General features: G+C 61.8%; 53 protein-coding genes and 2 pseudogenes (2 of these 55 cut by a window edge). 29 read left to right on the forward strand and 26 right to left on the reverse strand.

Going from position 1 to position 55,913, the window contains the following annotated elements:
* Positions 1-604 carry the 5' portion of a cytochrome d ubiquinol oxidase subunit II gene (gene cydB, locus QZH45_RS26095; protein WP_024780327.1) on the reverse strand. The gene continues 404 nt to the left of window position 1, outside the view, so 604 of the gene's 1,008 nt are visible here — the first part of the coding sequence; its start codon is at positions 602-604; its stop codon lies beyond the left edge, outside the window.
* A gap of 3 nt (positions 605-607) precedes the next feature.
* Positions 608-2,047, reverse strand: a complete 1,440-nt coding sequence (locus QZH45_RS26100) for a cytochrome ubiquinol oxidase subunit I (RefSeq protein ID WP_024780326.1) — start codon at positions 2,045-2,047, stop codon at positions 608-610.
* Positions 2,048-2,529: 482 nt separating this feature from the next.
* On the opposite strand from QZH45_RS26100, the gene QZH45_RS26105 reads away from it, so the two are divergent.
* Positions 2,530-3,780 (forward strand): MFS transporter, encoded by a 1,251-nt coding sequence (locus QZH45_RS26105; protein WP_024780325.1) that lies wholly within the window; start codon positions 2,530-2,532, stop codon positions 3,778-3,780.
* On the opposite strand, the gene QZH45_RS26110 is transcribed toward QZH45_RS26105, so the two are convergent.
* From QZH45_RS26110 to QZH45_RS26120, 3 genes are read right to left on the reverse strand one after another with little or no spacing between them, the layout of a single operon-like run.
* Positions 3,758-5,959, reverse strand: coding sequence for a xanthine dehydrogenase family protein molybdopterin-binding subunit (locus QZH45_RS26110; protein ID WP_024780324.1), 2,202 nt, complete (start codon positions 5,957-5,959; stop codon positions 3,758-3,760). The genes QZH45_RS26105 and QZH45_RS26110 overlap by 23 nt on opposite strands.
* Positions 5,956-6,945 carry an FAD binding domain-containing protein gene (locus QZH45_RS26115; protein ID WP_055135903.1) on the reverse strand — a complete coding sequence of 330 codons (990 nt, stop codon included), beginning with the start codon at positions 6,943-6,945 and terminating at the stop codon, positions 5,956-5,958. Before QZH45_RS26115 ends, QZH45_RS26110 begins: the two co-directional genes overlap by 4 nt.
* On the reverse strand, positions 6,942-7,466 hold the full coding sequence (locus QZH45_RS26120; RefSeq protein WP_055135902.1) for a (2Fe-2S)-binding protein: 525 nt from the start codon (positions 7,464-7,466) through the stop codon (positions 6,942-6,944). Before QZH45_RS26120 ends, QZH45_RS26115 begins: the two co-directional genes overlap by 4 nt.
* A 202-nt stretch (positions 7,467-7,668) precedes the next feature.
* Between QZH45_RS26120 and QZH45_RS26125 the strand changes: the two are divergent.
* The 3 genes and pseudogenes from QZH45_RS26125 to QZH45_RS26135 form a co-directional block, all read left to right on the forward strand.
* Positions 7,669-7,803: pseudogene (locus QZH45_RS26125) on the forward strand (type II toxin-antitoxin system RelE/ParE family toxin); the annotation flags it as partial.
* Positions 7,804-7,962: 159 nt separating this feature from the next.
* Positions 7,963-8,105, forward strand: a pseudogene (locus QZH45_RS26130) (type II toxin-antitoxin system RelE/ParE family toxin); the annotation flags it as partial.
* A gap of 14 nt (positions 8,106-8,119) precedes the next feature.
* A complete protein-coding gene (locus tag QZH45_RS26135) occupies positions 8,120-8,407 on the forward strand; it encodes a HigA family addiction module antitoxin (protein WP_024780321.1) in 288 nt (95 codons plus the stop codon).
* Positions 8,408-8,413: 6 nt separating this feature from the next.
* Here QZH45_RS26135 and QZH45_RS26140 read toward each other — a convergent pair whose 3' ends face one another.
* Both QZH45_RS26140 and QZH45_RS26145 read right to left on the reverse strand, forming a co-directional pair.
* Positions 8,414-8,980, reverse strand: coding sequence for a DJ-1 family glyoxalase III (locus tag QZH45_RS26140; RefSeq protein ID WP_024780320.1), 567 nt, complete (start codon positions 8,978-8,980; stop codon positions 8,414-8,416).
* 148 nt (positions 8,981-9,128) lie between these two features.
* The gene (locus QZH45_RS26145; RefSeq protein ID WP_053191321.1) at positions 9,129-9,572 is read right to left on the reverse strand and encodes a DUF4879 domain-containing protein; all 444 of its coding nucleotides are present in this window, start codon (positions 9,570-9,572) and stop codon (positions 9,129-9,131) included.
* 214 nt (positions 9,573-9,786) lie between these two features.
* Here QZH45_RS26145 and QZH45_RS26150 point away from each other — a divergent pair, with 214 nt between their 5' ends.
* The 4 genes from QZH45_RS26150 (at position 9,787) to QZH45_RS26165 (ending at position 13,762) form a co-directional block, all read left to right on the forward strand.
* Positions 9,787-11,082, forward strand: a complete 1,296-nt coding sequence (locus QZH45_RS26150; RefSeq protein WP_055135900.1) for an NCS2 family permease — start codon at positions 9,787-9,789, stop codon at positions 11,080-11,082.
* Complete coding sequence (gene trmA, locus QZH45_RS26155; protein ID WP_024780317.1) at positions 11,079-12,158, forward strand: tRNA (uridine(54)-C5)-methyltransferase TrmA; 1,080 nt, start codon at positions 11,079-11,081, stop codon at positions 12,156-12,158. Before QZH45_RS26150 ends, trmA begins: the two co-directional genes overlap by 4 nt.
* Positions 12,159-12,464: 306 nt before the next feature.
* Positions 12,465-12,905 (forward strand): type II 3-dehydroquinate dehydratase, encoded by a 441-nt coding sequence (gene aroQ, locus QZH45_RS26160; RefSeq protein ID WP_024780316.1) that lies wholly within the window; start codon positions 12,465-12,467, stop codon positions 12,903-12,905.
* A gap of 5 nt (positions 12,906-12,910) precedes the next feature.
* A complete protein-coding gene (locus QZH45_RS26165) occupies positions 12,911-13,762 on the forward strand; it encodes a shikimate dehydrogenase (RefSeq protein ID WP_024780315.1) in 852 nt (283 codons plus the stop codon).
* Between the two features lie 104 nt (positions 13,763-13,866).
* On the opposite strand, the gene QZH45_RS26170 is transcribed toward QZH45_RS26165, so the two are convergent.
* Entirely contained in the window at positions 13,867-14,544 is a 678-nt protein-coding gene (locus tag QZH45_RS26170; protein ID WP_024780314.1) for a TetR family transcriptional regulator, read from the reverse strand.
* Positions 14,545-14,646: 102 nt separating this feature from the next.
* Positions 14,647-16,548, reverse strand: coding sequence for a 3-dehydroshikimate dehydratase QuiC (gene quiC, locus QZH45_RS26175; RefSeq protein WP_055135899.1), 1,902 nt, complete (start codon positions 16,546-16,548; stop codon positions 14,647-14,649).
* A gap of 274 nt (positions 16,549-16,822) precedes the next feature.
* On the opposite strand from quiC, the gene QZH45_RS26180 reads away from it, so the two are divergent.
* Positions 16,823-18,160 carry an MFS transporter gene (locus QZH45_RS26180; RefSeq protein ID WP_055135898.1) on the forward strand — a complete coding sequence of 446 codons (1,338 nt, stop codon included), beginning with the start codon at positions 16,823-16,825 and terminating at the stop codon, positions 18,158-18,160.
* A gap of 156 nt (positions 18,161-18,316) precedes the next feature.
* Here QZH45_RS26180 and QZH45_RS26185 read toward each other — a convergent pair whose 3' ends face one another.
* Both QZH45_RS26185 and QZH45_RS26190 read right to left on the reverse strand, forming a co-directional pair.
* Positions 18,317-19,195, reverse strand: coding sequence for a DMT family transporter (locus QZH45_RS26185; protein ID WP_024780311.1), 879 nt, complete (start codon positions 19,193-19,195; stop codon positions 18,317-18,319).
* Between the two features lie 37 nt (positions 19,196-19,232).
* The gene (locus tag QZH45_RS26190; protein WP_055135897.1) at positions 19,233-20,009 is read right to left on the reverse strand and encodes an IclR family transcriptional regulator; all 777 of its coding nucleotides are present in this window, start codon (positions 20,007-20,009) and stop codon (positions 19,233-19,235) included.
* A 219-nt stretch (positions 20,010-20,228) separates the two neighbouring features.
* Between QZH45_RS26190 and ypfJ the strand changes: the two genes are divergently transcribed.
* Together ypfJ and QZH45_RS26200 are read left to right on the forward strand one after the other, a co-directional pair.
* A complete protein-coding gene (gene ypfJ, locus QZH45_RS26195) occupies positions 20,229-21,110 on the forward strand; it encodes a KPN_02809 family neutral zinc metallopeptidase (RefSeq protein ID WP_024780309.1) in 882 nt (293 codons plus the stop codon).
* Entirely contained in the window at positions 21,111-22,058 is a 948-nt protein-coding gene (locus tag QZH45_RS26200; protein WP_055135896.1) for a hypothetical protein, read from the forward strand.
* A 122-nt stretch (positions 22,059-22,180) separates the two neighbouring features.
* Here QZH45_RS26200 and QZH45_RS26205 read toward each other — a convergent pair whose 3' ends face one another.
* From QZH45_RS26205 to QZH45_RS26215, 3 genes are all read right to left on the reverse strand, one after another.
* Entirely contained in the window at positions 22,181-22,774 is a 594-nt protein-coding gene (locus QZH45_RS26205) for an HAD family hydrolase (protein ID WP_053191336.1), read from the reverse strand.
* On the reverse strand, positions 22,771-23,640 hold the full coding sequence (tesB, locus tag QZH45_RS26210) for an acyl-CoA thioesterase II (protein ID WP_024780306.1): 870 nt from the start codon (positions 23,638-23,640) through the stop codon (positions 22,771-22,773). The genes QZH45_RS26205 and tesB overlap by 4 nt, the downstream gene beginning before the upstream one ends.
* A 94-nt stretch (positions 23,641-23,734) precedes the next feature.
* Positions 23,735-24,304, reverse strand: a complete 570-nt coding sequence (locus tag QZH45_RS26215; protein WP_055135895.1) for a GNAT family N-acetyltransferase — start codon at positions 24,302-24,304, stop codon at positions 23,735-23,737.
* 122 nt (positions 24,305-24,426) lie between these two features.
* Here QZH45_RS26215 and QZH45_RS26220 point away from each other — a divergent pair, with 122 nt between their 5' ends.
* Entirely contained in the window at positions 24,427-25,347 is a 921-nt protein-coding gene (locus QZH45_RS26220; protein ID WP_024780304.1) for a histone deacetylase family protein, read from the forward strand.
* A gap of 280 nt (positions 25,348-25,627) precedes the next feature.
* On the forward strand, positions 25,628-26,863 hold the full coding sequence (locus QZH45_RS26225; protein WP_055135894.1) for a TIGR03862 family flavoprotein: 1,236 nt from the start codon (positions 25,628-25,630) through the stop codon (positions 26,861-26,863).
* 111 nt (positions 26,864-26,974) lie between these two features.
* Here QZH45_RS26225 and QZH45_RS26230 read toward each other — a convergent pair whose 3' ends face one another.
* Together QZH45_RS26230 and yedA are read right to left on the reverse strand one after the other, a co-directional pair.
* A complete protein-coding gene (locus tag QZH45_RS26230; RefSeq protein ID WP_053191338.1) occupies positions 26,975-28,312 on the reverse strand; it encodes a DEAD/DEAH box helicase in 1,338 nt (445 codons plus the stop codon).
* Between the two features lie 58 nt (positions 28,313-28,370).
* The gene (gene yedA / locus QZH45_RS26235; RefSeq protein ID WP_024780301.1) at positions 28,371-29,273 is read right to left on the reverse strand and encodes a drug/metabolite exporter YedA; all 903 of its coding nucleotides are present in this window, start codon (positions 29,271-29,273) and stop codon (positions 28,371-28,373) included.
* Positions 29,274-29,434: 161 nt separating this feature from the next.
* Between yedA and QZH45_RS26240 the strand changes: the two genes are divergently transcribed.
* The gene (locus QZH45_RS26240) at positions 29,435-29,887 is read left to right on the forward strand and encodes an Lrp/AsnC family transcriptional regulator (protein WP_024780300.1); all 453 of its coding nucleotides are present in this window, start codon (positions 29,435-29,437) and stop codon (positions 29,885-29,887) included.
* Between the two features lie 230 nt (positions 29,888-30,117).
* Here the strand turns inward: QZH45_RS26240 and QZH45_RS26245 are convergent, their stop codons facing one another.
* The 3 genes from QZH45_RS26245 to QZH45_RS26255 form a co-directional block, all read right to left on the reverse strand.
* A complete protein-coding gene (locus tag QZH45_RS26245; RefSeq protein WP_024780299.1) occupies positions 30,118-30,729 on the reverse strand; it encodes a 3'-5' exonuclease in 612 nt (203 codons plus the stop codon).
* 22 nt (positions 30,730-30,751) lie between these two features.
* Positions 30,752-31,231: an NYN domain-containing protein gene (locus QZH45_RS26250; protein WP_024780298.1), complete on the reverse strand. Its 480-nt coding sequence runs from the start codon at positions 31,229-31,231 to the stop codon at positions 30,752-30,754.
* A 139-nt stretch (positions 31,232-31,370) separates the two neighbouring features.
* Positions 31,371-32,144: a DUF2076 domain-containing protein gene (locus QZH45_RS26255; protein WP_024780297.1), complete on the reverse strand. Its 774-nt coding sequence runs from the start codon at positions 32,142-32,144 to the stop codon at positions 31,371-31,373.
* 177 nt (positions 32,145-32,321) lie between these two features.
* On the opposite strand from QZH45_RS26255, the gene QZH45_RS26260 reads away from it, so the two are divergent.
* A complete protein-coding gene (locus QZH45_RS26260; protein WP_024780296.1) occupies positions 32,322-32,981 on the forward strand; it encodes a membrane protein in 660 nt (219 codons plus the stop codon).
* The gene (locus tag QZH45_RS26265; RefSeq protein ID WP_024780295.1) at positions 32,978-34,057 is read left to right on the forward strand and encodes an endonuclease/exonuclease/phosphatase family protein; all 1,080 of its coding nucleotides are present in this window, start codon (positions 32,978-32,980) and stop codon (positions 34,055-34,057) included. The genes QZH45_RS26260 and QZH45_RS26265 overlap by 4 nt, the downstream gene beginning before the upstream one ends.
* A 258-nt stretch (positions 34,058-34,315) precedes the next feature.
* Here QZH45_RS26265 and hrpB read toward each other — a convergent pair whose 3' ends face one another.
* Positions 34,316-36,832: an ATP-dependent helicase HrpB gene (gene hrpB, locus QZH45_RS26270; RefSeq protein WP_024780294.1), complete on the reverse strand. Its 2,517-nt coding sequence runs from the start codon at positions 36,830-36,832 to the stop codon at positions 34,316-34,318.
* Positions 36,833-36,925: 93 nt separating this feature from the next.
* On the opposite strand from hrpB, the gene QZH45_RS26275 reads away from it, so the two are divergent.
* Together QZH45_RS26275 and QZH45_RS26280 are read left to right on the forward strand one after the other, a co-directional pair.
* Positions 36,926-37,345, forward strand: a complete 420-nt coding sequence (locus QZH45_RS26275) for a hypothetical protein (RefSeq protein WP_024780293.1) — start codon at positions 36,926-36,928, stop codon at positions 37,343-37,345.
* A gap of 28 nt (positions 37,346-37,373) precedes the next feature.
* Complete coding sequence (locus QZH45_RS26280) at positions 37,374-38,267, forward strand: cation diffusion facilitator family transporter (protein WP_024780292.1); 894 nt, start codon at positions 37,374-37,376, stop codon at positions 38,265-38,267.
* A 151-nt stretch (positions 38,268-38,418) separates the two neighbouring features.
* On the opposite strand, the gene QZH45_RS26285 is transcribed toward QZH45_RS26280, so the two are convergent.
* The gene (locus QZH45_RS26285) at positions 38,419-39,432 is read right to left on the reverse strand and encodes a DUF6515 family protein (protein ID WP_055135893.1); all 1,014 of its coding nucleotides are present in this window, start codon (positions 39,430-39,432) and stop codon (positions 38,419-38,421) included.
* A 434-nt stretch (positions 39,433-39,866) separates the two neighbouring features.
* On the opposite strand from QZH45_RS26285, the gene QZH45_RS26290 reads away from it, so the two are divergent.
* Positions 39,867-40,346, forward strand: a complete 480-nt coding sequence (locus QZH45_RS26290; RefSeq protein ID WP_024780290.1) for an Lrp/AsnC family transcriptional regulator — start codon at positions 39,867-39,869, stop codon at positions 40,344-40,346.
* Positions 40,347-40,585: 239 nt separating this feature from the next.
* Positions 40,586-40,795, forward strand: a complete 210-nt coding sequence (locus QZH45_RS26295) for a DUF2788 domain-containing protein (protein WP_003185724.1) — start codon at positions 40,586-40,588, stop codon at positions 40,793-40,795.
* Here QZH45_RS26295 and QZH45_RS26300 read toward each other — a convergent pair.
* From QZH45_RS26300 to QZH45_RS26315, 4 genes are all read right to left on the reverse strand, one after another.
* Positions 40,790-41,425, reverse strand: coding sequence for a pseudouridine synthase (locus QZH45_RS26300; RefSeq protein WP_055135892.1), 636 nt, complete (start codon positions 41,423-41,425; stop codon positions 40,790-40,792). The two genes, QZH45_RS26295 and QZH45_RS26300, sit on opposite strands and share 6 nt — an antisense overlap.
* Positions 41,426-41,498: 73 nt before the next feature.
* Entirely contained in the window at positions 41,499-42,998 is a 1,500-nt protein-coding gene (gene amn, locus QZH45_RS26305; protein WP_162164417.1) for an AMP nucleosidase, read from the reverse strand.
* 320 nt (positions 42,999-43,318) lie between these two features.
* Positions 43,319-44,968 carry an acyl-CoA dehydrogenase family protein gene (locus tag QZH45_RS26310; protein WP_024780855.1) on the reverse strand — a complete coding sequence of 550 codons (1,650 nt, stop codon included), beginning with the start codon at positions 44,966-44,968 and terminating at the stop codon, positions 43,319-43,321.
* Between the two features lie 73 nt (positions 44,969-45,041).
* Positions 45,042-47,426 (reverse strand): hybrid sensor histidine kinase/response regulator, encoded by a 2,385-nt coding sequence (locus QZH45_RS26315; protein WP_055135875.1) that lies wholly within the window; start codon positions 47,424-47,426, stop codon positions 45,042-45,044.
* A gap of 302 nt (positions 47,427-47,728) precedes the next feature.
* Between QZH45_RS26315 and QZH45_RS26320 the strand changes: the two genes are divergently transcribed.
* The 4 genes from QZH45_RS26320 (at position 47,729) to QZH45_RS26335 (ending at position 51,261) form a co-directional block, all read left to right on the forward strand.
* Positions 47,729-48,526 (forward strand): hydroxymethylpyrimidine/phosphomethylpyrimidine kinase, encoded by a 798-nt coding sequence (locus QZH45_RS26320; RefSeq protein ID WP_024780853.1) that lies wholly within the window; start codon positions 47,729-47,731, stop codon positions 48,524-48,526.
* A 29-nt stretch (positions 48,527-48,555) separates the two neighbouring features.
* Entirely contained in the window at positions 48,556-49,182 is a 627-nt protein-coding gene (thiE, locus tag QZH45_RS26325; RefSeq protein WP_055135876.1) for a thiamine phosphate synthase, read from the forward strand.
* 23 nt (positions 49,183-49,205) lie between these two features.
* Positions 49,206-50,489 (forward strand): glutamate-1-semialdehyde 2,1-aminomutase, encoded by a 1,284-nt coding sequence (gene hemL / locus QZH45_RS26330; RefSeq protein ID WP_055135877.1) that lies wholly within the window; start codon positions 49,206-49,208, stop codon positions 50,487-50,489.
* A gap of 217 nt (positions 50,490-50,706) precedes the next feature.
* Positions 50,707-51,261 (forward strand): tetratricopeptide repeat protein, encoded by a 555-nt coding sequence (locus QZH45_RS26335; RefSeq protein ID WP_024780850.1) that lies wholly within the window; start codon positions 50,707-50,709, stop codon positions 51,259-51,261.
* A 139-nt stretch (positions 51,262-51,400) separates the two neighbouring features.
* Here QZH45_RS26335 and QZH45_RS26340 read toward each other — a convergent pair whose 3' ends face one another.
* Positions 51,401-51,730 (reverse strand): DUF1820 family protein, encoded by a 330-nt coding sequence (locus QZH45_RS26340; RefSeq protein WP_024780849.1) that lies wholly within the window; start codon positions 51,728-51,730, stop codon positions 51,401-51,403.
* 133 nt (positions 51,731-51,863) lie between these two features.
* On the opposite strand from QZH45_RS26340, the gene miaB reads away from it, so the two are divergent.
* From miaB to lnt, 5 genes are all read left to right on the forward strand, one after another.
* Complete coding sequence (miaB, locus tag QZH45_RS26345) at positions 51,864-53,192, forward strand: tRNA (N6-isopentenyl adenosine(37)-C2)-methylthiotransferase MiaB (protein ID WP_053191347.1); 1,329 nt, start codon at positions 51,864-51,866, stop codon at positions 53,190-53,192.
* Between the two features lie 238 nt (positions 53,193-53,430).
* Positions 53,431-54,438: a PhoH family protein gene (locus QZH45_RS26350; RefSeq protein ID WP_024780847.1), complete on the forward strand. Its 1,008-nt coding sequence runs from the start codon at positions 53,431-53,433 to the stop codon at positions 54,436-54,438.
* Positions 54,431-54,889: an rRNA maturation RNase YbeY gene (gene ybeY, locus QZH45_RS26355; protein ID WP_055135881.1), complete on the forward strand. Its 459-nt coding sequence runs from the start codon at positions 54,431-54,433 to the stop codon at positions 54,887-54,889. The genes QZH45_RS26350 and ybeY overlap by 8 nt, the downstream gene beginning before the upstream one ends.
* Positions 54,890-54,929: 40 nt before the next feature.
* Entirely contained in the window at positions 54,930-55,769 is an 840-nt protein-coding gene (locus QZH45_RS26360; RefSeq protein ID WP_024780845.1) for an HlyC/CorC family transporter, read from the forward strand.
* Positions 55,770-55,796: 27 nt separating this feature from the next.
* Positions 55,797-55,913: the 5' portion of an apolipoprotein N-acyltransferase gene (lnt, locus tag QZH45_RS26365; RefSeq protein WP_055135878.1), read on the forward strand. 1,407 nt of this gene lie beyond the right edge of the window; only the first 117 of its 1,524 coding nucleotides appear in the window; the start codon lies at positions 55,797-55,799; its stop codon lies beyond the right edge, outside the window.

Consider the following 55,913-nt stretch of genomic DNA (forward strand, 5'->3'; position numbering starts at 1 on the left):
CCACGAAAGCCAGCGGTCGGGCGAGGTCGTGCATCTGCTCCTGCAATTTGCCTTCGGTCTTCATGATCAGCCAGGTACACCCGAGCAAGGCATAGGCCGCGATCAGGGCCAGGCCGCAGAACATCGTGAACGGCGTGAACCAGTCCAGAGAACCGCCGGCGAACTGGCGATTGACCACCTGGAACCCGTCGATGAATGCGCCCAGCGCCACGCCCTGGAAGAAGGTGGCCGTCAGCGATCCACCAATGAACGCCTTGTCCCAGAGATGCCGTTTCTCGGCCTTGGCCTTGAAGCGGAACTCGAAGGCGACACCGCGAAAGATCAGCCCGATCAGCATCAGGATCAACGGCAGGTAAAGCGCCGACAGCACCACCGAGTAGGCCAGCGGAAACGCCCCGAACAGACCGGCACCGCCCAGCACCAGCCAGGTTTCATTACCGTCCCAGACCGGCGCCACGGTGTTCATCATCACGTCGCGGTCGCGCTCGCCCTTGATGAAGGGGAAAAGAATGCCGATCCCCAGGTCGAAACCGTCCATGATCACGTACATCATGATGCCGAAGATGATCACCACGGCCCAGATCAGCGGAAGATCAATACCCATGACTCAATTCCCCTTGTTCGAGCGGTCGTTGTGGTCCATCTCTTCGTCGCCCTCGTTGGCGGCCGACAATGGCCGCGCCGGGGTACGTTTCTGGCCCGGGCCGCCATCGGTCGGCTCGACCTCGTGGGCCACCGGCCCCTTGCGCACCAGGCGCATCATGTAACTCAGGCCGGCACCGAAGAGCGCGAAATAGACCACGACGAACAACACCAGGGTGATGCTCATCTGAGCGAAGCTATGCCCGGACGAGGCATCGGCCGTGCGCATCAGGCCGTAGACCACCCACGGCTGGCGACCGATCTCGGTGGTGAACCAGCCAGCCAGGATCGCGACCAGGCCGGACGGGCCCATCCACAGCACCAGATGGAGGAACGGTCGTGATTGATAGAGCCGGCCGTTGCGACGCAACCAGAAGCTGCACAGACCGGTGAAAATCATCAGCAGCCCCAGGCCCACCATGACCCGGAACGACCAGAACACGATGGTCGAATTCGGTCGATCCTCAGGCGGGAACTCCTTGAGGGCCGGTACCTGCTTGTCCAGGCTGTGGGTCAGGATCAGGCTGCCCAGATAAGGAATCTCCACGGCGAAGCGGGTCTTCTCCGCCTTCATGTCCGGCAGGCCGAACAGGATCAGCGGCGTGGGCTCGTTGCCGACGTTTTCCCAGTGACCTTCAATGGCCGCGATCTTCGCCGGCTGATGCTTGAGGGTGTTGAGGCCGTGAAAGTCGCCAATGACCGCCTGTATCGGCGCCACCACCAAGGCCATCCACATCGCCATCGACAGCATGCGGCGGATGGCCGGGTTGTCGCGCCCACGCAGCAGATGCCAGGCCGCCGATGAGCCGACAAAGAACGCCGTGGCGACAAACGCCGCGGTGGCCATGTGCAGCAGACGATAGGGAAACGAAGGGTTGAAAACCACCGCCAGCCAGTCCACCGGGATGACCCGGCCATCAACGATTTCATAGCCCTGGGGCGTCTGCATCCAGCTGTTGGAAGACAGGATCCAAAACGTCGAGATCAGCGTGCCGATCGCCACCATGACCGTGGAAAAGAAGTGCAGGCCCCGGCCGACGCGACTCCAGCCGAACAACATCACGCCGAGGAAACCCGCTTCGAGGAAGAACGCAGTGAGCACCTCATAGGTCAGGAGCGGTCCGGTCACGGCTCCCGCGAAGTCCGAGAAGCGGCTCCAGTTGGTGCCGAACTGATAGGCCATGACCAACCCGGACACCACCCCCATGCCGAAGTTGACGGCAAATATCTTCGACCAGAAGTGGTAAAGATCGCGGTAGGTGTCGTCGCGGGTCTTGAGCCACAAGCCTTCGAGCACCGCCAGGTAACTCGCCAGACCGATGGTGATCGCCGGAAACAGGATGTGGAACGAGATTGTGAATGCAAACTGGATCCGGGCGAGATCGAGCGCCTCCAAACCGAACATAAGTCTTCCTCTATCAGGTAAAACCGGCTGCGGGTGGCCTGCATCACGCCCCCTCGGATATGGAGTGCGATGCCTTCCAAATCGTTCTTTTTAAAACCGTCACGACGCAGCTATCTGGCCGAATGGGCCACCAGGTCAATGCCTCGAACGGTATTGATCTGGATCAAGCAATGTTCAAAGCGTAGTCGCATTCTTGCCGATGAACGGCGTGGTCTTTTGTCGCGTGACAGGTTGACTCAGTGGCTGGCAACGCTGGTGCAGCTTGGCTGTGCTACAAATTTGTGGGAGCAAGGCTTGCCCGCGATGCAGGCACCGCGGTCCCGGGGGGACTTCGAACAGCATCGCGAGCAAGCTTTGCCCCCACAAGAAATTCGGTGCTCCACCCATAGATCGATGTTTGGCTAACTATTTTTCCGCTGGTCGCAACTTCCAATTACAGCTCGGTGATAATCTCGTTGCCTTCATCAGTGGATCCGTCATCGATGCCCAGCCAAGCGCCAACGCTGCTCCGTCACCACCGCCCCTTCATCGCCTTCTGGCTGGCCCGGATCTTCACCGCCAGCGGCTTTCAGATGCTCACTGTGGCCATCGGCTGGAACCTCTACCAACTGACCGGCAACGTACTGGACCTGGGCCTTGTCGGGCTGGTGGAATTCGCGCCGCGAGTGTTGTTCATGTTGCACACCGGGCATGTAGCGGACCGCTATGACCGGCGCAAGGTCGCTGCGATCTGCCAATCGTTGCAGGCGATGATTGCCCTGGCGCTGGTCCTCGGCAGCGCCACCGACCAAGTCACCCGCGAGATGATCTTCATCCTCGCCTTCCTGCTCGGTGCCGCCCGCTCCTTTGAAATGCCGACCACCCAGGCACTGTTGCCAAGCATAGTGCCCTCCGCGCTGTTCCCTCGTGCCGTGGCCGCCGCGCAATCGGCCCAGCAATCGGCGACCATCGTCGCCCCGGCCCTCGGCGGCTTGCTGTATGCCTTCGGCAGCGTCTGGGTCTACGGACCGACCGTAGTGCTCTACCTCATCGCCTGCTGCCTGATGCTCAACCTGCCCGCTCGCCAGACGCCGCTGAACAAAGGCAAGGCGACCCTGGACTCACTGCTGGCCGGGATCCGCTTCATCCGCAGCCGCCCGGACATTCTCGGCGCCATTTCCCTGGATCTGTTTGCGGTACTGCTGGGCGGCGCGACGGCACTGCTGCCGGTATTCGCCAAGGACATCCTGCTCACCGGTCCCTGGGGCCTTGGCCTGTTACGCTCGGCTCCGGCGGTGGGAGCCCTGCTGATGTCGCTGTGGCTGGCGCGGTTCGCCGTGGAGCGCAACGTGGGCCGGGTGATGTTCACCGCCGTGGGTGTGTTCGGCGTCGCCACTATTGCGTTCGGCCTCTCCACGTCGTTCTGGTTTTCCCTGGCGGTGCTAGTGGTGCTGGGGGCGGCGGACATGATCAGCATGGTGATCCGCGCGTCCTTCGTGCAGTTGGAAACTCCGGATGAAATGCGCGGCCGGGTCAGCGCGGTGAACGGGCTGTTCATTGGTGCCTCGAACCAGTTGGGCGAGTTCGAATCCGGCCTGACCGCCCACTGGTTCGGCACGGTGCCGGCGGTGGTCATGGGCGGTGTCGGCACGCTGCTGGTGACCGGGGCCTGGATCAAACTATTCCCGACCCTGGCCAATCGCGACCGGATGCATGAGCCGATGGACGACGCTAAAGCAACTTATCCAGGGTGATGGGGAAATCCCGGATCCGCTTGCCGGTGGCGTGATAAATCGCATTGGCCACGGCCGCCGCCACGCCGACGATACCGATTTCACCGACACCCTTGGAGCCCAGCGCATTCACAATTTCGTCCTGTTCCTCGACGAAAACCACATCGATGTCACCGATATCGGCGTTCACCGGCACGTGGTACTCGGCCAGGTTGTGGTTCATGTGGCGACCCAGGGCATGGTCGGTCAGGGTCTCTTCATGCAACGCCATGCCGACGCCCCAGACCACGCCACCGAGGATCTGGCTGCGGGCCGTTTTCGGGTTGATCACCCTGCCTGCCGCAATGGCACTGACCACCCGATTGACCTTCACCGTCCCCAAGTCCTCGTCCACCCAGACTTCGACGAACACCGCCGAATGCGTGGCGGTGGCATAGGCCTGGCGCTTCTTATCCGGCTCGGCGGTCACCTGGACCTGTAACGGCGTTTCACCGCTGTTTCGCGCCAGCTCCGCCAACGACACGCAGGCATCGCCCAGGCGCAACTGACCGTCGGCCAACGTCACCAGCTCAAGGGTCGCGCCGCTGAAGGCCGGACAGGTCTGCCGGGCCACGGCCAGCAGTTTTTCCTTCAGGGCTTCACACGCCTGTTGCACCGCGGTGCCCACCGACGAGACGGTGAACGAGCCGCCTTGCAGCGGCGCGGTAGGCAGGGACGAATCGCCCAGGATGAAACTGACGTTTTCCAGGGCAACCCCTGACGCCTCGGCGGCGATCTGAGTCATGACCGTGTAGGTGCCGGTACCAATGTCCGTGGTGGCGCTGCTGACGGTCAGCTTGCCATCAGCCGCCAGCGAAGCCTGTGCGCTGGCCTTCTGCTGCATCGCTTCCCAGACGCCGCCCGCCATACCCCAGCCCACCAGTTGCCGGCCTGTGCGCATGCTGCGTGGCTCCGGATTGCGCTTGTCCCAGCCGAAACGCCGGGCGCCCTCGGCATAGCACTCGCGTAACGCCTTGCTGGAGTAAGGTTTGCCTTCGTTCTCGTTACGCTCGGCATAGTTGATCAACCGTAACTGGAGCGGATCGATCGCCAGGGCACAGGCCAGCTCGTCCATGGCGCATTCCAGGCCGATCAGCCCGAGCGCAGCGCCGGGCGCTCGCATGTCCAGCGGCGTGTAGACATCCAACGGCACCAGTTTGTAGGCCAGCTCCACGTTGTCGCAGTGATAGAGCATGCCGCTCCACTCCACCACGTGCTCGGTGAAGTCTTCGAAGCGCGAGGTCTGGCCGATGGCGGTGTGCGCCACGGCCAGCAACCGTCCATTGGCCGCAGCGCCCAATTGCAGGCGCTGAAAGGTCCTCGGCCGGTAACCGAAGGTAAACATTTGCTGCCGCGTCAGGCTGACCCGTATCGAGCGCTTGAGCGCCAGCGCGGCCATCACCGCCAGGGGTAGTTGGTATTGCGGCCTCAGCCCGGAGCCGAAGGCACCACCGACAAACGCGGCGAACACGCGCACCTGTTCTTTGTCGAGCCCGAACACCTTTTGCACGTAGGCCTGGCAGTTTTGCGTGCCCTGGGTCTTGTCATGGATGTGCAGGCTGCCGTCAGGTTGGTACAGCACAGTGCTGGCGTGGGGCTCCATCGGGTTGTGATGCTCCACGGGGGTGCTGTAAGACACATCCACATTGATCGCGGAACTGGCGTATTCACCCTGAAAATTCCCACGGGGCTTGGGCAGTTCGGCCGGTGCCGCATGGGCTTCGTTTTGCAGGATGGTCAGATCGGTCTGATGGTCTTGGGCTTCATATTCGATTTCAATGAGTGAACCGGCGTAACGGGCCAGTTCGAGATTTTCCGCAACCACCAGGGCCAGCGGCTGGCCACTGTAGAGCACCTGGTCGTTGTACAACGGCCGGAACGGCGAACCGTCCGCTGCATCGGCATCCTGGTAGGGCTCGTCATAGCTGGCGATTCTGGGCCGATTGGTATGGTCGATCACCGCGACCACGCCGGGCAGCGCCAGGGCTCGGGAGGCATCGATGCGCACTACGCGGCCACGGGCGAGGGTGCCGGACACGATGCTGCCGTGCAGCAAGCCTTCCTCGGGGTACTCGCCCGCATAACGGGCCTGGCCTGTCACCTTGAGCAGACCATCGACCCGGTCCAGCGGCTGTCCTATGGGTTTGTTCGGAGCATTCATCTGGCGTGTCCTCCCAGTGCGGCATCGCTCAAGGCGCGAATGATCGCCCGACGTGCCAGCCTGACCTTGAAGCCGTTGTGTGCCAACGGCTCGGCATGCTGCAACAGCGCATCGGCGGCAGCCGTGAAGGTTTCGCGGCTGACGGTCTCGCCCGCCAGCCAACTCTCCACGGCCCGGTCGCGCCAGGGTTTGTGGGCCACGCCGCCCAGGGTCAGGCGCGCCTGGCGGATGACCGGCCCGTCCAGCTCCAGCGCCGCCGCCACGGATACCAGCGCAAACGCGTAGGAAGCCCGGTCCCGAATCTTCAGGTAATGGCTGTGTTCGGCAAAATCGGCGGCAGGCAACTCGATGGCGGTGATCAGTTCGTCATCGGCCAGTTGGTTGTCCCGCTCCGGTGCATCTCCGGGCAGACGGTGGAAGTCGGCGAACTCGATGGTCCGCGCACCACCCCGACCGAGGACATGAACCACTGCCTCGAGGGCGGCCAGTGCGACACACATGTCGGAAGGGTGGGTCGCCACGCAATGATCGCTGGCGCCGAAAATCGCATGGATCCGGTTCAAACCGTCCCGCGCCGGACAACCACTGCCGGGCCGGCGCTTGTTGCAGGGCACGTTGGCGTCATAGAAGTAATAACAGCGGGTGCGTTGCAACAGGTTGCCGCCGGTGCTGGCCATGTTGCGCAGCTGCGGTGAGGCACCCGCCAGGATCGCCTGGGATAACAGCGGATAACGACGCTCGATCCACGGATGCCAGGCCAGATCGGCATTGCTCACCAAGGCGCCGATCATCACGCCGCCGGAAGGCGTTTCACTGAGGTCCGCCAAGGGCAATCCGGTTATGTCGATCAAGTGTGCGGGCCGGGTGAGGTTTTCTTTCATCAGGTCCAGCAGGTTGGTACCGCCGGCGATGAAGCGTGACGAGGGGCTCGACAAGTCGATGGCCGCCTGAACGGTGTCGGGCTTGCTGTAGTGGAAGGGGTTCATTGGTCATCCCCCTGCTGCTGGCACAGCGGCAACGCCTCTTCGATCGCGTCACGGATGTTGTTGTAGGCGCCGCATCGGCACAGATTGCCACTCATCAGTTCGCTGATCTGTCCGCTCGTCTGCGCCCTCCCCTCGTTGACCAGCCCCACCGCCGAACAGACCTGTCCAGGCGTGCAATAGCCGCACTGGAAAGCGTCGTGCCTGATGAACGCCTGCTGCATGGGATGCAGTCGGTCACCGTCGGCCAAGCTTTCAATGGTGGTCAGCTCGACGCCGTCGCACATCACCGCCAGGGTCAGGCAGGCATTGATGCGCTTGCCATCGCGCAACACCGTACAGGCACCGCATTGGCCGTGATCACAACCTTTCTTGCTGCCCACCAGATCCAGTTGCTCGCGCAACAAGTCCAGCAGCGTGGTCCAGGGCAACACCTGCAACTCATGCAATTGCCCATTGAGTGTCAGACGGATCGGGTGGCGGACGAAGGACGCCTGCGTCGCTTCGGACAGGGTCGCGCTCATGGAACACCTCACGGTTGGTCGTACACGCGGCGTTTTGGAAAACCGCCGTCATAAGGGGTACGACTTCGGGGTGAGGTGAGTGTTCAAGGTAATTGCACAGACCAAGGACAAGCACCAACATTGCGCGACGCATAAATTTGTCGGCCATGTGCGGTATATAGATACCGCACCGAGTGTAATGTATCGCCTTACACTCTTTTCCCTGATTAAATCCTTCCAGCACAAAGGTCTTCGCATTTTCTATGAAACGGGTTCGACTCGTGGCATCCGGGCCGACCATGGAAAGCGCCTGGCTCGCATGCTTCAGTTCATGGACAGGGCGACCGCACCGAACGACCTAGTGTCCTGTTTCGCAAATACGTTCTTTTTTGACGAGTGGCTGTTGTCGTCAGGCAAGGCGCCGCGACGAGTCATAGCCCCGCTATGGCGAGGAACGGCAACGCAGCATGACGGCAACAGACACCGTCAAAAAAAGCAGTATTTGTGATACAGGACACTCGATATCCCGGGATGGCGCCTGCACCCACTCAGGGGAGAACTGGCTGATACTGGTCCCTGAGCGTTTCGGGAAATTGGCGAATCATTTTTCGTTTTATCGGATCGGATATCGAACTGGTCGATTATCTGGATTACCACTGACAGGAGGCTGGAAAATGCCCATGCACAACCCGCCACACCCTGGCGAAACGCTGTTGATGGACGTACTGCCCGAATTGGGTATCACCGTCACCGAGCTGGCACGGCACCTTGGCTTCGCCCGGCCTCATCTCTCTCGGGTGTTGCATGGCCATGCACCTGTCAGCCCGGATCTGGCTGTTCGCCTGGAACGGGCAGGGATCGGGAAGGCCAGGGTCTGGTTGGGGGTTCAGACCGACTACGACTTATGGCAAGCCGAACAGCGCGAACAACCTGTTATTGAACCTTTCCCACAGCACGCCTGACGTCTGTCAGGCCAGCAACTCCGCCGCCACCACAGCCCGCACGCCTTTGCCACTGAGCTGTTCCACCAGCGTCAAGGCAAACGCCAGGGCGGCCGCCGAGCTCTGGGCGGTGATGCAGTTGCCGTCCACCACCACGGGTTGATCGACGAAACTGCACCCGGACAATTGCTGGCTGACGGCGGGCAGGCACGTCATGCGCCGCTGACGCAGGACGCCGAAAGCCTGCAGCGCCAATGCCGGCGCTTCGGCAATGGCGGCGAAGAAACGTCCGGTGGCAGCCTGATCCTTGATCAACTGTTGCAGGGGCTGATGAGCCGCCAGGTGCTGGGCACCGACAATGCCACCGGGCAGGACGATCAGGTCGAAGTCCTGCACGAGCATATCCACCAACATGCCATCGGCCGTCAGGCGTGTACCGCGGGCACAGGTCAGCATCCGTCGCCCTTCGATACTCGCCACGACCACTTCGACCTGCGCCCGGCGCAGCACATCGATCAGGGTGACGGCCTGCAAGTCGTCGACCCCTTCGGCAACGACGATCAGGGCCCTGGGGATCTTGGTTCCAGGATTCATGGCGACTCTCCGCTGAGTGATTACTGGAAGCCTAGTAGGAGCTGCCAAAGGCTGCGATCTTTGATTTTGATCTTCCGCTCGGGACTCGACCGGCCGGGGAAAGATCGCAGCCTCGCTTCGCTCGACAGCTCCTACAGAGCCAGGCGGGCTATTTGATGTACAACTGGGTCGACATGCGATTGCCTGGGGCGTTGATCGACGTATTGCTGAAATTGAAGGTGCCTTCCTGCTTGCCCTTCAGGTCGAAGATATACAGATAGCCGACCACTTTGGTTCGGATGGAACAATCATTGAGATTGCCATTGCTGAACGCACACACCGGCGAACGGGTGCCGTCGACTTCGAAACCGTCGAGCGTGACATGGGGCTGGTGGCCGTAGCCAACCTCCAGCACGTAGACCTTGATATTCGGGCCTCGGTGGTCACATCGGGTCTGTGCCTGGCCTTCGGTAATGTCTTCAAAGCCACAGGCCGGCGACTCGACCTTGAGCACCTTGACCTGGCTCAAGGGAGGAGCCGATGCGGCATTGACGATCTGTCCGGGCAACCACAAGGCCACTGCGCATGCCACTGTCAGCAGATTTCTTTTCATGCGACACCTAATCGACCTCCGGGAACCGCGCGCAGTATGGCCCTCTTTTTGCTTCGATAAAACATCGACGACGATCGCAGTCACATCGCCACGCTGCTGGTATGATGCGCGGCTTTTTCCGACCCGCAGAAAACTCCCGGACGCCATTGGCCGTCTGTGCTTTGCTGTTGAGGTCGATACATTCACGGCGCCCGGCGCGCCACGGGGAGCAGACATGCTGGAAAGGCTGTTTCAACTCAAGGCACACAACACCAACGTGCGGACCGAGATCCTGGCGGGCATCACGACATTCCTGGCCATGGCCTACATTCTATTCGTCAACCCGAGCATCCTCGGCGAAACCGGCATGGACAAGGGCGCGGTGTTCGTCGCTACCTGCCTGGCGGCAGCCATCGGCTCCACGGTCATGGGCCTGATCGCCAACTACCCGATCGCCCTCGCCCCGGGCATGGGCCTGAACGCCTTCTTTACCTACACCGTGGTTCTGCACATGGGCCATACCTGGCAAGTGGCGCTGGGTGCGGTGTTCATCTCAGCCGTGCTGTTCTTCCTGTTGTCGATCTTTCGCATCCGCGAGTGGATCATCAACAGCATCCCCCTGCCCCTGCGCTCGGCCATTGCCGCCGGCATCGGCCTGTTCCTGGCGCTGATCGCCCTGGGCAACGCCGGCATCGTGGTAAAGAACCCGGCCACCATGGTCGGCCTTGGCGACTTGAAGCAACCGGCGCCGATTCTCGCCACGCTCGGTTTCGTCCTGATCGTCGCCCTCGAAGCACTGAAAGTGCGCGGAGCAGTGCTGATCGGCATTCTCGCGGTCACCATCGTTTCGATCCTGATGGGCTTCACTCCGTTCGGCGGCGTGATGTCGATGCCGCCATCCCTGGCCCCGACCTTCCTGCAACTGGACATCAAGGGCGCCCTGGACATCGGCCTGGTCAGCGTGATCTTCGCCTTCCTCTTCGTCGACCTGTTCGACAACTCCGGCACCCTGATCGGCGTCGCCAAGCGCGCCGGGCTGATGGGCAAGGACGGCCACATGCCGAAGATGGGCCGTGCGCTGGTCGCCGACAGCACCGCCGCCATGGCCGGTTCGCTGCTGGGCACCTCCACCACCACCAGCTACATCGAATCGGCAGCGGGTGTCAGCGCCGGTGGCCGCACCGGGTTGACCGCCATCGTCGTGGCGATCCTGTTCCTGCTGGCGCTGTTCTTCTCCCCGCTGGCCGCCAGCGTGCCAGCCTTTGCCACTGCCCCAGCCTTGCTGTTCGTGGCCGTGCTGATGACGTCGGGCCTGGCGGAGATCGACTGGGACGACATCACCGTCGCCGCCCCGGTCGTGATTACCGCACTGGCTATGCCGTTCACCTACTCCATCGCCAACGGCATTGCCTTCGGTTTCATCGCCTGGACCGCCATCAAGCTGGTGTCCGGTCGCGGCCGTGAGCTGAACCCGGCGCTGGTCATCCTGTCGATTCTGTTCGTGATCAAGTTGGGTTGGTTCAACGCATGACTTTTGATACCCAGGCCTACACCGCCCAGCTCCAGGACAAGGTCGCCCGCCTGCGCGACCTGCTGGCCCCGTTCGATGCACCGGAACCGGCCGTGTTCGACTCGCCGCTGCAGAACTTCCGTCTGCGCGCCGAATTCCGTCTCTGGCGCGAGGCCGGTGAACGGCATTACGCGATGTTCTCCCAGGACGACAAGCGCACGCCGATCCTCATCGAAACGTTTCCCATCGCCAGCCTGCGCATCAACCAGTTGATGCCGCAGCTCAAGGCCGCCTGGCAGGCCAGTGCGCCCCTGAGCCACAAGTTGTTCCAGGTCGAGTTCCTGACCACCCTGGCGGGCGATGCGATGATCACCCTGTGTTATCACCGCCCACTGGATGAGCACTGGCACGCAGCGGCCTCGAAGCTGGCGAGCGACCTGGGCATCAGCATCATTGGTCGCTCCAAGGGCAAGCGGGAAGTGATCGGCCACGACTACGTGGTAGAAAAACTGGACGTGGGCGGTCGCACCTTCAGCTATCGCCAGCCGGAAGGCGCTTTCACCCAGCCCAACGGCACCGTGAACCAGAAAATGCTCAACTGGGCTTATGACGCCTTGGGCGATCGCAGCGACGATCTGCTGGAGTTGTACTGCGGCAACGGTAACTTCACCCTGCCCTTGGCGACCCGTGTGCGCAAAGTACTGGCCACCGAAATCAGCAAGACTTCGGTGAACGCAGCGCTGAGTAACCTCAGTGAAAACGCCGTGGACAACGTAACGCTGGTGCGCCTGTCGGCCGAAGAACTGACCGAAGCCTTGAACGAAGTCCGGCCGTTCCGCCGTCTGCACGGCATCGACCTGAAAAGCTATGCATTCGGCAGCGTCTTCGTCGATCCGCCCCGCGCCGGGATGGACCCGGATACCTGCGAGCTGACCCGGCGTTTCGACAACATCCTGTACATCTCCTGCAACCCTGAAACCCTCGCCGCGAACATCGCACAACTGCACGACACCCACCGCATCACGCGCTGCGCGTTATTCGATCAGTTTCCATGGACCCATCACATGGAATCCGGGGTGTTGCTGACCCGGCGTTGAGCCAATGCCTGTGGCGAGGGGATTTATCCCCGCTGAACGCTGTAGGAGCTGGCGAAGCCTGCGATCTTTTGATCCTGATCTTTCCCTTTCAAACCCATTGGCAGTGAAAAGATCGCAGCCTCGCTTCGCTCGACAGCTCCTACAGGGCCCAGCGAGAGCAAAGCTCCCTCGTCTCTGTGTCCGATCATCGAACACTTATTAGCCAACAACAGCGGCTTCGTTTGACCAAATTAACTATCTAGTACAATTTATCTCCACCGGCTGAAATCCGACCGAAGCCAACAATAACAATGTGGAGAAATTGCAATGCCTCCGATCGTTCTGGTGCTGAACGGCCCGAACCTGAACCTGCTCGGCACCCGAGAGCCCGCCACCTACGGCCATGAAACCCTGGCGGATATCTCGGCGCTGTGCGGCCGCGCCGCTGAAGAACTCGGCCTGGCGATGGAATTTCGCCAGACCAACCAGGAAAGCGAGTTGCTGGACTGGATTCATGGCGCCCGCGGCCGATGTGCCGGCATCGTGATCAACCCGGCGGCCTGGACACACACGTCGGTAGCGATCCGCGATGCATTGGTCGCCAGCGAAGTTCCGGTGATCGAAGTCCACCTGTCCAATGTTCATGCCCGGGAAACGTTTCGCCACCACTCCTTCGTTTCGTCCGTCGCCATCGGTGTGATGTGCGGCTTTGGCAGCCATGGCTATCGCCTGGCCCTGGAACATTTCAGTCAGCGGTTGAAAGGTTGAAGCGCATGTCGAATAGCACCGTACTGGCCGGCCTGATCGGCGCAGGCATCCAGGCGTCTCGCACGCCCGCGCTCCATGAGCATGAGGGGGATGCCCAAGGCATGCGCTATCTCTACCGCTTGATCGATCTTGATGCGTTGAAACTCGACAGCAGTGCCTTGCCCGATCTGCTAACGGCTGCCGAGCACATGAACTTCACCGGCCTGAACATCACCTTCCCCTGCAAACAGGCGATCATCCCGCTTCTGGATGACCTCTCCAGCGAAGCCCGCGGCATTGGCGCGGTGAATACCGTTGTGTTCAAGGACGGCAAGCGCATCGGCCACAACACCGACTGCCTCGGGTTTGCCGAGGGTTTTCGCCGCGGCCTGGGGGAAGTCTTGCGTCGATCTGTGGTGCAGATGGGCGCCGGAGGTGCCGGCGCAGCGGTTGCCCACGCGCTGCTGGCAGAAGGTGTCCAGACGCTGAGCATTTTTGACGTCGAGTTCAGCCGTGCCGAAGCCCTGGCAAACAATCTTAACCAGCACTTCGGCGCCGGCCGCGCCCGTGCCGGGCACGATTTGCCCACCGCCATGGCCGAGGCGAACGGCCTGGTCAACACCACGCCGATGGGCATGGCGAAACTACCCGGCATGCCGGTTCCGGTCGAATTGCTGCGGGGCGAACTGTGGGTCGCCGAGATCGTCTATTTCCCGCTGGAGACCGAACTGTTGCGCAACGCCCGGGCCCTGGGTTGCCGCACGCTGGATGGCGGCAACATGGCGGTGTTCCAGGCTGTGAAAGCGTTCGAATTGTTCAGTGGCATGGCGCCGGATGCGCAGCGGATGCTGGAGCATTTCCAAAGCATGAATCACTGAAGACCCTGTGGGAGCGAGCCTGCTCGCGAAGCGGTGTGTCAGTCACTTTTGTTTCGACTGACACACCGTCTCGCGAGCAGGCTCGCTCCCACAAGGGTTTGCACTCAGGCTTGCAGATACCGCAACACCGACTCGCAAATCATCTGGCGATGACGCTGCTTGATCGCCTCGTCCGACAGATCGATCTGAAAAATCTCGCCGAAGGTGTGACGGTTGGACACCCGGTGGAAACAGAACGAACTGATCAGCAGATGCACATCCTGGGGTTCGAGGCCGGCGCGGAACACGCCTTCTTCGGCGCCGCGACGCAGGATCAGGTCCAGGGCGTCGAGGATGCTGCTGTTCATCGCCTTGATCACGCCTGATTGCTTGACGTACTCGGCGTTGTGGATGTTCTCGATAGAGACGATGCGCACGAAATCCACATTGCGGTCGTGGTGGTCGAAGGTGAACTCCACCAGGCGCCGGATCGCATCGACCGGAGCCAACTCCGCCAGGTGCAGGCGGCTCTCGGTGCTGCGGATATCACCGTAGAGTTTTTCCAGCACCTCGATGTACAACTGCTCCTTGCTGTTGAAGTAGTAGTAGATCATCCGCTTGGACGTGTGGATGCGCTCAGCGATGGCATCGACCCGGGCGCCGGCCAGGCCCTGCTGCACAAACTCGACGATGGCTTCCTGAAGAATGTTTTCCCGGGTCTTCTCCGGGTTGTTCTTGCGACTCTTGCGCGGCGCGACGAGAGGCTCGTCGAGGGCGTCGGACAGTTCTGGATTCATAGTCATTGCGGGCTCACGGCCATCACTGCACAAGCTGGCGATTATGGGCTGGCCCGTGCAGTGAAGGAAGGCACAGGATTACCGTTTTACTGCCGCGTTACGATTTCCCTACAACTTGGCGTGCCGCAAGCCACCGCTGCGGGACTTGGCCATGGCCGCCAGTCGCACCGCGACGTTGGCCGCGCCATACCCGGCATAGCCGCCCTTGCGCTGGATGATTTCAAAGAAAAATCGCCCTTCGAACGGCTCAGTGTAGACATGAAACAGTTCACCACCCTGTGCGTCGCGGTCGTACAGCACATTGAAATACGCCAGTTCGCTGAGAAACTCATCGTCGAAATCGAAGCGTGCCGCCAGGTCGTCGTAATAGTTGAGCGGAATATCGAGCAACGGCACGCCGGCCTCCTTGGCGCGGCTGACCTGGGCGAAGATGTCATCGCAGTCGAAGGCGATGTGATGCACGCCGGAACCGCGATAGCTCGACAGCGCGTGAGAGATCGCAGTGTTGCGGTTTTCGGAAATGTTCAGGGGCAACCGGATCGAACTGCAGCGACTGCGCAGGGCCCGACTCTTCACCAGGCCATAAGGATCGGGCAACACCACTTCGTCATCGGCTTCGAAATCCAGCAGGCTCTTGTAGAACAGCACCCAACTGTCGAGGCTGTCGGCCGGCAGCGCCATTGCCATATGGTCGATACGCTTGAGCCCGGCCCCGATGACCGCACCCGGTTGCAGGTTGAAATCCGTTCCGTAGACATCCGCCTGCTGGTCCACCAGGTAGATCAGGCTGCCGTCCGGTGCGCGCACCGCCGCCAGCTCCAATTCGTTGGGCCCCACCAGGCCGCGATAGGGCTGCCCCTTGTAATCCACGGCCCGTTTAAGGGCACTGGCACTGTCTTTTACCCGCACCGCGGTGGCGCATAGCGACGGTCCGTGGGCTTCGAAGAAGCTGTGGGCAAAGGAGTATGGCTCGCAGTTGAGGATCAAATTGATATCGCCCTGGCGCAGCAGGCTCACATTCTTGGAGCGATGCTGGCCGGCCTTGACGAACCCCAACCTTTGCAGCCAGTGGGACAGCTTGGCGCCGAGGTTATCGTCCACGGCAAATTCAAGAAACTCGATGCCGTCATAGTCGCTGGCCGACGGTGGGGCAAACAGGCTATCGAGGTTGTCCACCTGCGCAGCTTCCGCGGCCAGGCGCTGGCGGGTCTTCTCCTCCAGGTACAGCAACGAACGCAGGCCATCGGCGGCATTGGCCCGTGGCGGCGCGGCCCGGAAACCGTCGTTGAAGATCTCCAGCGACAGTGGCCCGGTATAACCACTCTTGATGATCGGCGCCAGGAAGCCCGGCAGGTCGAATTCCCCCTGCCCCGGGAAACAACGGAAATGCCGGCTCCACTCCAGCACGTCCATCGCCAGGATCGGCGCATCGGCCATCTGCACGAAGAAAATCTTTTCGCCTGGGATCTCGGCAATGGCACTCGGATCGCCCTTGAGGGACAAGGTATGAAAGCTGTCGAGCAAGACGCCCAGGCTGGGGTGATCAGCCTGGCGCACAATGTTCCAGACCTGTTGATAAGTGTTCACGTGCCGCCCCCAGGCCAGCGCCTCGTAACCGATGCGCAAGCCCCGCGCGCCGGCCCGCTCGGCCAATAGCCGCAGGTCCTCCACCAGAATCCGCTCATCGCCCAGGCTGTCGGCCGAGGCGTTGCTGCACACCAGCACCAGGTCGGTGCCGAGTTCCTGCATCAGGTCGAATTTGCGCTCGGCGCGCTCCAGGTTGCGGGTCAGGCGATCACGGCGGCAACCTTCGAAGTCACGAAACGGCTGGAACAGTGTGATCGCGATCCCCAGATCAGCGCACATCTGCCGGATTTCCCGAGGGCTGCCGTCGTAATAGAGCAGGTCGTTCTCGAAGATCTCTACCCCGTCGAAACCGGCGGCGGCAATGGCTTCGAGCTTTTCCGGCAGGGTACCGCTCAAGGATACGGTGGCAATGGAACGCTGCATGGGTTCGGCTCCCGGGACAGACATCGGCTACAGAAGGTTCGCCGCTTTTGAAAGAATGGAGAGATTATTGAGGTGCCAACGCCTTTCAGCAATTCAATATGTACCATTCAGTTAGTTTTTTGGGCGATTATCGAACAGAATGCCCTGGGGCGAATTGACGACTTTTCCCTCCACTGCGCACCATCGGCTCCACATTGCTGCAGGCCAAAAGCGCCGACATCAATGGATGAAACCCAGATCACCCCATAAAAATTTCAAAAACGGGCACACACCTATGAACCCTTCCCAAAGTTCCCCCCTGACCCCGGGCATGGGCGTCACGACCGGCGGTGTCGGCGACAAGATCCGCGGCGCCCTGGCTGTGGGCAAGACCCGTTGGGGCATGCTCGCGCTGGTGTTTTTCGCCACCACGCTGAACTACATCGACCGCGCTGCCCTGGGCGTGATGCAACCCATCCTGGCCAAGGAAATGAGCTGGACGGCGATGGATTACGCCAACATCAACTTCTGGTTTCAGGTCGGCTATGCGGTCGGCTTCATACTGCAGGGCCGATTGATCGACCGGATCGGCGTCAAGCGCGTGTTCTTCTTCGCCGTGCTGCTCTGGAGCCTGGCGACCGGCGCCCATGGCCTGGCGACTTCCGCGGCGGGCTTCATGATCTGCCGTTTCATCCTGGGCCTCACCGAAGCCGCCAACTACCCCGCCTGTGTGAAGACCACCCGACTGTGGTTCCCGGCGGGTGAACGGGCCGTGGCAACCGGCATCTTCAACGCCGGGACCAACGTCGGCGCCATGTTCACACCCATGCTGCTGCCGCTGGTCCTGCAAGTGTGGGGCTGGCAGGCTGCGTTCCTGTGCATGGCTGCATTGGGCGGGATCTGGCTACTGTTCTGGGGCCTGAAATACTTCAACCCCGAAGACCACCCCAGCGTCAAACAGTCGGAACTGGACTACATCCAGCGTGAAAGCGAACCGGACCAGGCCCGCGTGCCCTTCTCCCGCATCCTGCGCATGCGCGGTACCTGGGCGTTCGCCCTGGCCTACTCGATCACGGCGCCGGTGTTCTGGTTCTACCTCTACTGGTTGCCACCGTTTCTGAACCAGCAATACAGCCTGGGCATCAACGTGACGCAGATGGGCATCCCGCTGATCATCATCTACCTCAGCGCCGACTTCGGTAGCGTGGGTGGCGGTATCCTGTCTTCGTTCCTGATCGGCCGCGGGCTGGATCCGATCAAGGCTCGGCTGGTCTCCATGCTGCTGTTCGCCTGCTGTATTGTCGGCGTGATCATGGCCGCCGGTGCCAGCAACCTGTGGATGGCGGTGTTCGCCATTTCCCTGGCCATCGGCGCGCATCAGGCCTGGACTGCCAACATCTGGAGCCTGGTGATGGACTACACGCCCAAGCACATGATGAGCACGGTGTTCGGCTTCGGCGGCATGTGCGCGGCCATCGGCGGGATGTTCATGACCCAACTGGTGGGACACATCCTGACGGTGACCCATAACAACTACACCGTACTGTTCACCCTGATCCCGGCGATGTACTTCATTGCTCTGATCTGGCTTTACCTCATGTCGCCGCGCAAGGTTCCGACGCTGGAAAACTGATTCACGCGGTGAAGAGAGATCCCAGAGAAATCTGTGGGAGCAAAGCCTGTGGGAGCAAAGCTTGCTCGCGACGAAGGCACCTCGATTTACAGATCGTGTTTCCGCTCATCGCGAGCAAGCTTTGCTCCCACAAGCCCACCTCGCCACAGGTCCGTGTCATCTGCGCCGCTGCTGCCACGCGGCAGCCAACCCACTGAGACAGATCAGCACAATACCCAGCACCGTGGTCAGGGTCGGTGTGTGGCTGAACAGCAACCAACCCAGCAGGCCGGCGAACACGATCTGGCAATAGCTGAAGGGAGCCAGTAATGCCGGAGCGGCAACGCGGAAAGCCTGGGTCAGCATCAGGTGCGCCGTCATCCCACAGGCCCCCAGCGCCAGCATCATCGCCCCGTGCAACAGGCTCGGTACGTGCCAGAAGAACGGCACCAACGCGCTCATCACCAACGTGTTGCACAGACCGGCGAAAAAGTTGCTGGTGGTGGGACTGTCGATTTCGCTGAGCTTGCGCGTGAGCAATTGATAAAAACAGAAAAACAGCGCCGAACAGAACGGCAACAGCACGGCTGGTGTGAACAGGTCGCCACCGGGATGGACAATGATCAGCACGCCGATGAAGCCGAAAATCACCGCCACCCACTGCCCGCGTGTCACCCGTTCGCCCAGCAGAGGTACCGACAAAGCGGTGACCAGCACGGGTGCCAGGAAGTTGACCGCAGTCGCCTCGGCCAACGGGATGTACAGCAACGACGTGGTGAAAAACAGACTGGTGCCCAACAGGCACAAGGCCCGCGCCAACTGCCAGAACGGACGCTTCGTGCGCAGCACCCGCAGCCCCGAGCGCGGCAGGAAGATGCCGGCCATCAGCAGGGTATGCACCACATAGCGGGCCCACACCACCATGATGATCGGATAGAAACCCGAGAGGTATTTCGACAGCGCGTCATGGCTGGAAAACAGGAACGTCGCGAAGACAATCAACAGGATGCCCTTGAAGGCCTGATTGACACCGGAAAGCGGGGTGCTGACAGTCATGTGGTGATCCTGATTGAAAGGCCAATATCTGCAAGTATCAGTCGAACAGTTCCGACGCCTGGCTCGCTTGCGACAACTCTTCGGCAAACGTCAGCAAGGTCGGGGCCAATTCATGCAACCGCGCCCGCGTCATTCGCGCACTGGGCCCGGCAACGCTGAGTACGCCGACGATCCGGCTGTCCAGCGGATGTCGCACCACGGCGGCAATGGCCGAAGTGCCGACCGCCGAGCTTTCCTCGACACAGGCATACCCCTGCTCGCGGGCAGTGCGAAGGTACTCGAGCAGTTCATGGGTGCTGTGGGGCGCGTTTGGCCCTACGTCGGCGGGCACCTGCGCAGCCTGGCGCTCGACCAGCGCCAGCGCCTCGGCATCGCTCATGCACGCCAGCCAGGCATGGCCCGACGCCGTGTAGAACAGCGGCGTCTCGCGCCCCATGTCCGGGTCGTAGCGCAAACCGGACCGCGCCCCTTGGGACTTGGCGATCCAGGTCTGGCGTTCCCCTTCGATGACCCCCAGGCGCACCAGCTCACCCGTTTCCCGGGCCAGACGGTCCAGCACCGGCTGCACGATGTCGGCACCACTGCGCGAGAGATAGCGAAACCCCAAGGCGATCAGCCGGGTAGACATGTGATAGCGCAGGTTCTCGGGGTTCTGGCGCACGTAGCCCAGGCGCATCAGCTCGGCGAGCAAGCGGTGAGTGGCGCTTTTGGGGATCTGCAGTTGTTCGGCCAGCCCTTGGAGTGGCCAGCCGCGAGGTTCGCTGGCGAGACACTCCAAGACATCGAAAACCCGTTCAATTTGACTTCCAGCCATGGGGCATCCTGATTAAGCAGCCAATTCCAGAATATTCGGAGTCTAATGCAAATTCTGGAACCGAATACAGTATTCATCCATCGATGAACCAAAACCTTCAGCCATTGCCTGAAAGCTTCAGGAAGGGCATGCACCCAGGCCTCAAAAACCGCGCTTGCCACTGGCAGCATCCACACTCAACGGCAACACTGTCCACACGGTCAATCAGAGGACTCCCACATGCTATGGAAAAAAGGTCGCCGCAGTGACAACGTGGTGGACGCCCGTGGTGACGGCGGCGGTGGCGGGATGCGCTTTGGCGGTGGCAAGGGACTGAGCCTGACGGCCATTCTCCTGATTGTCGGCATCGGCTGGATCACCGGTCAGGATCCGATGCAGATCCTCGGGCAACTGGCCGGGCAGATGGATCAGTCCGCACCGACCTCGTCTCAAACCCGCCAGGCGCCACCGGCCAACGATGAGCAGGCCGAGTTCGTACGTTCGATCCTCGGTGATACCGAAGACACCTGGGGCCAGGTCTTCCAGCAGGCCGGACGCCAGTACCAGCAACCCAAACTGGTGCTGTTCAGCGGTCGGGTCAACTCGGCATGCGGCCTCGCCTCATCGGCAACCGGCCCGTTCTATTGCCCGGCGGATCGGCAGGTCTACCTGGACATGAGTTTCTTCAAGGAGATGTCCCAACGCTTCTCCGCCGCCGGGGACTTTGCCCAGGCCTATGTCATCGCCCATGAAGTCGGCCACCATGTGCAGACGTTGCTCGGCGTGTCGGCGAAAATCCAGGAGGCTCGCCAGCAAGGCCGGCAGATGGAAGGTGACGGCGGTTTGCTGGTGCGCCAGGAGTTGCAGGCCGATTGCCTGGCCGGCGTCTGGGCCAACCATGCACAGAAGCGCCTGAACTGGCTGGAGCCCGGAGATGTTGAAGAAGCCTTGAACGCCGCCAACGCCATCGGTGACGATCGCTTGCAGCAACAAGGCCAGGGGCGCGTGGTGCCGGACTCCTTCACCCACGGCACTTCGGCGCAGCGGGTGCGCTGGTTCAAGGCCGGGTTCGCCCAAGGCCAGGTCAACCAATGCGACACTTTCGCGGCGAAAAACCTGTAGATGAAATGGGCAGCATCAATCGCACTGGTACTGTGCGGCCTCTTCGCCCAGGCTGACGAACACGGTGTGAATACGGTGGCTGAGGGGCGGCTGCAGCTCAAAGGCGGCAGCATGGTCGTCGGGGTGAGCCCGCCCCCGACGTCTATCCAGCGCGTGCTGATCATCCTCCATGGACGCCTGCGCAATGCCGACACCGACCTGCATAGCGCCGAGAAAGCGGCCGGCCAGGCCGGACAGCTGGCCACCACGCTGATCATCGCCCCACAGTTTCTCAACGAGCAGGACGTCGCTCACCATCAACTCCCCAACGATCTGCTGCGCTGGCAAGGAAATGACTGGATGGCCGGTGGCTTATCCACAGGACCGAATCCGGTCAGTTCCTACCAGGTTCTCGACGACATCGTTGCGCGGGTCAGCGACCGGCAGCAGTTTCCCGACGTGAAGGAAATCGTCATCGCCGGTCATTCCGGCGGCGCCCAGGTGGTTCAGCGCTACGCCCTGCTTGCCCACGGGCAATATCGGATTGCCCCGCGCTTCGTCATTGCCAACCCATCGTCCTATGCCTATTTCGATGCACAGCGGCCCATGGCCTTCGACCCTGGCGGTTGCCCCGGTTTCAATCATTGGAAATACGGCCTGCACAACCTCCCCGCCTATGCCGCCGGGAAAACAGCCGCCCAGCTGGAGGAAAACTACATCAAGCACGATATCACCTACCTGCTCGGGCAGCAGGACGTCGACCCGGAGCACCCGGCACTGGATAAAAGCTGTGAGGCGCAGACCCAGGGGCCGTATCGGTTGCTGCGTGGGCATTTCTTCTTCGACTACTTGACCCGACGCCATCCAGAAGGATTGAACCAGCGGCTGATCGAAGTACCCGGCGTGGGGCATGATGGGGATGGGATGTTCAATTCGGCTGAGGGGCTGAAGGCCTTGTTTGGGCCGTAAAGGCCTCATCGCGAGCAGGCTCGCTCCCACAGGGGACGGTGTCGATTACATCATCAGCGTCCACAGAAGCCCCATTGTGTGCGAGCCTGCTCGCGATAGCGATCAAACTGCCGACCTGTCTCTCAAGCCGAAATCATCCGCCGCAACTCGCCACAATCCCGGGCGTGCCAATCCGTCAGCTCCGGCCACGGATTGTCCGGCAGGTTCACCAGCACGGTTCGCGCGCCCGCCGCACGGCCACAGTCCAGGTCGAAGCGGTAATCGCCGACCATGACCATGTCCGCCGGCGGCACGTTCCAGGCCTCGGCCAGTTTCAACAGACCACCCGGGTGCGGCTTGGGCGGTGCTTCGTCACGACCCAGCACGTCCTCCACGGCGAAACAATCGGCCAGGCCAATGGCCTCGAGCGTTACATGGGCCAGTTCCCGGGCGTTGCGGGTCAGGATCCCCAAGCGATAGCCACGCCCGGCCAAGTCACGTACCAGCTCGACCGCACCCGGTGCTGGCCTGGAGCCCAGCGCCAGGTCCCGCTCGTGCTCCAGCAGCCAGGCATGCTTGGCCGTGGCTTCATCAGCCGGCAATGCCGCCAGGTGGGTCAGGATGTCGTCTTCGGGCGGAATTGCCAGGGCCACGCGAATCGCCGCGAAATCATGCACGGCGACGGTCAGCGTGCCATCCATGTCGAAGACCCAGTGCCGTACATCAACCAGGTTCATGCCCAGTCCTTGCGATGCCGGATCAGGCCTTCCTGGGTCACCGAGGCCACCAGTTGTCCGGCGCGGTTGAACACGCTGCCACGGGAAAACCCACGGGAATTACCCGCCCAAGGGCTGTCCATGGCGTAGAGCAACCAGTCGTCGGCACGCAGGTCAGCATGGAACCACAAGGCGTGGTCGAGGCTGGCGACCTGCATGTCCTTCTGCCAGACCGATTTGCCATGGGGCAGCATCGAAGTAGTCAGCAGGCCGAAGTCCGAAGCGTAGGCCAGCAGGTACTTGTGCAGCGCCGGCGAATCCGCCAAGGCGCCATCGGCACGGAACCACACGTATTTGACCGGGTCGGCCGGTTGCGGGTTGTACGGGTCCTTTTCCGTGACCGGGCGCACCTCGATCGGCTTGGGGCACAGCAGTTTTTCCCGCATGTGCTCGGGCAACAGATGCGCCCGCTGCTGGGTCAGCTCCAGTTCGGAGGGCAGGTTTTCCGGTCCGACGACCTGGGGCATGGTGCTTTGGTGCTCGAAACCCTGTTCGTCGTACTGGAACGAAGCACTGCAGGTGAAGATCGGGTTTCCTTTCTGGATCGCCGTGACCCTGCGGGTGCTGAAGCTGCCGCCGTCACGCACCCTGTCCACCTGGTAGACCACTGGCAACGCCGCGTCGCCCGGACGCAGGAAATAGCCGTGCATCGAATGCACATGGCGCGCCTCTTCCACCGTCTGGCTGGCTGCCGATAACGACTGGCCCAGCACTTGACCGCCGAACAACTGGCGGAACCCCAGGTCCTGGCTGCGGCCGCGAAACAGATTTTCTTCGATCGGTTCCAGGGTCAGCAGGTCGACCAGATCTTCCAACACGTGGCTCATTCAGACTTCCTCACACAGCACACCGCGCAGTCTGCGCCGCGACGGTGGATCAATTGTTGCCCATTCTGGCGGGCAGTGTAGACGTCCGTGTCGGTTAACCGTGCAGGGTCTGCAGCCACTGCTCCCGGTTGATGCGATAGAGCACATGGTGACGCAATGGATGACCGACCGCGAGTTTTGGATGTTCGAAATCGTCAGCCGGGTCATGGTGCATGCCGATCGCCTGCATGACCTTTTGCGACGGCAGGTTGTCGGTGGAGGTGAATGCCACCACTTCGTCCAGCCCCAAGCGGTCAAACCCACAGCGCAACGCCGTCCAGGCAGCTTCGCTGGCATAACCCAGGCCCCAGTGCTCCCGGGACAGGCGCCAGCCGATCTCGACTGCTGGCGTGAAATGCGCGTCGAACCCCACCACACCCAAGCCGGTGAAACCGATAAAGGCACCGGTGTCCTTGCGCTCCAGGGCCCACAAGCCAAAACCATGTTCGGCAAAATGCCCGCGCACGCGCCCGATCAGCGCGGCGCTTTCAAGGCGGCTCAGGGGCACCGGCAAATAACGCATCACCTGCGGATCGGCAGACATGGCGGCAAATTCCGGCAAATCTTCATCGTGCCACTGCCGCATGAGCAGCCGCGCACTTTCCAGTTCCAGTATCGGCTCCATCTTCACTCCCTTTCCATGCCCGGTGGCCTGTACGGTGAATTTGAGTACACGAATTAGCCACACAGGCCACTAAAGTCTACATCGCTGGTAGGATCCATCACTCAATCACCGCTGAAAACACCATGCCGCTGCCGCTTATCTATCACGAAGACTACAGTCCCGAGTTCCCGGCGGAACACCGTTTCCCCATGGACAAATTCCGTCTGCTGCGCGACCACCTGGTGGACAGTGGGCTGACCCGCGACGCGGACCTGCTGCGCCCGTCGCTGTGCCCGCCCGAGGTCCTCGCCCTGGCCCACGACCGCAGCTATATCGAACGCTACATGAGCGGCGAGTTGTCCCGCGAAGACCAACGGCGGCTCGGCCTGCCCTGGAGCGAAGCCCTGGCCAGGCGAACGGTACGGGCCGTGGGCGGTTCGCTGCTGGCGGCCGAGCAGGCCCTCGAACATGGCCTGGCCTGTCATCTGGCCGGAGGCACCCACCATGCCCACTACGACCACCCTGCCGGTTTTTGCATTTTCAACGACCTGGCGGTGATCAGCCGTTATTTCCTCGCCAGCGGCCGCGTCTCGCGGGTGCTGATTTTCGACTGCGACGTACATCAGGGCGACGGTACCGCGCGAATACTCCATGACACCCCGGACGCAGTGACAGTTTCCTTGCACTGCGAAAAGAATTTTCCCGCACGCAAGGCCCAAAGCGACTGGGACATTCCGCTGCCGATGGGCATGGAAGACTCCGCGTATCTGCAGGTGGTGGACGATGCCCTCAACTATCTGTTGCCGCTCTACCAGCCTGATCTGGTGCTGTATGACGCGGGTGTCGACGTACACAAGGACGACGCCCTTGGTTACCTGAAACTGACAGACGAAGGGCTCGCCGCCCGGGATGAGAGCGTCATGCGCCATTGTCTCGGGCGTGACATCCCGGTGGTCGGGGTGATCGGCGGCGGCTACAGCAAGGATCGCAGGGCCCTGGCTCGACGCCACGGGATCCTGCATCACAGCGCACAAAAGGTCTGGACGTCATCAGGGTGTCATTGAAGCCTGGATGCGTTACCCACAATGCCTGTGGAGCGGCCTGTGGATAACCTGAGCGAAACGGCCTACAGGCTATACCGGGTATAGCTTGCAGAGGACTGGTTGTTTTTTGAGCACATTTCAGCAACACCCTCATCCCCTGTGGGAGCGAGCCTGCTCGCGATAGCGGTCCACCCTCCAACATTGATGTCGCTGATCCACCGCAATCGCGAGCAGGCTCGCTCCCACAGGATTTTCGTGCTGATAGAATGCCGCGCTTATTCCCATCTCTGCAGTCCACACCATGACCCAAGCTTCCAAGCCCTCCACTCCCCACGTCGCCATCATCGGCGGCGGCCCTGCCGGCTTGATGGCGGCCGAGGTGTTGAGCCAGGCCGGCATTCAGGTCGACCTGTACGACGGCATGCCCTCGGTGGGCAGGAAGTTCCTGCTGGCCGGCGTCGGTGGTATGAATATCACCCATTCGGAAGCCTTCCCGGCATTCCTGTCCCGCTACGCCGAACGGGCACCGAATCTAGCCCCATTGCTACGAGCATTCGGCGCGGACGAACTGTGTACATGGATTCACGGGCTGGGCATCGAAACCTTTGTCGGCAGCTCCGGGCGGGTATTTCCTACCGATATGAAAGCCGCTCCGCTGCTGCGTGCCTGGCTCAAGCGCCTGCGCGACGCCGGCGTGGCAATCCATACACGACATCGCTGGCTCGGCTGGAACTCCGACAACAGCCTGCGAATAGCTGGTCCGGAAGGTGAAAAAACGCTCCAGCCCGACGCCACGCTGCTGGCATTGGGCGGCGGCAGTTGGTCGCGCCTGGGCTCCGACGGCGCCTGGATGCTGGCGTTGGAACAGCGCTGCGTCGCCCTTGCGCCATTGCAGCCGAGTAACTGCGGCTTCGACGTGCAGGCCTGGAGCGACCTGATGATCAGCAGGTTCGCCGGCGCTGCGCTGAAAAACATCGCCATTGGCCTGAACGACGACGTCCCCCGTCTCGGCGAGTGTGTGATCACCGCCACCGGCATCGAAGGCAGCCTGATCTACGCCCTGTCGGCACCGATTCGCGAGGCCATCAATCGCCATGGCAGCGCGACGATCCATCTGGACCTGCTGCCGGGCCGGCCTGTGGATAAAGTTCTCCAGGCCTTGAGCAAGCCGCGCGGTTCACGCTCGATGGCCAAGCACCTGCACAGCCAGTTGGGGATCGATGGGGTCAAGGCGGCGTTGTTACGCGAGCTGACACCCGCCGACCGTTTCGCCGACCCGGCACGCCTGGCCCAGGCCATCAAGGCGTTGCCCATCACTCTGGTAAAGGCCCGCCCTCTGGATGAAGCCATCAGCAGCGCTGGTGGCGTGATGTTCGAAGCCATGGACGAAAGCCTGATGCTCAAGCGGATACCCGGCGTGTTCTGCGCGGGGGAAATGCTCGACTGGGAAGCACCGACCGGTGGTTATCTGCTGACGGCGTGCTTCGCCAGTGGGCGAGCGGCGGGGCTGGGGATGCTGGAGTTCTTAAGGCAGTAATCATTCCCACGCTCCGCGTGGGAATGCCTCAACGGACGCTCCGCGTTCGACTTTTATGACGCCGAGCGTCCTCGGATGCATTCCCACGCGGAGCGTGGGAACGATCACGGATCAGGGTTTCTTTTTACGCGGCCCGGTATTGAACACCGGCACCTTGCGCACCGGCTTGACCGAGGGCTCCACCGGCGCCGAGTCCCCGCTGTCCACCCACTTGCCCAGGTTGCGCTTGCCGCCACCGCCCGAGGTTTTTGGCTTCTTCGGCTTTTTCGGTTTCTTGACCACCTGGCCACTGGCGTCGGTATCCGGCACCCGATGCTCAGGCTCGAAGTCCTGTTCCATCTGGCGGGTCAACGTCTGGCGGGTCAACATCTCAATGGCTGACAGCAGGTTCACTTCATCGGCGCACACCAGGGAAATCGCTTGCCCCGTGGCGCCTGCTCGGCCAGTACGGCCGATACGATGGATGTAGTCTTCGGCAACGATCGGCAAATCGAAATTCACCACCAGCGGCAAGTCTTCGATATCCAGCCCACGGGCCGCGACGTCGGTGGCCACCAGGATCTGGACTTCACCGAGCTTGAAACGGTCCAGTGCGCGCTGGCGGGTGGCCTGGGGTTTGTCGCCGTGGATGCCATCGGCGTTGACGCCCAGGCCCTGGAGCTTTTCCACCAGCGCATCGACGCCGTTGCGGGTCTTGGCAAATACCAATACCTGCTTCCACTTGTTCTTGCGCAACAGGTGCACGAACAACTCTGGCTTGCGCTTCTTGTCCACCGTCACCACCCATTGCTTGACGGTGTTGGCCGCGACGTTGCGCGGGCTCACTTCGATGCTCAGCGGATCGTTGAGCATCTGCCCGGCCAGCAAACGAATGGCGTCGGAAAAGGTCGCCGAGAACAGCAGCGTCTGGCGTTTTTTCGGCAGCGCTTTGTAGATATTCGCCAGTTCCTCGGAAAAACCCAGGTCAAGCATGCGATCGGCTTCGTCCAGCACCAGGGTCTGCAACTGGTTGAACTTCAGCGCGTTCTGTCGGAACAGATCGAGCAAGCGCCCCGGCGTGGCGACGAGCAGGTCGACGCCCTTGCGCAGTTTCATCATCTGCGGGTTGATGCTGACGCCACCGTACACGGCGTAGGTGCTCAATGGCAGGTTCTGAGCGTATTGGCGCACGCTCTCATGGACCTGCTCGGCCAGTTCGCGGGTCGGCACCAGAATCAGCGCCCGTACCGAGTTGGCAGCCACTTTCGGTCCTTCGGTGGTCAGCAACTGCAACAGCGGCACCGCGAAACCGGCGGTCTTGCCGGTGCCGGTCTGGGCCGCGGCCATCAGGTCGCGACCGGCCAGCACCGCCGGTATGGCCTGGGCCTGCACCGGGGTCGGGGTCTGGTAGCCGAGCGTCTCGAGGGCGCGCAACAAGGGTTCGATCAGGCCAAGGGTGGCGAAAGTCATGGAAGTACCGTAGGAAAAATCAGCGCAGGGTGTGCAATGCGCGGCAGTTTACCTTAATTCAGGATTCAACCGGCGCAGGCTTGGGTTTGCGCCACTGAGGCAGCCCGATCAACACCACTGCACTGATGATCACCAGCATCGCCAGGGACTCTTCGATGCCTATACTTTCGCCGGCAAACACAATCCCCAGCAGCACCGCCACCGCCGGATTGACGTAGGCATAACTGGTGGCCGCCGCCGGCCGTACATGCTTGAGCAGGTACATGTAGGCGTTGAAGGCAATGATCGAACCGAAGCAGGTCAGGTAGGCCAGGGCGAACCAGCCTTCGAACGGTGGAATGCGCTCCAGGTGTTCACCACTGGCGAAGCTGCCGATCAATAGCACCACGCCGCCCACCAGCATTTCCACGGCACTGGCCATTGCCCCCGCTGGCAATGGCAGATGCTTGCTCAGCACCGAACCGAACGCCCACGACGCTGCCGCGAACACCAGCAGGGTTGCACCCAGCGGACTGGATTGCAGATTGGAACCCAGGTTGAGCATTGCGATACCGATCAACCCGAGCACGATTCCCGCCCATTCCAGGCGCGTATTACGCGCGCCCCAGAAATACCCGCAAAGCAGGGTAAACAAAGGCACCGTCGCCACGGCCAACGCCGCGACCCCGGACGCCACGCCGGTGTGCTCGGCGACACTGACCGCGCCGTTGCCAAAACTGAGCAGCAGCACGCCGATGATTGCCCCGGCCTTCCACTGCGCCCAGGTCGGTGCCGGCGCCCCGCGCCAGCGCAGGAAGCCATACATGAGCGAGCCAGCCAGCACGAAGCGAATCCCGGCCAGCAACAGCGGCGGCCAATGCTCCACGCCGATGCGAATCACCAGATAGGTCGACCCCCAGATGATATACAGGGCGAAGAAGGCAGCGATCAGCGGCAGTGGAAAACGGCGTGGGCCAGGCATGGTCAGCTCGAAGTCAGGACAATGAGAGGCGTTATTCTAGAAAGGCGACGGGCGGAAAATAAGCTACAAAACCTGTTTATCCTGGCCATACACTTTTCAAACCAAGGAGATCAGCGCTATAAACCGTGCTTTCGAAAGTCATCTCACCTGGAAGCCAAACCGTGGATAAATACGACCGCATGCTGCTCAGCACCTTGTTGGAAAACGGTCGTGCGTCCTTTGCCGAACTGGCCCGCAAAGTGAACCTCTCGGCCCCGGCCGTAGCCGAGCGGGTCAGCAAGCTGGAGGCCAGCGGGATCATTACCGGCTACCAGGCCAAGGTCGACATGGCCAAGATCGGCCTGCCGGTACAGTGCGTGATCGAATTACGGATGAACCAGCACGGCAACCAGAAGGCCTACGACGACTTGTGCAAGATTCCCCAATTGACCGAATGCCACCGGGTGACCGGCGACCCCTGCGTGATCATGCAAGCGGCGGTCGGCTCGATGCCGGAGCTGGAAGAGCTGATCAACCGGATCGCCAAGTTCGGCTTCAGCAAGACTTCGATCGTACTGTCCAGTGCCATTGAAAAGCGGGTGCCATTGGGGCAGTTGGAAGGCAACGGCAAGTAAATCGCCCAACACCGATCAAACCCTGTGGGAGCAACTGTTTTATCTTTGCCACCGCCATCGCGAGCAGGCTCGCTCCCACAGTTATTCGGGTTGATCCGATCCCCGCGCCCACCATCAATCCCCTGTGGGAGCGAGCCTGCTCGCGATAGCGCCAGGTCAGTCAATATTTGCAGTGGCTGACACACCGCCATCGCGAGCAGGCTCGCTCCCACATTTGGATGGCGGTGATCTTAGAACCCGCGATGACGCTTGAGATGCTCATTGATCTTGGCCGCCGGGACCTTCTGCAAGCTGCACAACAGATCGTGGGACAGCTCCCGCAGCCCATGCTTGTGTCGCAGTTCCGACGCCAGGTGCGCGGTGAGGTTGGCGGCCATTTCGGCGTCGGCCATGGCCCGGTGGGCCTGGCCGGTATGGGGCAGGCCGGCGAAGGCGTTGAGGGTGCCGAGCTTGTGGTTCGGCGCGGCCGGCATCAGGCGTCGGGCGAGCAACAACGAACAGGCAAAATTCTGCAGGCGAGTGCGCTTGATCCGCCCCAGTTCGAAGTCCCAGAACTTCTGGTCGAACGCGGCGTTATGCGCCAGCAGCGGCGTGATACCGACGAATTCGTTGACCTCGTTCATCACCCGCTCGGCCGAAGGCGCGCTGCGCAGCATGGCATTGCTGATGCCGGTCAGTTGCTCGATGAAGGCCGGCACCCGCACGCCGGCATTCATCAGGCTCTGGTAGCGGTCGACGATCCGGCCTTGCTCGAGAATCACCACGGCGATTTCCGTGGCTCGGCAACTGCTGCTCGGGGTGATTCCGGTGGTTTCAAAGTCGATGACTGCGATGCGTTCCAAACCTGTCTGAACTCCGTAACGATCAATTCTTGAGCAGCAGCGCGCCTTCGATGGGCACGTAACGACTGGCGGCACGGATCAGCGAGTTGGCCGTCAACCCCGGCACGCCGTACGCCACCGCCTGCACACCGTGCTTGCTGATGATGCGTTCGAGCAACATGTCGAAATCGCCGTCACCCGAGGCCAGCACGACCTCGTCGACATGGTCGGCAGCGTCCATGATGTCCAGCGTGATACCCACGTCCCAATCGCCTTTGGCCGAGCCGTCGCTGCGCTGGATGTAGGGCTTGAGCTTCACGGTGAAACCCAGGTTGCGCAGGATCTGCTGGAATTGCTGCTGCTTGCTGTCACCGCGATCGATCGCGTAGGCATAGGCCTCGACGATCTGCCCCTGTTTGCTGATATCGGCCCACAGGGCGGCGTAGTTGAAGTGACAACCATAGGCCTGGCGCACGGTGTAATAGAGGTTCTGGACATCGGCGAACACTGCGATTTTCTTCACCGCGGTTCCTCTTGAATGCACAAGCGCACAGGCTCTGGGTCAGGCACCGGGCCCGAAAAGGCGCCCAGTATGCCAGTCCAAAGGAGGGTTCCGCGAATAATCGATCCGAGGCGCGTAGGCACCCCGGACGAATGGCAGGTCAGACGAAGGAATCGTCGTCGCCAAAGAAGGAAGAGTCGTCGCCGTAATCCGCGTCGCTGAAGCCGCCCTGATCGTTGCTGTAGCCATCGTTGCCGGCCATGCGCTGGTCGTCCTCCCATCCATTGTTGTCGCCGCTGCTGCCGACATCATTGACCGGCTGGGCCGGTTCTTCCTTGATGATCTCGACAATCTCCTGGGGCTGCTGGCCGCTATGGAACAAACTGCTGATCCCTTGCGCCAGCATCACGCCACCGGCCACGCCGGCCGCAGTTTTCAGGGCGCCACCCAGGAAGCTGCTCGCTGCCGGGGCTTGTTGCTGCGGGGCACCATAGCCCGCTGGCGGCGCACCGAAGCCCTGCTGAGCCGGGGCATTGTTGAAGGATGGCCGCGCCGGTTCGCGCCAGCCGCCACCGCCGGTTGCCGGAGCGCTTGGAGCAGGGGCAGGTCGCGCATCACGACTGCTGCCACCGAAAATACTCGAGAGGAAACCACCGCCCCCGCTGGGTGCCGAAGCCTGGCTGCGGGCGTTCTGCAGGTCCGCCTGCAGTTGCTGGACTTGCTCGGTCAGTTGCCTGTTCTGCTCGTCGAGGCGCTTGATTGCCGCCTCTTGCACCAGAATCGCCTGGGCCATGAAATAACCGGCCGCGGGCTGGCTGGCCAGATGCTCCTTGATCCGCGCCTCGGCCTGGGCGTCGCGCGGGGCTGAATCCTTCTCGGCCTGTTGCAGCCGTGAAAACAGTCCATCGATCAGGGTTTGTTCTTCGCTGTTCATGGCGACCTCATCAGATTGCCGGGTAGAAAACCAAGCCGGTTCCGCAGAACCGGTGCCCAACAGTAATGGGGCTTGCCGCGAAGGATTCAATGGTCTTTACCTGATGTTTACGTTTGCTAGTGCGGGTGCCTGATCGGTTAAAGTGTCGGACCGCTTCTGGACCTGCGATCCCGACTCATGAATCCGTTTGACGTGCTGCGTGACTCTTTGTATTTCTTCAAGCGCCATCTGGGCCGGATCGCCCAGCTGTGCCTGCCACTGGTGATACTCGAGGCCGTGCTGCAACAAGCCGTCGACCGCGCCGTCGGCCCGGATGGCTTTCCCGGCTATAGCGTGATCGTCGGGCTGCTGGTGTATCCGGTGTACACCGCTGCGCTGATCCTGTTTCTCGACGCCCGCAGCCGAGGCGAATCGCCGCACATTCGTGACCTCCTCGCCGCGGCCCTCACCCTCTGGCCGCGCTTTGCGTTGCTGACCGCCCTCAACACATTGCTGATCCTGCTGGGTATTTCGTTGTACATCCTGCCGGGCCTGTGGCTGATGGTGACCCTGGCATTCAGCGAATACCTGCTGGTGCTCCGAGGCCTGGCTCCATTGACGGCGATGAAGGAAAGCCTGCGCATGAGCCGTGGCCAATTCTGGCGGATCCTGTTGTGCATCATTGGCGTGATGGCCCCTCTGTGGCTGCTCAAGGGCGCCAGCGTCTCGGTTTATCCGCCACCTCAGAATCCTTGGCTCGGCCTGTTGATCGACAGCATTCACAGCTTCCTGCAACTGTTCACCAGCGTGGTGCTGTTCCGGATATTCATGCTGATCGGGGAAAAAACCGAGCCATGACCCGTTTACTGCGTTACAGCCTGCTGGGCTTGTTGCTGGTTGTCTGCCTGGCTGCCCTGGCGATCTATGGCCTGACGTGGCGCCCACAAGCCCGGGAAGCACTGCCAGTCAGTTGCGCCGCCAACGCCGCGCCGCTGATGCCTGGCCAAGCCGTGAAGGTGATGACCTGGAATGTCCAGTTCCTGGCCGGCAAGCGCTACGTGTTCTGGCACGACCTGGCCAAGGGCGACGATGAAAGCCCGACCCTGGAAGACATGGCCTTCAGCCTCGACGAAGTGGCCCGGGTGATCCGTGATGAGCAACCTGACATCGTCCTGCTGCAGGAACTGGACAACGGCGCCAAGGCCAGCGATTACCAGAACCAGCTCAAGTTACTGCAGGAGCGGCTCGCCGACCTGTATCCCTGCAGCACCAGCGCCTTCGACTGGAAGGCCGATTTCATACCCGCCCCCCATATCTTCGGCAGCGTCGGCCGACAACTGGCAACGCTGAGCCGCTACCGTATCGATCACGCCGAACGGGTGCAGTTGCCGGTAGCCGAGGCCAACATCATCAGCCGTCAGTTCCAACCGAAGAATGCGCTGCTGGTGAGCTACATTCCGCTGAGCGATGGCAGCCAACTGGCCGTGCTCAACACGCATCTGGAGCGGGCCACGCAGCCTGACGAAACTCTGCCGAACCAGGTGACTGCCGTGGCCAAGGCCCTGGACAAGTTCGAGTCCCGAGGCATGCCCTGGCTGATCGGCGGCGACTTCAACCTGCTGCCCCTGGGTCAGTACCTGCGCCTGCCGCCCGAACAACGCACCCCCTACTCCGCCGACAGCCCGCTGCACCTGCTGTGGGACAAGTACCCGATGATTCCCACCAACAACGAGGCCAGCGGCATCGACCGTGCGCACTGGCTGACCCACTACCCGAACGACCCCGGCCTCAACGGCCCGGACCGCACCGTCGATTATCTGTTCTACAGCCCGCGCATCAAACGGGTCGAGGCCCAGGTACGGCAGGACGACACGTTGCGTATTTCCGATCATTTGCCGGTGATTGCGCGGTTTTTGTTGCCGGTTACGCCATAGCCGCAGACCTGTGGCAACGAGTCTGCTCGCGAATGCACTGTGTCAGCCAACTTCTATGCGACTGATAGGCCGCTATCGCGAGCAGGCTCGCTCCCACAGGAATCCTGCGGTGAATAACGATCGTGCGGCCAGCCCGGAGCCCATGTGGGAGCGAGCCTGCTCGCGATAGCGGGTGCTCAGCCAGTTTTGATGTGACTGACAGATAGCCATCGCAAGCGGGCTCCCACAGGGTTCGGGTCCACTCGGATTAACGTCTGTTCACTTACGCGGCTTGACCCGCGCCGTCGCCTCCGCCACCAGCGGGTCGTCCGGCCAGTAATGCTTGGGATAGCGTCCCTTGAGGTCCTTCTTCACTTCGGCGTAGGTGCTGCGCCAGAAGTTCGCCAGGTCCTGGGTCACCTGCACCGGTCGGCGTGCCGGCGACAACAAGTGCAATTTGACGACCTGGCGGCCACCGGCAATGCGCGGGGTGTCGGCCAGGCCGAACAGTTCCTGCAAGCGCACCGCCAGGATCGGCGGATGCTCGCTGTAATCCAAACGGATCGACGAACCCGAGGGCACGCTCAAATGGTGCGGCGCCAGTTCCTCCAAGCGTTGCGGCAGGGGCCAGGGCAACAGGTTGTGAACGATGCTCGACAAGTCCAGGTTGGCAAAATGGCTGAGCCGCGACACCCGCCCCAGATACGGCATCAGCCAATGTTCAAGACTGTCGAGCAGCGCTGCGTCGCTGACGTCGGGCCATTCGCTTTCGTCCCGGGTCTCCAGGTCCAGCCGACGCAGCAGTGCCAGCCGCGCCTGCCATTGCCGCAGTTCCGGCGTCCAGGGCAGCAGTTCCAGGCCCTTGCGCCGCACCAGGTTGACCAGGGCCTGGCTGCGCGTCGACTCATCCAGGCCAGTCAATGGTTCGCGACTGAGCACCAGTTCGCCGACCTTGCGCTGGCGCTCGGCCCTCAGCACGCCTTCGCGCTCGTCCCAATCCAGTTGATCCACCGTGCGCACCTGCTCGGCCAGCACGGAATCGAACAGCGCCGCGTCGAAATCCGTTGCCAGGTAGATCCGCTCTTCCCGCTGGCCCTGGCGGCTGCCGAGATCGGCGATCACCAGCCACGGCTGCTTCATCAGGCTGTCGACCTCGGCAAACAGCGCCGCACGACCGTTGGCCAGGCGGTACTCCGCACCGCCGGGTCGTCGCTGTTGCGCGACCCGATCCGGGTAGGCCAACGCCAGCAGCGCACCGAGCCAGCGCGGGTGATCGGGATCGGCCACGGCTTCTTCGGCCTTGCCCCGCAAGTAGCCGCGATACTGCCGGGCCAGTTGCCGCGCCCGCGTCACCCCGCCTTGCGCGCCTCGCGCCGCCCGCTCTTCGCCAGACAGCAACGCCAGGCGACTGTGCAAGTCCGCACCGGCGCCGCGCAGAATGTCGCGCTCGCCCAATAGCGCGGCGACGTTGCACGCCATGTCTGCCAACCCCAACGCCTGGCCGCGCAATAACAGATGAGCGATACGCGGGTGAGCCGGCAGTTCGGCCATGGCCTGGCCGTGGCGGGTCAGTTGCTCGCCGTCCAGCGCGCCCAGACGTTGCAGTAGATCCTGAGCCTGGGCATACGCAGCCGCCGGGGGGACGTCGAGCCAGACCAATTGCTGCGGCGTCACGCCCCAGCGTCCCAGCTGCAGGGCCAGCCCGGCCAGGTCGGCGCAAAGGATTTCCGCGCTGCCATAGGCGGCCAATTGTTCATGCTGGTCTTCGGACCACAGCCGATAACACACCCCTGGCTCCAGTCGCCCAGCCCGACCGGCCCGCTGGGTGGCACTGGCCCGGGAAATACGTTGTGTGTCGAGGCGGGTCATGCCGCTGCCCGGGTCGAAACGCGGCACCCTGGCCAGTCCCGCGTCAATCACCACCCGCACGCCATTGATGGTCAGGCTGGTTTCGGCAATGTTGGTCGCCAGCACCACCTTGCGCAGACCAGGCGGCGCCGGGTCAATGGCGGCGCGCTGGGCCGCGAGATCCAGCTCGCCATGCAGGGGGCATAGCAACACGCTACCGCCCTCGCCCAGGGCATCGGCCAATTGCTGATGGACCCGGCGGATCTCCGCCTGCCCGGGCAGGAACACCAAGACGCTGCCGGTTTCATCGTGCAGGGCTTCGAGCACAGTCTGCACCAGCCGCGGCTCGATGAACTCACCGGGCTGGAATGGCCGGCCCCAACGCACCGTCACCGGGAACATGCGGCCTTCGCTGCGCAGTATTGGCGCGTTGTCCAGCAACCCGGCCAGGCGCTCGCCTTCCAGGGTCGCGGACATCAACAGGATTTTCAGCGGCTGGTCTTCGCGAAACAACTCCCGGCCGTTGAGACTCAAGGCCAGGGCCAGATCGGCGTCGAGGCTGCGCTCGTGAAATTCATCGAAAATCAGCAGCCCCACCCCTTCCAATGCAGGATCGTCCTGCAAGCGACGGGTGAGAATCCCTTCGGTGACCACTTCAATACGGGTCCTTGGGCCAACCTTGCTGTCCAGACGAATCCGGTAGCCAACGGTTTCACCGACCTTTTCACCCAGTTCACTGGCCAATCGCTCCGCCGCCGCCCGTGCCGCCAAGCGTCGGGGTTCGAGCATCAGGATGGTCTGTCCGGCCAGCCAGGGCTCGTTCAACAGGGCCAGGGGAACACGGGTGGTCTTACCGGCACCGGGCGGCGCTTCGAGCACGGCTTCATGGCGTGATGCCAAGGCTTGACGCAAGGCGGGTAAAACTTCATCAATCGGCAGAGAAATCATGCTGGCTCCAAAACAGAGGGCCGAGTATAACGGCGAACTGTTTGGCGTGGTCTGGACTCAAACCATCAACCCTTACCTGCTCAGGAGATTGTTATGCGTATTCCCTTTCGCGTGATCGGCGGCGTCCTGGTCGCCACCCTGCTGACCCAGGTCAGCGCCTGCGGCTCGATCTTCTACCCGGACCGTCGCGGCCAGATCGACGGCAAGATCGACCCGGCTATTGCCGCGCTCGACGCCGTCGGCCTGCTGTTCTACATCATCCCCGGCCTGATCGCATTCGCGGTGGACTTCGCCACCGGCGCCATTTACTTCGAGCCGGGCAAGACCGCCCAGATCGCGCCGGAAAAGCTCAAGCAGGCCGTCAACCCTGACGGCAGCGTCGACAACCATAAACTGCAGGCCATCCTGGAAAGCGAACTGGGTCGCAGCTTCCCGCTGGACGATCCACGGCTGATCCAGCACAAGGGCAGCGCGCAGCAACTGGCCGCCCTCGGCCTCAAACCGGCCGCATGACGGGCGCCACTGAAGGAACGACCGCTCCATGACCAGCACTACCGAACACGCTCGCCTGCTACGCCTGGCCACCCGCGCCTCGGTGGCGGTGGCGTTGATCCTGACTATCTCCAAGGCACTGGCCTGGTGGCTGAGCGGTTCGGTGAGCATGCTTGCCGGCCTGACCGACTCGGCCCTGGACGGCGTCACATCGCTGCTCAACCTGCTGGCAGTGCATTACGCCTTGCGCCCCGCCGATGCCGATCATCGCTATGGTCATGGCAAGGCCGAGTCCCTGGCCGGCATGGCCCAGGCGCTCTTCATCGGCGGCAGTGCCGTGTTGATTGCCCTGCAGGCATTCGAGCGCCTGAAAAACCCGGTCCCGGTGGATGCGCCATGGCTCAGTGTCGGCGTGATCGTATTTTCCCTGGCACTGACCCTGGCACTGCTGGCATTGCAGCATCGGGTTATCCGCGCCACGGGCTCCAATGCCGTGCGCGCCGACTCGCTGCATTACCGTTCCGACCTGTTGCTCAACGGCAGTATTCTGGTGGCGCTGGTGCTGGCCGGGTTCGGCTGGTATCAAGTCGATGCCTGGTTCGGACTGGGCATCGCCGCTTACATTCTCTGGAGCGCCATCCAGATCGCCCGGGAAAGTTTCGCCGTATTGATGGACGAAGAACTGCCGCCCGACGTCAGCCAGCACATGCTCGAACTGGCCTGCGCCGTGCCCGGCGTACTCGGTGCCCATGACCTGCGCACGCGGATTTCCGGCAACCACTGGTTCGTGCAACTGCATCTGGAGTTGCCGGGGGAACTGACCCTGTCAGTGGCCCATGGCATCAGCGACCAGGCCGCCGATGCTATCCACCGCGCCTACCCGAAGGCCGAAGTGCTGGTGCATGCCGATCCGTCGGAAGTGGTGAAAGTCGCCAGCGCCTGATGCGCTTCACCTCTGTGGGAGTAAAGCTTGCTCACGATAGCGGCCGAGCAGCCAACATTGTTGTCGACTGACTGACCCCCATCGCGAGCAAGCTTTGCTCCCACAGGTTTGTGGCGTTCGGCACCCAGCCTTTCTTACTGAACAACAAACCTCAGTAACTCACCTGATACCCACGACTGCTCAAGCAACTCCCCTGGGCCTGCCGGTAGGTCTGTACCACTTCCGGCGCGGGCGGGTAGGTGTAGTTGCGCGGATCGAAACCGCTCTGCTGCACCGCCCAGCGATAACATTCGTAGCCATCCTGGTTGACCTGCTCAGGTGACTGGCCGTTGGCTGGGTACGCCACCACGTCATAGCTGTTGCCCTGGGGTTGTGGCTGCGGGTTGGCAACCGGCGCGTCGACCACGACGTAGTCCTGGGTGTTGGCTTCGTAAATGTAATAGGCACCGGCGGCGAGGAAGAACAGCGAGCTGCCGATCCAGACTTCCCGGGCATAATCGGGCAGGTAACGGGTGCGGATGCCCCGTGGCGGTTGAACCACGACATAACGCGGCCCTTGTGGGCGATACCAGTAGCCGCCGGAAAAGAAATAGTCCTGCCCGCGATAGGGCACGCGGTAATTGCGATCAGGGAAACGGTCGATGACATAACCGGGACGATACTGCGGCCCCGGCCCCCAACCAGTGCCATGGCCGTCCGGACGACCGGCCCAGTGCTGGTCGGGATGATTGTCATGCTCGGGGCGCGGCCGATTGCTCGGATAACCGTCGCTGCGACGTGGGATATCGCGGTAGTAGCCCGGTTGCGGCTCCCGGGTCTGGGTCACGCTGTCGGGCCGGCCCTGGATCGGCAGGTTATTGCCCGGCGGCTGTTGCTGCTGCGGCGGACGACCATGACCGTTGGGGTCCTGGGGTGATCGATCATAGGATGGCGCGCCCTGGCGCTGGGCGCCGGGTTCGAACTGGCGACTGTTGTCGCCACGGATGATTTCATTGCTCTGGGGCCGCGGCTGGCCGGAGTAACCCTGACCGTTGCCGCCACGTCCATCGTGTCCTCGATCACCGTCGGGGCCGCCACGATTCTGCTGATCATCGGCCATCCCTTGCGCACTGACACTTGCCCACAACAGACCAACACCTGCCAGACGCCAGATGCGCGACTTCATGTTATTCCTCACAACGGTTCAGGGCCTGATGATAAGACCGGGAAAAGCCCAGGCCGGTTCTGCACCAGATTATCAGCAGCGCCACATATTTCGCAGGCATTAAAAAAGGGAGACCCGTCGGCCTCCCCTTGAGAACTTCGTCCGTGCTCGACGCTTGTGGCGTCGGCTCACCTCACACCGTCTTCTGGACAGCATGCAGCTCGGGGGTCATGAGTGGCCTGTCTGGCTACCAGGCACCGGTGGGTGCCGCGACCGCAGCCGGCCTGCTTGGGCGGGCTGCATTGGACTGTTTGTCCGAGCAGTGATCTTGGTGATAAGAATAAGCCTGGGCCGGCGACAGATGATTGCGAAGATTGCTCAATTAAACATCGCTTGCGCAATTTTTACCCCCGGATAGATAATCCCACGCAATTATCAAGATAAAGGCCCGACCGATGAGCAAACTCGACCGTTACGACCTGAGCATTCTGGCGGAATTGCAGCGCGACGCGCGCATCTCCAATCAGGAACTGGCCGAGCGCATCGGCCTGTCACCCTCGCCCTGCTCGCGGCGGGTCAAACAGTTGGAAGACGACGGTTACATTACCCGCCAGGTCGCGTTGCTCGACCGCAAAATGCTCGGCCTGAGCCTGACCGCCTACGTGCTGATTGGCATGGACCGTCACACCCCCGAACGCTTCGAAAACTTCGAAGCCGCGATTCGCAACCTGCCGCAAGTGCTGGAGTGCAGCCTGGTGACCGGAATGGATGCGGACTATCAGCTCAAGGTGGTGGTGCCGGACATGGACCACTACCAGAAACTGCTGCTGGGCCACCTGACCCGGATCGACGGCGTCACCAGCGTGCGCTCCAGTTTCGTGCTGAACCAGGTGCTCAGCAGTACCGAGTTGCCGTTGACCCATCTGCGCAGTTGAAACCGCCTCAACCACTGTAGGAGCCGAGCTTGCTCGCGATGGCGGCATTACAGTCGACAATGACTTGGCTGATCCACCGCCATCGCGAGCAAGCTCGGCTCCCACAGGGTCCGGGGCAGTGACATCATCGAGAAGGCGATGAATAGCTGCGACACACCGCCGCAGGCCAATCCCCCGCCCGGCCCCCATGCCGTATACTCGCCCCCGCCTTTCAACCCCGCCCACGCCGGAGTGTTTCGATGGATCCTGCTGTTTTCGAAGAGTGGATGATGACCGGTCTCGTCAGCATTCTGATCATTTTCATGGGTTTCATCGTCTGGGATCTGGCGAAGAAGTCCAAAGCCGGGCGTTTCGGTTCGTTCATCCTGTTTTTCGTGCTGGGGCTCGGCGTGGCGGCATTCGTCATCAAGAGCGTAGTGATCGGCCTGATCGAGTCCGGAGCGCTATAAGCGCGCCGGGACTTCTTTCCACTGGCCCTGATCAAGCCCTTCGATCGTCCAGTCGCCGATCCTGACCCGCACCAGCCGCAGCGTCGGCAAGCCCACGGCAGCGGTCATGCGCCGCACCTGGCGATTGCGCCCCTCATGTATCACCAGTTCCAGCCAACTCGTGGGTACACTTTTACGAAAGCGCACCGGCGGGTTGCGCGGCCATAGCTGCGGTTCGTCCAGTGATCGTGCCTCGGCGGGCAGCGTCATGCCGTCGTTCAATTCGACACCTTCGCGCAGACGCTGAAGCTGTTCGGCGCTCGGTTCACCCTCCACCTGCACCCAATAGGTCTTGGCCAGTTTGTGTCTGGGGTCGGCGATACGTGCCTGCAATTGCCCATCGTTGGTGAGCAACAGCAGCCCTTCGCTGTCGCGATCCAGCCGCCCGGCCGGGTAAATGCCCGGGATGTCGATAAAATCCTTGAGCGTCGCCCTCCCCTCGCCATCGCTGAATTGGGTCAGCACATCAAAAGGCTTGTTGAACAGGATCAGCTTGGACTCAGCCGGGGGCGCCTTCGCGACCCGGCGCGAGGCAGATGCAGGAGACTTCACGCCGGGGCGGCGGGAAGCGGGACGTGGGGGACGGGACATGGCGGCAATATCTGACGGTCAGGGCCGACCATGCTAGTGGCCTGACCGTTAAATGACCACCGCCTGCACGGTATCAGCGGAACGGCGGCTCGTCGAAGCTGCGCAGTTTGCGCGAATGCAATGAATTGAGCTGGTTGCGCAATAGATCCAAAGCCTCGATACCGATTTTCAAGTGTTGGTTGACCGCCCGCTCATAGAACGCGTTGGCCGAGCCCGGCAGCTTGATTTCGCTGTGCAGCGGTTTGTCCGAGACGCAAAGCAACGTGCCATAGGGCACCCGCAGGCGATAACCCTGGGCGGCGATGGTGCCACTCTCCATGTCCACCGCCACCGCACGGGACAGGTTGATCAGCGGACGCTCCTGGGCCCAGCGCAGCTCCCAGTTGCGGTCGTCATAGGTCAGCACGGTGCCGGTACGCAGGCGTTTTTTCAGCTCATCGCCTTTTTCGCCGGTGATGTTCGCCGCGGCCTGCTGAAGCGCCAACTGCACCTCCGCCAGGGCGGGAATCGGGATGTTCGGTGGCACCACCCGGTCAAGGATGCCATCACGGCGCATGTAGGCATGGGCCAGCACGTAGTCGCCGATGGTCTGGGACTGCCGCAGCCCTCCGCAGTGACCGATCATCAGCCAGCAATGAGGTCGCAGCACGGCCAGGTGGTCGGTGATGTTCTTGGCATTGGAAGGGCCGACACCGATGTTCACCAGGGTCACGCCATGACCGTCACTGGCCTGCAGGTGATAGGCCGGCATCTGGTAGCGGTGCCAGACCACGCCCGCGGCGATGGCCGAGGCCTCGCTGTGGTCCATGTTCTTATCGATGATCACATTGCCCGGCAAGACCATGCGCACGAAGCGCGGGTCGCTGCGCAACTGCTCCAGGCCATGGACGATGAACTGGTCGACATAGCGGTGGTAGTTGGTCAGCAGGATCCACGGCTGCACATGACGCCAATCGCTGCCGGTGTAATGCACAAGGCGGCGCAGGGAGAAGTCCACGCGGGCGGCGTCGAACAGCGACAGGGGCAGCGGGTCGGTGTTTTCCCAGTCATAGAGGCCGTCGGCGATGCCGTCGGTAGCGGCCGACAGGTCGGTGCTGGGGAACACCCGCGCCAGGACCGCCGCCGTCACACCGGAACCGGCCAGTTCATCGCCCTGTTCCACCACATACGGGTAAGGAATGTTCTGCTCGCTGACGCCCACTTCCACGGTGACGGTAAAGTCATGCATCAGCGGGACGAGTTGTTCGAGCAGGTATTTACGGAACGCGGCAGGATGGGTGACGGTGACGCTGTAGGTGCCCGGCAACTGGACCTTGGCATAGGCGCGGGTGGTTTGCGGGACCTCGCCGTGGCAGTGGTAGGTCAGCCGCAGCGCCGGATAGCGGAACAGCGCACGTTGCTCGGCATCCGGCTCGATGCGGTCCTTGAGGTAGCGCATGAGCGCCTGGTTCAACGCGGTGGTCGCACGCTCGTGCAGGGCCGCCAGGCGATCCACGGCTTGTTCGGCGGTTTGAACGACAATAAACGCTTCGGTCACGATCAGCTTCCTGTGTTCTGACTTGCAGACCTTCATCTTGCCTGCATCGTCGTCCGACGGGAACAGTGGCGTGTTGGACACCCTCGATCATCCACCGAAGCCCCACTGCGGGAGCGAGCCTACTCGCGATAGCGCCGGGTCAACTTGCATCGATGTTGGATGGGCCGACGCCTTCGCGAGCAGGTTCGCTCCCACCCTGATCTCGGGTGGACACGCCCTCCATGCTCACCGCCAATCCCCTGTGGGAGCGAGCCTGCTCGCGATAGCGGTGGGTCAGCTTGCATTGATGCCGGATGTACCGACGCCATCGCGAGCAGGCTCGCTCCCACATTGGGCTGGTGCCTGTCGCGAGCTTCTCAAAACCCTTGCGGGGTAGAACGCGTCACGATGGCTTCCACATTCAACCCCCGCGGCAAGGCGCCGTAGACCCGGCCGGTCGAACCCAGGCGGCTGGCGATGAAGGCATCACTGACGTCGCTGTTGCCCGCCTCCAGCAATAGCTTGGCTTGCAGGCCCACGGCGATGTCTTCGGTCAATTGCCGGGCACGGTACTGGATGTCATCGGTGTCCTTGAACGCCCCATGCAGTTGATCGATATGGGCAGCCAGGCGTTTATCACCATGACCGTCACCCAATTCGCTGAACAGCACCTCAAGTACCCCTGGCTCCTTGGACAGGGCACGCAACACATCGAGGCATTGCACGTTGCCGGAGCCTTCCCACGTTGAATTGACCGGCGCTTCCCGGTACAGGCGCGGCAGGATGCTGTCTTCGACATAGCCGGCGCCCCCCATGCACTCGGCGGCTTCATTGATCATCGCGGGAGCGCGCCTGCAGATCCAGTACTTGCCTACCGCCGTCACCAGCCGCGCGAACTTGGCTTCGTGCTCATCACTCAAGTGATCCAGCGCCCGCCCCATGCGCAAGCTCAAGGCCAATGCCGACTCGCTCTCCAGCGCCAGGTCGGCCAGCACGTTTTGCATCAACGGCTGCTCACTCAACAGCTTGCCGCCGACGTTGCGATGGGCACAGTGATGACTGGCCTGGGTCAGTGCCTGGCGCATCAGGGCGCTGGAGCCGACCATGCAATCGAAGCGAGTCATGGCGACCATCTCGATAATGGTCGGCACGCCTCGCCCCTCCTCACCAATCATCCAGGCCAGGGCACCGCGAAATTCAACTTCGCTGGAAGCATTGGAACAGTTGCCCAGCTTGTTTTTCAGGCGCTGGATGTAGAACTGGTTGCGGGTGTCGTCCGGACGATGGCGCGGCAGCAGAAAACAGGTCAGGCCCTTGTCGGTCTGGGCCAGGGTCAGAAACGCATCGCACATCGGCGCCGAACAGAACCACTTGTGGCCCACCAGTTCATAAGCCTGGCCTGGTCCCCGGGGCCCCACCGGGAACGCCTTGGTGGTATTGGCGCGCACATCGGTACCGCCCTGTTTCTCGGTCATGGCCATGCCAAGGGTAATCCCGGCCTTGTGGGCCATTCCGACATTGCGCGGGTCGTACTCGGTGGCGAGTACTTTCGGCAGCCATTGCTCAGCCAGGTCCGGCTGCAAACGCAGCGCCGGAACACTGGCAAAAGTCATGGTCAGTGGACAGCCCGTGCCGGCTTCGGCCTGGCTGTGCAGATACGTCATCGACGCACGGGCCACATGGGCACCGGGCTGCGGATGGGCCCAGGGCAGGCTGGGCAGGCCGTGCTCGATAGCGGTACGCATCAGTTGGTGATAAGCGGGATGGAACTCCACCAGATCAATGCGATGACCATAGCGATCATGGCTGGTGAACACCGGTTTGTTCTGGTTGGCCAGGAACCCCGCCTCCATCAGCGACCCGCCGGCCAACCCACCATACTCATCGATCCGTGACTGGGCCCAGCCGGCACCGAAACGTTGTGACCATTGCTGCAGCGGCAAGTCGATGCGATACAGGTTGACGCCGTCCAGGGAAGGCGGCTGATTGGTGACGTCGTGGGTTTCGGCGAACTGGTGCAGGTTCATGACGGGGGCTCCTCGGTCGGCCAGCAGAACCAGTTAAGCACCGCCTCCAGGCGGAACAAAGTGTCATACCCGCCTAAATGTCGGCGCTTTCGCCCTGCCTCGGACACAGCACACGACGCTGCAAAATTCCTTGCAGAGCCTCGAATTTCACCGGTTTGCCCAAGTAATCGACCAACGCACCCGCCGGGCAACCATTCGGGCTCAGGTTCGGACCGACCACCAGCACCGGCAAATCTTCACAGCCAGCCAGGGTACGGATCTGACAGCAGACCGATACGCCGTCCAGCGGCGACGACTGGCAATCGAGCACCACGGCATCGAAACTGCCGTCCCGCAACATCTGCAGCGCCCCCTGCCCACTGTCGGCGGTGCGTACCCGGTAGCCCAACTTGAGCAACATGCCGCGCATGACCAGTTGATCGATGCTGTCGTCATCGGCCAGCAGCACCGTGCAGTCCTGGGGCTGACGGGTACCATGCCTGCTGCTAAATGAGAACGGCGTAGGGGCCGCCGTCGGCAAGGCCATTTCAAACTCGATATCCAGTTGGAAACGGCTGCCGCGCCCGGGCTCGGAGGTATGGGTCAAGCGTCCGCCCATCAATCCCACCAGTTGTCGACAGATCGCCAGACCCACGCCCAGGCCGCCGTACTCACGGGTCATGGAACCGTCGAGCTGGAAGAAGCGCTGGTACAAGGTTGCCTCGCCCAGATCGGTGAAACCGATCCCCGTATCGATCACGGCGAAGGACAACCCCCACCGGTCATGTTCCATCGGCTTGCCGCTGACTCGCAGCGCCAGGCCGCCCACCCGGGTGAACTTGACGGCGTTGTCCAGCAAGCATTCCAGGCACTGGGCCAGTTTGCAGCTGTCACCGAGCAATCGATCCGCCAGGCCCGGCGCCACATCGACCTTGAAATCCAGGCCCTTGGCCTGCGCAATGGCCGCGAACTGCACTTGCAAGACATCGATCACCCCGCGCAGGCTGAACGAAGCCGGATTGACCTTGAGCTTGCCGGCCTGCAACTCCGTGAGGGTCAGCATACCGTTGACCATGCGCATCATGTCCCGCGCCGAACCGGCGGCGGTCTGTTGGTATTGGGTCAGTTCCTCGTCCATCTCGACGGTTTCCATCAACTCCAGCGAGCCGATCACGCCATTCATGGGCGTACGCAGTTCATGGGTCAGGGTCGCGAGGAATTCATCCTTGAGCTTGTTACCGTGAGCCAGTTGCTGGTTGAGCACTTCCAGCTTCTGCCCGGCATCCAGCAGGGTCTGGGCCTGTTGCTCGCGCATGGCATTGATACGGTCGGCCAGGGCCAGGGACAGCAACGCCACTTCAATGGCCGAGCCGATCTGGCTGGCGTACATGGTCAGGAACACGTTCGGCAAATAACCAAGCACCATCAAGGTATTGACGATGCCTCCGAGCAAAAACGCCGACCAGGCAATGATGAAGTAGCGCGCCACCCGCAGCCCACGCCACCAGGCGAACAGGCCGGCGGCAAAAATCACCACCGTGAACACCAGGGCCAACGCCGTCGCCAGACGCAGGGCCAAGGCGTAACTGGCCATCAGCGACAGGCTCACCACCACCGCGCTGAAGACGATCAGCGCCAACAGCAGGCGATCGAGCCAGCGGCTGTGTGGGGCGGTTTGCAGGAAGCTGCGGGCAAACTGGCTACCGAACAGGCCCGCGCAGCCGATGAAGAACGGGGTCGCGGCGTTGGTCCACCAAGGATTGTCCGGCCAGAAATACTCGGCTGCGGCACCGTTGACCGACAACTGGTAAAGGCCGAACGAGGCGATATAGACGATGTAATAGAGGTAACTGGTGTCGCGTACACTCAGGTAGATGAACAGGTTGTACACCAACATGCCCAGCAGCACGCCATAGATGATCCCCAGCACATACAAGCGCACCGGCTGCTGTTCAAGATAAGCGGTGCTGGACCATAACGTCAGCGGCGCCTGGATAGATCCCTGGCTCTGCAGGCGCAGATAGACGGCCTGGCGCTGGTCGGGAACAAAATCCAGGCTGAACAGATAGCTGTTCTGACGAATTTCCCGGGCGCCGAACGGCAGCGCATCGCCGGTCTGGCGAACCAGGCGATAGGCACCGCTGGCATCAGGCAGATACAGATCAAGGTGATCCAAGGGCGGATAAGCCAGCTCCAGCAACCAGGTGCGCTGGGCATTCACATTGCGGGGGCGGTAGTGGAGGTCGATTTTCAGCCAGAACGCCGACCGCGAATAACCGGCATTCAGCGTTTCCTTGTCATGGGGCTTGAAGCGACCGGCTGCGGCCTCGGCCAGCACATCGTCGAGGGTGGCGGTGCCGTTTGCGTCTTCGAACACTTGCAGCGCCTGGCCCAGGGGCAGGCTTTGGGTGAACTCGTCGAATTCGAGGGCGCTTGCCAAGGGGGACAAGCACAGCAGCAACATCAGCAAATAGCGCATTTAAGCCCCAGCGCGGCCTGTCCGGTTGAGTCAGGAAGCCCCCCATTCCCTGAGTAGACGTAAAACCGGCATTACCTGTTATTTAAGTTGGATCCATCCTTAGCATAGCCGTTGATGGCCAACTTGCACCATTGAAATTTCTCCAGCAGAGGGCTCTAGAACGGGCATTTGAGAGCAAAGTATTGAGATAGAGCTGTTGCTTTGGTCAAGTTGCCACGCGGCTTCGGAACATCGCTTACCCAATGGCAGGGAAATTTATCGGTGGAGCCGACCGAAGGGGTTTGGTGGTAAGCTCGCGCACCATGAATATCTACAGCTCTCGCCCCGTTGTCCTCTGTCTCTCCGGCCACGACCCCAGTGGTGGCGCCGGCTTGCAGGCAGATATTGAAGCCCTGCTCGCCCAGGGCTGCCATGCCGCCCCGGCTGTTACCGCGCTGACCGTGCAAGACACGGTGAACGTAAGCGACTTCCGCGTACTGGATCGCGAGTGGGTACTGGCGCAAGCCAATGCCGTGCTCAACGATTCGCAGGTCGCCGCGGTCAAGCTGGGCATGCTCGGTTCCCTGGAGATGGTCGACACCGTGGTCGAGCTGCTCCAGGCGCACCCGCACCTGCCCATGGTCTGCGACCCAGTGTTGCGCGCCGGCGGTGGCGGACGCCTGGGCAAGGATGAAGTCGGCTATGCCATGCGCGAACGGCTGCTGCCCCTGGCGATCATCGCCACCCCGAACCTGCCGGAAGCACGCATCCTCGCCGAACTGCCCGAGGGCAGTGCCGATGAGTGCGCCGAGAAACTGCTGCCCTTCGTCAAGCACCTGTTGATCACCGGCGGGCATGGCGACGAACATGAAGTCCATAATCGCCTGTACAGCCGTGACGGTCGCCGCGAGACGTTTACCTGCCAGCGCTTGCCCGGCAGTTACCATGGTTCCGGCTGCACACTCGCCAGCGCCCTGACCGGTCGACTGGCCCAGGGCGAACAGCTCGCCAGCGCCGTGCGCACAGCCCTGGATTACACCTGGCGCACCCTGCGCGACGCTGAACAACTGGGCAAAGGCCAGTTCGTGCCACGTCGTCTGCCGCTGGATTTCTGCTCATAACATTTTTGCCAGATACAGAGGGCTGTGGAATGAAATTACGTGGCCTCTATGCCATCACTGATAGCCAGTTGCTGGCCGGTAAATTCCTCGCCTATGTAGAAGCGGCACTGGAAGGCGGCGTCACCCTGCTGCAATACCGCGACAAAAGCAGCGATGAGGCCCGGCGCCTGCGCGAAGCCGAAGCCCTGCGTGACCTGTGCGAGCGCTACAAGACCCAGTTGATCATCAACGACGACGCCGAATTGGCCGCGCGCCTGGGCGTCGGCGTGCACCTGGGACAGACCGATGGGCCGTTGGCGCCGGTACGGGCACTGCTCGGGCACAAGGCGATCATCGGGTCCACCTGCCACGCCAGCCTGGAACTGGCCGTACAGGCCGCTGCCGAAGGTGCGAGCTACGTCGCCTTCGGCCGCTTCTTCAATTCCAACACCAAGCCTGGCGCGCCCAGCGCAGACCTTGAACTGCTCGAACAGGCCCGCCTCAAACTGCATGTACCCGTGTGCGCCATTGGCGGCATCACCCTGGACAACGCCGCCCCGCTGGTGGCCCACGGCGTCAATCTGCTGGCAGTGGTCCACGGCCTGTTCGGTGCCGACAGCACTCATGAAGTGACGCGCCGCGCCCGCGCATTCAACGATCTGTTGAAGATCAAATAATTTCCGTTTTCGAGAGACCGACCATGTCCCGTTCCGAAACCCTGTTTGCCAACGCCCAAAAACATATTCCCGGCGGCGTGAACTCCCCTGTTCGTGCGTTCAAGAGCGTCGGCGGTACCCCGCTGTTCTTCAAACACGCCGAAGGCGCGTATGTAACGGACGAAGACGACAAACGCTATGTGGATTACGTGGGTTCGTGGGGGCCGATGATCCTGGGCCACAGCCACCCGGACGTGCTGGATGCCGTGCGCAAGCAGCTGGAACACGGCCTGTCCTACGGCGCCCCGACGGCCATGGAAACCGAAATGGCCGACCTGGTCTGCGCCATCGTGCCGTCGATGGAAATGGTGCGCATGGTCAGCTCCGGCACCGAGGCAACCATGAGCGCGATTCGCCTGGCACGGGGCTACACCGGCCGCGACAGCATCATCAAGTTCGAGGGTTGCTACCACGGCCACTCCGACAGTCTGCTGGTCAAAGCCGGTTCCGGCGCATTGACCCAGGGCGTACCAAGTTCCGCCGGTGTGCCGGCGGCGTTTGCCAAACACACCCTGACCCTGCCGTTCAACGACCTCGAAGAAGTCGAAAAGATGCTCGCTGACGTCGGCCAGGAAGTGGCTTGCATCATCGTCGAGCCGGTGGCCGGCAACATGAACTGCGTACCACCGGCTCCGGGCTTCCTCGAAGGCTTGCGAAGCCTGTGCGACAAACACGGCGTGGTCTTGATCTTCGACGAAGTGATGACCGGTTTCCGGGTCGCCCTCGGCGGTGCCCAGGCCCATTACGGCGTGACGCCGGACCTGAGCACCTTCGGCAAGATCATCGGCGGCGGCATGCCGGTTGGCTGCTTCGGCGGCAAGCGCGCAATCATGGAATGCATCGCGCCCCTGGGCCCGGTCTACCAGGCCGGCACGCTGTCGGGCAACCCGTTGGCCATGGCCGCCGGCCTCACCACACTGCGCCTGATCAGCCGGCCCGGCTTCCACGCCGAGGTGACCGCCTTCACCACCCGCTTGCTCGACGGCCTGCAGATTCGCGCCGACGCGGCCGGCATCCCGTTTGTCACCACCCAGGCCGGCGGCATGTTCGGCCTGTATTTCAGTGGCGCCGACGACATCGTGACGTTCGAAGACGTGATGGCCAGCGATGCTGATCGCTTCAAGCGCTTCTTCCACCTGATGCTCGAGGGCGGCGTCTACCTGGCGCCGAGCGCGTTCGAAGCCGGCTTCACCTCTATCGCCCATGGCGAGACCGAGCTGAAGATCACCCTCGACGCCGCCGAACGGGCCTTCGCCGCAATGAAATAAACCTGCGGATAACTGACGCTGGCTGACACCGGCGTCAGTGATTACCGACAAGCTTCGCCTCTTTTCCTACGTATTAATCGATAAAGCGGCCATCTACACGTTCTGGCAGCAGAAAAACGAGTAAAGACTTTGTAAGGATGGCCCTGCTTATTTCATAATGCGCGCTTATTGGATCCCCCGAAGGGTCCGCGCGCCCCTCAGAGGTAAGTCGATTCCCATGAACCGCACCGGCCGCACCCTTGCCCTGGGCTGCCTGTTGCTCCTTCAGCCGCTGCTCGCGAATGCACAAGCAGGCGGCAACTCGTTGTTGATCCCGGCGGTGGGCCGTTGCACGCTCAATACCCAGCCACAAGATCTCGCACAGGCACTCGACGCCTGTCGAAAAGCGGCGGACGCCGGCGATGCGCAAGCACAATACGAGTTGGGCGAGTTCTACTACGAAGGCAAGGCTGCGCCGCGCGACCTCAAGCAAGCCCTCGATTATTTCGAAAAAGCCTCACTGCAAGGCCATGCCCAGGCGCAATTCAAGCTCGGTGGCATGTTCTTCCATGGCGAAGGGGTACCTGCCAATAACGTCCAGGCGTACATCGTGCTGAAGATGGCGGCGGTCAACGGCGCCGAAGATGCCCTGGACACCGCCGACGAAGTCGCCGAGCAGATGCCCCGTGACGAACTGGAAGTGGCGACCCAGGTGCTGGGACAGATCTTCCGCAAATACCTGATGGAACTGCAGAACGCCGATGGGCGTACGCCCTTCTCGCCGTTACCCTGATTTTGCTGTGGCCTTGATGGCCTCATCGCGAGCAGGCTCGCTCCCACATTGGCACTCTGTGAGCACAAGATTTGTGAACACCTGTTATCCCGTGTGGGAGCGAGCCTGCTCGCGATTAGCAGCGACTCGGACTTGAACCTTACTTCTCAGGCATCGGCATCGGAAACGGCATCACATTGCCGACCGTGCCCCGGGCTTCGCTGATTTTCGGAGTGCCCAAGCGCTCGACTTCGTCGATGCGCACGATCGAATGCATCGGCACGAAACTGCGCACCACGCCTTCGAACTGGGCCTTGAGCTTTTCTTCGCTCGGGTCGACGACCACTTGCGTGCGCTCGCCAAAGACGAACTCTTCCACCTCCAGAAAGCCCCACAGATCACTTTGATAGATCTGCTTGGCGTACATTTCGAACACCTGGCCCTGGTTGAGGAAAATCACCTTGTAGATTGGAGCTTCACGTTTGGTCATGGCGGGCGAAACACATCGGCAGGTAAAAATGAGGGCGCAGACTATAGCATAGCCACTGCTCGCACAGCGGTAGGAACCGCGGGACTTGTTCCCTATAATGCGCGGTTCTTTGAATCACGTGATGACTCCCTCCATGGCCAAGAAGCTTTACATCGAAACCCACGGTTGCCAGATGAACGAGTACGACAGCTCGCGCATGGTCGATCTGCTGGGCGAGCACCAGGCCCTGGAAGTCACCGCACGCGCCGAAGATGCGGACGTGATTCTGCTCAACACCTGTTCGATCCGCGAACGCGCCCAGGACCGGGTCTATTCCCAGCTCGGCCGCTGGCGCGAACTGAAGCTGGCCAATCCGGAAATGGTCATCGCCGTGGGCGGTTGCGTGGCCAGCCAGGAAGGCGCCGCCATTCGTGACCGTGCGCCGTACGTGGACGTGGTCTTTGGTCCGCAGACCCTGCACCGCCTGCCTGAGATGATCGACGCGGCCCGTGTCACCAAGCTGCCGCAGGTGGACGTTTCGTTCCCGGAAATCGAGAAATTCGACCACCTGCCCGAGCCGCGTATCGACGGCCCGAGCGCCTATGTCTCGGTCATGGAAGGCTGCAGCAAGTACTGCACGTTCTGCGTGGTGCCCTATACCCGGGGCGAAGAAGTCAGCCGCCCCTTCGACGACGTGATCGCCGAGATCATTCACCTGGCGGAGAACGGTGTACGGGAAGTGACGCTGCTGGGGCAGAACGTCAACGGCTATCGCGGCCTGACCCACGACGGACGGCTGGCGGACCTCGCCGAACTGATCCGCGTGGTGGCGGCAGTGGATGGCATCGACCGCATTCGCTACACCACCTCCCATCCGCTGGAGTTCTCCGATAGCCTGATCCGCGCCCATGCAGAGGTCCCTGAACTGGTCAAGCACCTGCACCTGCCGGTGCAGTCGGGCTCCGACCGGATCCTGGCGGCCATGAAGCGCAACCACACGGCGCTGGAATACAAATCCAAGCTGCGCAAATTGCGGGCAGCGGTGCCGGGGATCTGCATCAGTTCGGACTTCATCGTGGGCTTTCCCGGTGAAACCGAGAAAGACTTCCAACAGACCATGAAGCTGATCGAGGACGTTGGGTTCGACTTCTCCTACTCGTTTGTCTACAGCCAGCGCCCCGGCACCCCGGCGGCCGACCTGGCGGACGACACACCCGAAGAACTGAAAAAAGAGCGGCTCAACGCCCTGCAGCACCGCCTCAACCAGCAGGGTTTCGAGATCAGCCGACAAATGGTCGGCTCCCTCCAACGGATTCTGGTCACCGATTATTCGAAGAAAGACCCGGGCGAACTGCAAGGCCGGACCGAAAACAATCGCATCGTCAACTTCCGTTGCGACACCCCGGCCCTGATCGGCCAGTTCGCCGACGTGTATATCGACTCCGCGCAACCGCACTCCCTGCGGGGCTCGTTGATCCAGTAACCTTTTCAAAAACACTATTGCCTGTGCAAGCAAGACCTGTGGGAGCAAGGCTTGCCCGCGATCAAGGCAGCGCGATCTTCAGCAAGGTTGCGGTGCTTTCATCGCGGGCAAGCCTTGCTCCCACTATGGGTTGTGCCAACCCTGTGATCGGATTCGCCTGTTTAAGAGCTTTCGCACCCAGCCTACTGGCGTTATCCTTGATTTCATCTCAATTGCCCCTGGGCGGCTAAAAACGACCTTGAACGCACCCATCGAACCCCATCGTTTCATTCTCGAGCCCTTTGAGGCTCGCCGCTTCGCCAATCTGTGCGGGCAATTCGACGAGCATCTGCGCTTGATCGAACAGCGCCTGGCCATCGAGATCCGCAACCGCGGAAATCAGTTCGAGCTGATCGGCGAACCCAAGCACACCACCTCCGCGGAAAACCTGCTGCGCCGCCTCTACCGGGAAACCAAGGGAAGCGAGCTGTCGCCGGACACTGTCCATCTGTTCCTGCAGGAGTCGGCCGTCGAAGAGCTCGACAACCACGCCCCGGCTGAACCTGCCGTGGCCCTGCGCACGAAGAAAGGCATGATTCGCCCTCGCGGCTTGAATCAGCAGCGCTACGTGAAGGAAATCCTGGGCAACGACATCAATTTCGGTATCGGCCCGGCCGGTACGGGCAAGACCTACCTGGCCGTGGCTTGCGCGGTCGATGCCCTGGAGCGCGAACAGGTGCGACGCATCCTGCTGGTGCGTCCAGCAGTCGAAGCCGGGGAGAAACTCGGATTCCTGCCCGGCGACCTGACCCAGAAAATCGACCCGTACCTGCGCCCGCTCTATGACGCGCTGTATGAAATGCTCGGCTTCGAATACGTCGCCAAGCTGATCGAACGCCAGGTCATCGAAGTCGCGCCTCTGGCCTACATGCGTGGCCGGACCCTGAACAACAGCTTCATCATCCTCGACGAAAGCCAGAACACCACCGTCGAACAGATGAAAATGTTCCTGACCCGGATCGGCTTCGGCTCCACCGCTGTCATCACCGGGGACATCACCCAGGTCGACCTGCCTCGCGGCACCAAGTCCGGGCTGAACCATGTGATCCAGGTGCTCAAGGATGTCCCGGGCATCAGTTTCACCCATTTTCTGCCCAAGGACGTGGTGCGCCATCCATTGGTGCAACGCATCGTCGAAGCCTACGAGCGCTTCGAGCAGCGCGCCGAGGATCTGCATGAAAGCAGAGGCAGCCGCCAAGATGCTTGAACTTGACCTGCAATTGGCCAGCGCACACGCCGTCCCCAGCGAAGTCCAGTTCCGCCAGTGGTGCGAGCTGGCCCTGCGCCAGCGCAGCGCCGACTCGGAACTGACGATCCGTCTGGTGGACGAACCCGAAGGCCGCGAACTGAACTATACCTGGCGGCAGAAAGACTACGCGACCAACGTGCTGTCCTTCCCCGCCGATGTGCCCGACGAACTGCTCGATATCCCGCTGTTGGGGGACCTGGTGATCTGCGTCCCGGTCGTGGAGCGCGAGGCCACTGAACAAGGCAAACCTTCCGAGGCCCACTGGGCCCATCTGGTCATTCACGGCTGCTTGCATCTGCTTGGTTACGACCATATGGAAGATGACGAAGCCGAAGAAATGGAAGCACTGGAACGAACGTTGCTTGCAGAGCTGGGTCATGCCGACCCTTACGCCGGCGACGAGCACTGATACATCAACCTGTAACGACAAAGGATTCAGAGTAATCGCTATGAGCGAAGATCGATCGAGCAACGGGCAAAAGTCATGGCTGGGCAAGCTCACCCAGGCTTTTGCCCATGAGCCGAAAAACCGCCAGGAGCTGCTGGAGCTGCTGCGCGATGCACACCAGAACAAACTCCTGGACAGCGAAGCGCTGGCCATCGTCGAAGGCGCCATCCAGGTCGCTGACCTGCAAGTACGGGACATCATGGTGCCGCGCTCGCAGATGGTCAGCATCAAGGCGACCCAGACACCCCGCGAGTTCCTGCCCGCCGTGGTCGATTCCGCCCACTCGCGCTACCCGGTGATCGGTGAAAGCCATGACGACGTCATGGGTGTGCTGCTGGCCAAGGATCTGCTGCCCCTGATCCTCCAGGAGAACGGCGACAGCTTCAATATCAAGGACTTGCTGCGCCCGGCCACTTTCGTGCCCGAGTCCAAGCGCCTGAACGTGCTGCTGCGTGAGTTCCGCGCCAACCACAACCATATGGCCATCGTCATCGACGAATACGGCGGCGTGGCCGGGTTGGTCACCATCGAGGATGTGCTCGAGCAGATCGTCGGCGACATCGAGGACGAGCACGATGTCGAAGAAGACAGCTACATCAAGCCACTGCCCAGCGGCGACTTCCTGATCAAGGCCCTGACGCCGATCGAGAACTTCAACGAATTCTTTGACAGCCAATTCTCCGACGACGAATTCGACACCGTCGGCGGCCTGGTGATGAGCGCTTTCGGGCACCTGCCCAAGCGCAACGAAACCACGGAAATCGGATCCTGGCGCTTCCGCATCCTGAATGCCGACAGTCGCCGGATCCACCTGCTGCGCCTGTCACCCATTGGCCGATAACCCCTGCGAGACCCGCTAAGGACACACATGCGCTGGATAACCCGCCCCGGCTGGCCCGGTAACCTGCTGGCCGTGGCGGCCGGTGCGATCACCACCCTGGCCCTGGCACCGTTCGACATCTGGCCGCTGGCATTGCTGGCGGTC

Origin of the sequence: Pseudomonas corrugata (assembly GCF_050920615.1) — a bacterium.
Classification (GTDB): Bacteria; Pseudomonadota; Gammaproteobacteria; order Pseudomonadales; family Pseudomonadaceae; genus Aquipseudomonas; species Aquipseudomonas corrugata.

Bases quoted from the DNA above. Each gene is read 5' to 3' on its own strand.
- QZH45_RS26190 (WP_055135897.1), bottom strand. From the start codon at position 20,009: ATGGCTGGAAGTCAAATTGAACGGGTTTTCGATGTCTTGGAGTGTCTC.
- ypfJ (WP_024780309.1), top strand. From the start codon at position 20,229: ATGCTATGGAAAAAAGGTCGCCGCAGTGACAACGTGGTGGACGCCCGT.
- QZH45_RS26265 (WP_024780295.1), top strand. From the start codon at position 32,978: ATGACCCGTTTACTGCGTTACAGCCTGCTGGGCTTGTTGCTGGTTGTC.
- QZH45_RS26170 (WP_024780314.1), bottom strand. From the start codon at position 14,544: ATGACTATGAATCCAGAACTGTCCGACGCCCTCGACGAGCCTCTCGTC.
- ybeY (WP_055135881.1), top strand. From the start codon at position 54,431: ATGCTTGAACTTGACCTGCAATTGGCCAGCGCACACGCCGTCCCCAGC.
- miaB (WP_053191347.1), top strand. From the start codon at position 51,864: ATGGCCAAGAAGCTTTACATCGAAACCCACGGTTGCCAGATGAACGAG.
- QZH45_RS26225 (WP_055135894.1), top strand. From the start codon at position 25,628: ATGACCCAAGCTTCCAAGCCCTCCACTCCCCACGTCGCCATCATCGGC.
- QZH45_RS26110 (WP_024780324.1), bottom strand. From the start codon at position 5,959: ATGAATGCTCCGAACAAACCCATAGGACAGCCGCTGGACCGGGTCGAT.
- QZH45_RS26100 (WP_024780326.1), bottom strand. From the start codon at position 2,047: ATGTTCGGTTTGGAGGCGCTCGATCTCGCCCGGATCCAGTTTGCATTC.
- tesB (WP_024780306.1), bottom strand. From the start codon at position 23,640: ATGAGCCACGTGTTGGAAGATCTGGTCGACCTGCTGACCCTGGAACCG.
- QZH45_RS26360 (WP_024780845.1), top strand. From the start codon at position 54,930: ATGAGCGAAGATCGATCGAGCAACGGGCAAAAGTCATGGCTGGGCAAG.
- QZH45_RS26335 (WP_024780850.1), top strand. From the start codon at position 50,707: ATGAACCGCACCGGCCGCACCCTTGCCCTGGGCTGCCTGTTGCTCCTT.
- QZH45_RS26295 (WP_003185724.1), top strand. From the start codon at position 40,586: ATGGATCCTGCTGTTTTCGAAGAGTGGATGATGACCGGTCTCGTCAGC.
- QZH45_RS26255 (WP_024780297.1), bottom strand. From the start codon at position 32,144: ATGAACAGCGAAGAACAAACCCTGATCGATGGACTGTTTTCACGGCTG.
- QZH45_RS26290 (WP_024780290.1), top strand. From the start codon at position 39,867: ATGAGCAAACTCGACCGTTACGACCTGAGCATTCTGGCGGAATTGCAG.
- trmA (WP_024780317.1), top strand. From the start codon at position 11,079: ATGACTTTTGATACCCAGGCCTACACCGCCCAGCTCCAGGACAAGGTC.
- QZH45_RS26320 (WP_024780853.1), top strand. From the start codon at position 47,729: ATGAATATCTACAGCTCTCGCCCCGTTGTCCTCTGTCTCTCCGGCCAC.
- QZH45_RS26180 (WP_055135898.1), top strand. From the start codon at position 16,823: ATGAACCCTTCCCAAAGTTCCCCCCTGACCCCGGGCATGGGCGTCACG.
- QZH45_RS26230 (WP_053191338.1), bottom strand. From the start codon at position 28,312: ATGACTTTCGCCACCCTTGGCCTGATCGAACCCTTGTTGCGCGCCCTC.
- QZH45_RS26120 (WP_055135902.1), bottom strand. From the start codon at position 7,466: ATGAGCGCGACCCTGTCCGAAGCGACGCAGGCGTCCTTCGTCCGCCAC.
- QZH45_RS26205 (WP_053191336.1), bottom strand. From the start codon at position 22,774: ATGAACCTGGTTGATGTACGGCACTGGGTCTTCGACATGGATGGCACG.
- aroQ (WP_024780316.1), top strand. From the start codon at position 12,465: ATGCCTCCGATCGTTCTGGTGCTGAACGGCCCGAACCTGAACCTGCTC.
- QZH45_RS26260 (WP_024780296.1), top strand. From the start codon at position 32,322: ATGAATCCGTTTGACGTGCTGCGTGACTCTTTGTATTTCTTCAAGCGC.
- QZH45_RS26185 (WP_024780311.1), bottom strand. From the start codon at position 19,195: ATGACTGTCAGCACCCCGCTTTCCGGTGTCAATCAGGCCTTCAAGGGC.
- amn (WP_162164417.1), bottom strand. From the start codon at position 42,998: ATGAAGGTCTGCAAGTCAGAACACAGGAAGCTGATCGTGACCGAAGCG.
- QZH45_RS26165 (WP_024780315.1), top strand. From the start codon at position 12,911: ATGTCGAATAGCACCGTACTGGCCGGCCTGATCGGCGCAGGCATCCAG.
- QZH45_RS26340 (WP_024780849.1), bottom strand. From the start codon at position 51,730: ATGACCAAACGTGAAGCTCCAATCTACAAGGTGATTTTCCTCAACCAG.
- QZH45_RS26140 (WP_024780320.1), bottom strand. From the start codon at position 8,980: ATGAATCCTGGAACCAAGATCCCCAGGGCCCTGATCGTCGTTGCCGAA.
- QZH45_RS26105 (WP_024780325.1), top strand. From the start codon at position 2,530: ATGCCCAGCCAAGCGCCAACGCTGCTCCGTCACCACCGCCCCTTCATC.
- QZH45_RS26150 (WP_055135900.1), top strand. From the start codon at position 9,787: ATGCTGGAAAGGCTGTTTCAACTCAAGGCACACAACACCAACGTGCGG.
- QZH45_RS26220 (WP_024780304.1), top strand. From the start codon at position 24,427: ATGCCGCTGCCGCTTATCTATCACGAAGACTACAGTCCCGAGTTCCCG.
- QZH45_RS26145 (WP_053191321.1), bottom strand. From the start codon at position 9,572: ATGAAAAGAAATCTGCTGACAGTGGCATGCGCAGTGGCCTTGTGGTTG.
- QZH45_RS26135 (WP_024780321.1), top strand. From the start codon at position 8,120: ATGCCCATGCACAACCCGCCACACCCTGGCGAAACGCTGTTGATGGAC.
- QZH45_RS26115 (WP_055135903.1), bottom strand. From the start codon at position 6,945: ATGAACCCCTTCCACTACAGCAAGCCCGACACCGTTCAGGCGGCCATC.
- QZH45_RS26275 (WP_024780293.1), top strand. From the start codon at position 36,926: ATGCGTATTCCCTTTCGCGTGATCGGCGGCGTCCTGGTCGCCACCCTG.
- QZH45_RS26280 (WP_024780292.1), top strand. From the start codon at position 37,374: ATGACCAGCACTACCGAACACGCTCGCCTGCTACGCCTGGCCACCCGC.
- quiC (WP_055135899.1), bottom strand. From the start codon at position 16,548: ATGCAGCGTTCCATTGCCACCGTATCCTTGAGCGGTACCCTGCCGGAA.
- thiE (WP_055135876.1), top strand. From the start codon at position 48,556: ATGAAATTACGTGGCCTCTATGCCATCACTGATAGCCAGTTGCTGGCC.
- QZH45_RS26285 (WP_055135893.1), bottom strand. From the start codon at position 39,432: ATGAAGTCGCGCATCTGGCGTCTGGCAGGTGTTGGTCTGTTGTGGGCA.
- QZH45_RS26200 (WP_055135896.1), top strand. From the start codon at position 21,111: ATGAAATGGGCAGCATCAATCGCACTGGTACTGTGCGGCCTCTTCGCC.
- hemL (WP_055135877.1), top strand. From the start codon at position 49,206: ATGTCCCGTTCCGAAACCCTGTTTGCCAACGCCCAAAAACATATTCCC.
- QZH45_RS26300 (WP_055135892.1), bottom strand. From the start codon at position 41,425: ATGTCCCGTCCCCCACGTCCCGCTTCCCGCCGCCCCGGCGTGAAGTCT.
- yedA (WP_024780301.1), bottom strand. From the start codon at position 29,273: ATGCCTGGCCCACGCCGTTTTCCACTGCCGCTGATCGCTGCCTTCTTC.
- QZH45_RS26310 (WP_024780855.1), bottom strand. From the start codon at position 44,968: ATGAACCTGCACCAGTTCGCCGAAACCCACGACGTCACCAATCAGCCG.
- hrpB (WP_024780294.1), bottom strand. From the start codon at position 36,832: ATGATTTCTCTGCCGATTGATGAAGTTTTACCCGCCTTGCGTCAAGCC.
- QZH45_RS26315 (WP_055135875.1), bottom strand. From the start codon at position 47,426: ATGCGCTATTTGCTGATGTTGCTGCTGTGCTTGTCCCCCTTGGCAAGC.
- QZH45_RS26215 (WP_055135895.1), bottom strand. From the start codon at position 24,304: ATGGAGCCGATACTGGAACTGGAAAGTGCGCGGCTGCTCATGCGGCAG.